Below are 57,671 nucleotides of genomic sequence, written 5' to 3' on the forward strand. Positions count from 1 at the left end.
CTCGATACCGCTCTACAGACTTAGAATGGCCATCTCGATTTGCCTCACTTTAATGTGGGCTCAAAATTCGGGATGACTCATGTTTGTCGTTGGAGAGAGAATACTAGAATGGGAGAATAAGAGGATGATGGAATTGGACGGAAATTGGGATTACGAGCGTGAGCGAGCTTCGCCTTGCGGTAGCTATTCTCTCATTCTGTGAATTTCTCATTCGCTTGGGCGGGGCCGCAGGTGCAAAGACCGTTTTTGGAGCGACGAACCGTCAAATTATACCTGTTTTCCCAGAGTGTAGAGCATGGTCCCCTTATTACCTTTGGATTTGAGGGGTAAGCAGTTCTCTGGAATGTATGGAAACTGGTTCCTACAACGTCCCTATTCTAAAAAGGCTTAAATTCAACCACACAACCAATTCACCACCTATGCGTCGTTCAACTTTCCTGTTTTCCTTGCTGGTCTTGCTAACCTCTGCTTGTACCACTCCCCGCGCTTCAACAGCCCTTGCACCTGCGGCCGCGCCCCAAAAAAGTACGCCGGTAGAATTCATCGTACTCCAGCTAAACGACGTGTACGAAATTGCCCCGCTGGAAGGGGGCAAAGCAGGAGGTCTGGCCCGCGTGGCTACCGTACGGCAGGAGTTGCTTAAGGAAAACCCCAATGTGATTACGATGATGGCCGGAGATTTCCTCAGCCCCTCGTTCCTTGGTACGATGCGCTATACCAATGCCGATGGCGAAAAAGAAAAGATCGCCGGGCTGCAAATGGTCGAAACCCTGAACGTAATGGGACTGGATTACGCCACGTTTGGTAACCACGAGTTTGACCTCAGTACCCTGGAACTCCTGGAAAAACGCATGGATCAGAGTACTTTCAAATACACGGTCTGTAATGCTAATGCGGTTATTGACGGGCGGATCCGCGCTTTCCAGCAAAACGGCGCTCCGGTACCCGAATATCTTGTTCACGAAATATCTAATCCAGGTGGAACTCCAATTAAAATTGGTCTCTTGGCCGTAGTACTGCCTTTCAATAAGGCCGGCTACGTCGAATACGCTGATGTAACCAGCTCCTTCAAAGAAACGCTGCGTAAAGTGGATGCGATCAGTGACCTGACCATTGCTATTACTCACCAGAACCTTGATGAAGATGAAGCATTAGCTGCGGCTGTACCCGGAGTTCCACTCTTCGTTGGTGGCCACGAGCATGCTAAACTCAACCGCTACGTGGACCAAACAGTGATTGCAAAGGCCGATGCTAATGCCAAAACGGTATACATCCACCGGGTTTCCTTTGACCCGGGGAGCGGCATGACCCGGATCAGTTCTACCATCAAAGCTATCGATGATACCATCGCCGATGAGCCAGCGACCAAAAAGGTGGTCGATAAATGGCTGGACCAGGTCTTTACACTGATGAGCGATATGGGGTATGACGCCAATAGAGAAGTGATGAAACTCACTGAGCCGCTTGTTTGTAAGGAAGGCCTGATCAGAACCTCCCAAACCAACTACGGACAATTAACGACGGACGCTATTGCTTCCGCCATTCCCGGCGCAGATCTCTACGCATTGAACTCGGGGTCTATGCGGTTGGACGACAACCTTTTTAATGTCGTTACAGAATACGACGTACTGCGCACCTTCCCCTACGGCGGAAACTTCGTTACCCTGGAAATGCCCGGTGCTGCCGTTAGCCGCCTGCTGGAAACCGGCCTGCGGACCAATTACGGGGAAGGAGGCTACCTACAGCAGAAGAATGCCAATATGGAAGATCTGAGTCTGAACGGAAAAGCTATTGATCCGGCAAAGACCTACAAAGTAGTCATGCCTGAATTCATGGCCGGTGGCAATGAGGCCAATCTGGAGTTTCTTAAAGATTACCTGAAGTCTCCGGCAGAGAAAACCATTAAAGTGGGAGAAGAGATTATCCGTAATGACCTACGGGATATTGTTATTCGGTACATGCAGAAGCTCGGGGAGCTTTAGAATTCAGCTATCAGGTTTCATTAGTATTCAGGACTCAGTTGTCAGCACTCAGAGCCCGCTTCAAGTTTGCCCTAACCCTCCGAATACTGAACCCCGAATGCTGACCCCTGAAAACTGACAACTGAATCCTGAACCCTGAAAACTGAACCCCGAATACTGACCCCTAAATCCTACCTTTGTGCGATGAAAATCGATAAAGACCTTCTTGCCCGCGCCAACAATGCCTGCGAACTCAGCGGTGTGACTGATGATCTTACCACCTTCGCAGTTGGCCCTAATGCTGATGGTAGCCCGGCTATGACCATTGTGGTGACGCAAAGTCTCAGTGATCAACTGGAAGGTAACCGTGATGTTGAGCCGAATGACTGGCGCTGCCTTAACGATAGCATGTGGAGCGAAACGGATGCGGTAAAGGTGGTGGCTTACCGGATGTTGCATCAGTTGCGCGCCGAAGGTTGGCCACAGGCGCTGCTGGACATGATCTACCTGGAGGAGGAGACCCTTAATTGGGCCAAGGCTGGCCTGCCTGATGAGAACGCATTGGTCCACAAAGACAGCAACGGTAACGTTCTGGAAGCAGGAGATACCGTTGTTTTGATCAAAGACCTAAAGGTGAAAGGGGCCAACTTTACGGCAAAGCGCGGGACTGCGGTGCGTAATATTCGGTTGGTGCATGACAATGCCGGACAGATCGAAGGGCGGGTGGAAACACAGCAGATCGTGATTCTTACGGAGTATGTAAAGAAAAATAAGTAAGGGTGAACAGCCGACTTAATGAATAAACAGGGCTGCGTATACAATCAGCGTACTGAAACCATTTGCCTGGCTCAGGCACAGGGTGTTTACCAGCATTTTGCCATAGTGTTTGGTTGTTTTAAAGCCAAGGTGCGCCTTATCCGCCTTTGCCGGCCGATGATCTGGTTTTCATAGATAAGATAGCATTCGATAAGTAGGTAAATTTACCTAGTCTTACCCGCAGAAATACCCGATTTAGAAAGAAAACCTTTTATATAGCTAGTGTCTGAAATACATTGGAACCAAGTTCCCTCCCGGAAAAGCGTTTATTACCCATAGAAATTATACATATTCTTTTTTCTGGGCCTATTTGGTCCCGTACCTTGCTTTGTCGTAACGGTTATAGTCAGCCCCGCTTTCTCCTGAGTCTGGGCAAATGTTCCTTTTGCTTACGGAAGCTCGGGATAAGCTCATAAGGGCAGAGGTATTGCTACAGTGATCATCCTTTAAAGTTGTTAAGCAATGAAAACATCACCTTTCGCTTTCACATCTGTAGTCAAATCGGGGCTAATCATTTTTGCTCTTTTAAGTTTAACTGCTTGTCAGACGGGTAAAACGGTGATCAGTCCAGATGGCCCGATAGGAATGATCCAGCCAGAATTTACGGATGATCTTGACTCCTTGAGTCGATGGTACGCACACGCAATGGCTGATGCTGAGAATCCCCGCCCCGCTACCGTTGTAAATACCTTGACGCAGATCGTTGGAAATACTACTCTAATAGATACTTTAATCAATGGAGAACGGCACGTTAAGATGGTATCCTGGAAGAACAAACCAACTTACTGGAAGAAAGACTCTTCTTACAGTGTTGGCTCGAAATACGCAGTTTGGGTAACCGTTGCTCCATTCATCCAGGATAAATGCATTGTTTATTTTCAGCAGGAGAAGGACCCGGAGATGAGGCTTCGGCAGTTGTTGGGGTTGCAACCATTTACCATAGAAACAGACTTTGTGGAAATTTGGGTCCGCCCGGCGGACTTGTTCCGGCCCTGCCCTGACCCCGAGACTACGGATACCGGATGTAGCCTTGATTTACCCGAGGACGTGACGGACGAACACCGACAGTGGTTTAACCATATCCGGGCAGTGCAATACAACGATTGTAATGATACCCAATTTAATAAGTACGGTTATCCCTGGACTCAACTTGGATATACTTATGATTGGAACCCGGAAAATCCGACCCATGTCGGACTTTCCGAGTTCATCATAAAAAGTAATGCAGAGGTCTTTATTCGGGGAATCTACCCAACAAAGACCTACTGTAGCGTTCAGGCTGCCAGGTAGCTAGTGGTCGAGGAATGAAGTTTGTAATAGCTTGACCCAGTCAACGTGCGGCTAACTTATTTCTTTAACCAATAGTTTAATCACTTCTTTCGCCATCCTCCCATAATGGCACCAATAACGGTAAACAGAACAATGTAGTAACTGCCGTCAATGAGGCTCAGTGAAGTGGGGTTCATCGCAAAGCGGTTGCTGACGTAGGTGGTAAGCATTGCTACGGTGCCGATGAGGGCACCTAACGTAGCACCTCCGGTAAAGCTGGTTCGGTTGGTTTTGGTGACCAGCCAGTTCATGATGAAGGCGTAGATGAACATGCTTACCGCGTTGATGATCATCGGGGTGGTGGGGTCGATGGTTACGGCTTCGCCGTACTTGAAGACATCGCCAACGCCTTCGGCCATCCCGGGCCCCGTAAGGCCAACACCTTCGGCCCACTGGTCCATGAAAAATAAGCCGTACCACAGGAAACCGATGAACATACCGGCAATGGCGCTGACCAAAACGGCCAACCAATTTATTTTCGAAATCATAACTAAGGGTGATTTGTTTGTGTAAACATATAATCTAGCGGATTCAAATGCAAATTGCAAAACAAATATTTTATTTTATGATGTTATGTATTTTTTTGTTGATTAATGGGATGGGCCTTAATTGTAAAAGGGGAGTTGAATATTGTGCGTTTAAGCATGGGTAAAGTCTTTTAAAAAGTTATTATTGCCAACCAAAACCAGCGTTCTTCTGCCTCCCAGCCCTCTCTTCCGGAGACTACCCTACAGGCGCGAACCAGCCACCATGGTGCCCGCGGCTCCACCAGATAGCGCTATTTATCAGCAGGGTGTCATTCCGAAATAAATCGGAAGTCTATTCGCAACCATACTTGTTACCTCTCGTTAGACAACTTAACAGAATTCGCTGATCTTATGAGTAAACGCCTTGCCATAGTTTGGTTCCGCCGGGACCTTCGTCTACATGATAATGAAGCGCTTGCCGATGCGTTAAAACATGCTGATGAAGTACTTCCCGTTTTTATTTTTGATCCCAGAGTATGGCGCGGAAGCCTACCCCTGACTGGTCTTGCCAAAACTGGTGGCCATCGGGCAAAGTTCTTGCTTGAATGTGTAGCAGATCTTAGAAATAATTTACGGGCGCGGGGAGCTGACCTGATTATCAGGGTTGGAAAACCTGAGGATGTGTTATTAGAGTTGACCCACCAGACCCGTGCCAGTTGGGTGTTTTGTAACCGGGAAAGGACGGATGAAGAATTACGGGTGCAAAATGCAGTGGAAGCATCGCTCTGGGCTGTAGGCCGGGAAGTTTATTATTCGCGTGGAAAACTTCTTTATTATACGGCAGACCTTCCTTTTCCGATCACCCAGACACCAGATGTGTTCACCCAGTTTCGTAAGGAAACGGAACGAATCACCAAGGTTAGGGAACCATTGTCTACACCCGGAAAAATACCGTACCCCACCAAGGACCTACCCAAGCCGGAAGAATTGCCAGAACTTGAAGACTTTGGCATCACGCCGCCAATTCCCGATGGCCGTGCTGCCTTCCAATGGCAAGGCGGGGAAACTGCAGCGCTGGACCGCCTGGCCTATTATCTTTTTGATTCCCAGGCGATTTCCACCTATAAAGAAACAAGAAATGGCCTGATTGGTGCAGATTACAGTACCAAATTCAGTCCATGGCTGGCCTACGGTTGTCTGTCTCCGAAGCGGATTTACTGGGAGGTAAAGGCTTATGAGGAAAAAAACGGGAGCAACGACTCTACCTATTGGGTGATTTTTGAATTATTGTGGCGGGATTTTTTCCGACTGATGGGCAAGAAACACGGAACCGCCATTTTTCAAAAAGACGGTACTAAGGGAGTACCCCAGCAGTGGCGTAAAGACCCTGCTGCCTTCCGGAGATGGATGGACGGACAAACGGGTACGCCTTTTATCGACGCCAACATGCGGGAGATTGCCAGGACGGGCTTCATGAGTAACCGGGGCCGGCAAAATGTAGCCAGTTATCTGGTAAAGGACCTCAAAATTGACTGGAGGATGGGGGCTGAATACTTCGAACATGCCTTACTGGACTACGATGTCACCAGCAATTGGTGCAACTGGAACTACATAGCCGGGGTTGGGTCTGATCCACGGGAGGATCGTTATTTTAATATTATGAGCCAGGCCAGGCGCTATGATGAAGACGGAGATTTTGTAAAACTATGGTGCCCTGAATTGAGTAACCTGCCTTGTGAACAGGTACATCAGCCGGACACTTTAAATGATCCGGAACAAGCAAAATACGAAATGAGACTAGGGGTTAATTATCCCGTGCCGCTGATCTCAAGCAGCCACTGGGATAAAGGTGGACGTTAGGGCCCGATACAGAGCTTAAGATCTAAGGGAAAAAAGGATAAACTAAAACATGCTGTAAATCCGTTACATTTTCGACATTTGGCGACATAAAGGACCAGAGACCAACTTTAACGGTGTCCGGCTACCATTGCGCGAATTGAATTATGTACATTTGTCGGTATCGTAGCCGGACGTCAGGGTCCCAATACAAGCATCCCAAAATAATTAGTGCCCCTCATTATGCGGTTAATCCAGACTTTCTGCTTTGTTTTCTTTTGCGTTCTCGGTCTTCAGGCGCAAGACATACACTTCTCCCAATTTTACATGTCCCCTCTCAACCTTAATCCGGCAATGACGGGGGTGATGAACTGTAACAGCCGTATTGCGATCAATTACCGCAGTCAGTGGGCGTCGATCCTGGGAAGCTCAGCCTTCCAAACGTACAGCGTCAGCTACGACCAGCGCGTGGCGGTAGGCCGAAACGATTTTTTCGGCATTGGCGGTACATTTTGGGGAGATAAGGCCGGCCAGGCTGATTTTGCCACTACAACTGGTAAGATCTCCCTGAGCTACAGTAAGAAAATGGGTGGAAGCCGTAAGTTCGGTAACTACCTTGTTGCCGGAGTAGAAGGAGGTGCCGCTCAGCGGAGCCTCAACTTCCTGGCCCTTCGCTGGGGCACCCAGCACGATGGTGATGGCGGGTTCGACCCATCTGCGGTCAGCGGAGAAACCGGCTTTGATCGCGACCAGTTCCTGTTCGCCGATATGGCAGCTGGCCTTTTGTGGTTCATGGTCTTCGATGAGCATAACAGCCTCTACCTTGGTGGTGCTTTCCACCACCTCAACCGGGCCAACCAGAGCTTTGACAGCGATGGCACCGAATTGCTTTACAGCCGCTACACCGCTCATGCCGGTGGTGAATTCCTGCTCGGTAGCCGGTTCGGCCTCGTACCCGGAGTCATTGTAATGAAGCAAGGGCCAAGCTTCCAGGTGAACGCTGGTACTAACGTTAAATTTCTGCTGGACGGTGGGCGTAACCGCAGTACCCAATCTTTCCAGGTGGGCCTTTGGACCCGCGTTTCTAACCGCTACGACTCCAGCGTGCTTACGGATGCCCTCATCCTGAGTACTCGCTTTGATTACGAGCAGTTTGCACTCGGCTTCTCCTATGATCTTAACACCAGTTCTTTGAACACCGCTACCGACGGTAACGGCGGATTCGAACTTTCTCTGCAGTACAAAATCTGTGGCGGACAGCGTAAAGGTGTTTACTGCCCACAGTTCTAAGGCAAAGATTTATTGAATTTGAGTTTTGGGATGGGATCATCCCGTCTATCTACATTGCCAAGCACTTCATTAAACAACACACCCGATTTAAACAAAAAGCATGTTCGGCAACAATAATAATAAAGACACAAAATCAACCAGCGGTACCGCAACTCCTACTTCAGGTGGCGTGGGTGGCGTAAATACGATTGATGCACATACGTCAATTACCGGCGACCTCAAAGCAGGTGGTGATATTCGTATTGACGGGAGCCTTAACGGTAACCTCGTTTGTGAAGCAAAATTGATCATTGGCCCTAAGGGCCGCATTGAAGGTGATGTTACCTGCCTTAATGCAACCATCGAAGGCTCTTTTAAGGGCAATCTGGTCGTGAAGGAAATGCTCACTTTGCAGGCTACGGCCAAGGTGAGTGGTGATATAAAGGCCAAGAAAATGGCAGTTCTTGGTGGCTGCCAGATATCCGGAACCTGCACCGTTCCCTATTCTGGCAATGGCGGAGGCGGCCAAAAGCAACAAGAAAACCCCTTAAAGCAAAAACAGGGTGCCTCCGCTTAATCAATCAGAAGAGGAAGAGGTTCGTAAAGCATCCCGTAACTGGATGAAATACAGCGGCATGGCCGTACAAATGATTGGGGTATTGCTGGCTTTCGTATTTGCTGGTAAATACCTCGACGAATGGCTGGGGACGGACCCCTGGCTTACACTTGTGATGAGTTTGCTCGGTATCGGATCAGCACTGTATGTATCTCTTAAAGACTTCATCTGAGTGCCGTTCAACGGCCTGAAGCAATGCCACAAATAAGCGCTAGCATGACGTACGCCCGGTTTTATACCCTTCTGGGGATTTTTACTGCCGTCGCAGTGGTTCTATCCTTGATTTGCCATTTTGTGCTGCCGATCAATTATGCTATCCCCCTCACCGTTGGTACCATTTTGCTTTTTTGCGCATTTTGTGTCGGGTTGTTTTGGATCGGCAACCGTACTGCCCGGTCCGAAAATAAGTTCCTTTTTACAAATGTCTTCATGGGGGTAACTATGCTCAAGCTGTTCCTTTGCGGAGGACTTATTGCTGCCTACTATTTTCTGGCAGCGCCGGAAAACAGACTCTTTGTCGTACCCTTCTTCCTGAGTTATCTCGTCTATACAATTCTGGAGATCACGTTTCTGATCAAGTTGGCAGGTATTACTACTGGTTTAGTAAAGGAAGAACAAGAAGCCAGGAGCTAGAAACTATAGATCTGGTTCTTGGCTTCTGGTTACTGACTCTTGTTAAGGCGCGGCCGCAGGTGCAAAGAGGAAGTTTGAGGCAGCGTTTGTCTTGCCTTGTACGTATCTTGTTAGTATGAATTCCTCGAAAAGTAAACAACGCACTGGCAGTATCCGACTGGCCGGGTTCCTTATCTTGTCCATACTGTGTGGTTGCCTGGAGCCTACCAAGCCAGAATTTCAAATAGAAGAGAGCTTCATTCTGGTCGAAGGAAATATCCTGGCGGGGGAAGGCCAGGGAGAAATTCGGATCAGGGAATCGAATTTCCGTGAGGTCGCACTGGAATTTGAATCTGTGGCAGGAGCAGAAGTTCTGGCGATAGAAGCAAATGGTACTACCGTTAGTTGGGGACCAGGGTATGAACCGGGGCGCTATATCCCTCCTCCAGAGGCGGTCGTATTACCCGGAGAGACCTGGCACGTTGAAATAACTTTGCCAGACGGTACCAGTGTTATCTCCGCCCCCGAAACCATTCCCGAACCAGTCGAGGTAAGTAATCTGACCATAAATTTTGTGCAAAACTCATCCTTTGATGAAGGGCTGAATCGATTTGTCCCCCGGTTCGAGTTATTCCTTGATTATGTTGATCCTGCAGATCAGGAAAATTATTATGCTTACGATTATCATTACTGGGAAGAGATTACGATCTGTGCTTCCTGCGTGAATGGCCGTTGGCGGGACGGTGTCTGTATCCCTTTTGATAATCCGAGGTTCAATAATCGTTATGATTATCTCTGCGATACGCAGGAGTGTTTTTCCACCAAAGCAGGGGAGGAGACACGGTATGGTTCGGATGCCTTTACCAATGGAAGCAGTCTGACTGGCTTCCCCCTCGGAGGGATTATTTTCACCGCCTATGGAGGTATGCTGGTGGAGGGCAGTGTTTACAGTATCACCAAAGAAGCTTTTGACTACGGAAAGGTGATTCAGGATCTGGTGGAAGGAAATTCCGGACTGAATCCCACGACCCCGGCCGCTCTGGATGGTAACGTGCGTAATGTGGATCCGGGCGGAAGAGATGTGCTGGGCTTCATTGGTGCTGCCAGTAAGGGGAGCGCCCGGGCTTTTGTTGATCGTACAACCGAAACGGGTTCGCCATTGCCCTTTGATAATAACCTCCGGCTGGAGCCACTTCCTCCTCCGGCAGTGCCCCCCCGGGCACCTTGTAACATTCCTGGTGTCAGAACCGCCGAGCGACCAGTAGGTTGGCCTTAACCACTTGAGGTGTAGCGGCATTCACAACGCCAAATTCGACAAAATTCTCCGATTATGCACCGTATTATTCCTATATTTTTAGCGTTTGTGTGCACCCTTGGGTGGCAGGGCTGTACCGAACCGGTAAAGCCCGATTTTGCCTTGGGAGATGCCTTTTATTTGGTGGAAGGCAGTATTATTGCCGAAGGTGGTGAAAGTGAAGTTCGCTTACGAAAATCAAATTTTCGGGAAGTGAACTTTCAGTTTCAACCCGTTACGGATGCACTTATCCAGAGCTTGGAAGTCGATGGGCAAAGCGTTATTTGGTCCGTTGTCGACGCTGAAGCGGGAAGTTACCGTCCTCCAGCTGGCTTCCGGGCAGAACCAGGGCAAACCTGGCATTTTGAAATAACCTTCGCTGATGGGACCCAGGGCGTATCCACTCCGGAAACCATCCCTGAACCCGTACCCCTGGATTCACTTACCGTAAATTTTGTCCAAAACTCTGCATTCGACACAGGTCTGGATCGGTTTATCCCCCGCTTTGAACTATTTGTGAATTATAAGGACCCTGCCGGGGTACCAAACTATTATGAGTGGCAAGTTGGGTTTTGGAAAAAAATAAATGTCTGTGCTTCCTGTTTACAAGGTATTTGGCGCAATGGGGAATGCATAGCAGTCAATGATCGGTTTGTTTTTCGATACGACTACCCTTGTAATCCTCCGAATTGTTACCAGTACGAAGTGCTGGACCAGGTGCTGGTAAGTTATGATGCCTTATCCGATGGTCAGTACATCAACGGGTTTCCAGTTGGCGCCATCCCTTTCGATGGTTACGGCAGCCAACTTGCCGTGGCCCGGGCGGTAAGCCTGACCCCGGATGCCTATGCCTACGTAGACGTTATTTCTAAACTGGTCAATGGCCAGGATGGCCTGAACGGTACCATCCCCGTTGCCCTGAACGGCAACGTGCGGAATCAAGACCCCGACGGCACCCTGATATTAGGCTACCTGCGCGGGGTTTCAACGACGGAAGTCACGGCTTATTACGAACGTACCATCAATACGGGGTTTCCCTTGCCCTTCGATTCGGTGTTACGGCTGGAAGACCCTCTGGGAAGACTCCGGGCTCCTTGTGATGGCCCTAACCGAATTACCTCTCCACCTCCCGGCTGGCCATAAACCACCACCTGACTGTCTCCGCTCTGCTTTTCAACTTTATTTGCACCCGCGTCCGCGCCTCCATAATCCGCTTTCTATGCGACTATTTTTAACTATTTTTTGCTTGGTTATTTCCTTGATTTGCAATGGGCAGGACTACGAACTCAACCTCACTATTCAGGACCAGGAAACGGAAACTGCGCTGCCTTTTGTTAGTGTCCAATTGTCGCCAGGAGGAGCCAGCGGTACCACTGACGAGAAAGGCTTCCTGCGATTTGATCTTCCGCCGGGCCGATACTCCATCCGTGCCTCTTTCACCGGGTATGCCGACTATGAGCGAACCATTACACTAAACGCCAAACGGGACCTGGTCATCACCATGGAGTCCACATCCGCAACGCTCGAGACGGTAGTGGTTACTGACCGCGATGACCGTCTGGACCTCTCCCGCCCGCAGATGGGGGTGGAGCGGCTTACGGCCGGTGAGCTGGAGTCCATCCCTAGTGTACTCGGAGAACGAGACGTGCTGCGCTCGCTGCAATTACTTCCGGGAGTCACGTCGGCCGGGGAAGCGAGCAATGGTATCTCGGTTCGAGGCGGCACGATTGATCAGAACCTGCTTCTACTCGACGGAGCACCAGTTTTTACACCTACCCACCTATTTGGTCTTTTTACCGTTTTTACCCCCGATGCGGTGGGGGGGATTGATCTTTACCGTGGTAACATCCCGGCCCGTTTCGGTGGTCGTGTTTCTTCTGTAGTTGATGTCAGGTCCAAGGTGCCGAATGCGGATTCTCCGATTATTAAGGGTGGTATCGGATTGGTTTCCAGTAATCTGAGTATTGAAACACCATTGGGGAAATCCGGAAAATGGGACGTACTGGCCGCAGCTCGAGGCGGCTTTAATGATTTTGCCTTTAACCTGATAAAGCGGCTGAAGGGCACCAAAAGTCGCTTCGGTGATGCTACGTTAAAGCTCCGGTTCCAGCCGGGAGAGAAGGACTTGTTTACCTTCTCCGGATTTTACTCCGGTGACTTTTATCAGGTAGACCTGTTGAGCACCTTCGGTGGCGTTGCTGCCACCTCCAACCAGTACGCCTACCTGACGCTGAACGGAGGACTGGAATGGGTACGGTTGTTGAACGATAGCTGGTCGCTCTCTACCCGGGTCACCAATGCCCATTTCGCGCCAGAGCTGCGATTTCCTCAGTTGGACAATAGCCTGATCACTTTTACCTCCGGCATCGATCAGCAGTCGGGGCGAATCGCATTAGGGAACAATGAATCAGCGACCCATGCACTGACCATCGGCCTGTCGGCCGATCGCTACACCCTTGAACCGGGAGCATTGGACCCCGGTGCCAGCACCAACGTTCAGCCGACAACGTTGGTGCGGGAGCGTGGCCTGGAGTTGGTGGCCTTTGTGGAGGACGAGTGGAAGGTGAGCCCCCGTTTTACCGTTGGCGCCGGCTTACGCTATGCGGCCTACCGGCAGTTGGGGCCGGCGGAGCAACGCCTTTATGGCGCAGGTCAGGAGCTGACGGAAAGTAACCTGGAAAGCGTGATCTCCATTGCTGAAGGTGAAACCGCAGCTACTTACGGTGGCTTTGAACCGCGCCTCGGGTTAAGTTATCAGCTGACCCCAAATACGAGCATCAAAGCCTCCTACGCCCGCTCACGCCAGTACCTCCAGAACATTTATAACGCCACTACGCCGCTGCCGACGAGTCGTTGGAAAGTCGCGGATATTAACGTTGGCCCGCAGACGGCTGATCTGGTATCTTTAGGCTATAGCCACGTAACACCTTCCGGTAACTACGCTTTTCGCCTGGAAACCTACTATCGGCAATTGACGGATCTACTGGAATACAAACCTGGTGCGGATTTTTTCCTGAACCCAACGGTGGAAACGGATTTATTGCGCGGTGAAGGCCGTGCCTATGGCGTAGAATTGACCGCCAGCCGCCGTACTGGTCGCATCACCGGAGAGGTGAATTACGCCTTTGCCAGGGTGGAAAACCGGGTGGCAGGAAACGATTTTAGTACGCGTATTAACCGTGGAGAATGGTACCCGGGCTACTTCGACCAACCGCATACTTTCTCGGCCAACCTCACACTGGATGAAGGGAAAACCCACGAACTGGGCTTTAATCTTGTCATACAATCCAACCGCCCCTATACCGTCCCGAACGGTTTTGTAGAGATCAACGGAACCGATGTGCCACTCTTCCTGGAGCGTAATAATGACCGGTTACCAGTATATCATCGGCTGGATTTCAGCTGGACCATTCACAACTTTCGCAGACAAAAGAGGGCCTGGACCGGAGACTGGGTGTTTACGGTTTACAACCTCTACGGCCGGGATAATGCCTACAACGTTTTTTTCCAACCGCGTGATGCGAATACGCCCGCACTGGGTATTTTCGGAGGTAGCCCTTTTGCGGCTTATCGGTTGAGTATTTTCGGCGCACCAGTGTTGTCCCTGGCCTATAAATTTACGTTTAAGCCTTAGTGAGCGAAATTATCCATGGATGTTAAGCAAAAGTTAGCCCTTCGTTTTAGATGGTCTTGAAGCCCGTCTTGTGCTTATTTTAGTGCTTCTAAGAAAATTCCAGTTCATGATGCGCTTACTTTTCCTTCTTGTTTTTCTACCCGTTTTACTTTCGGGGCAGCGTAATTTCCCTGCTGATTCAGTAGCTGGAGCTGCTGAGGAAATATTTGCGATTATCAAAGATCGCCACCCGTTTGCTGCTAGTATGGATGGATTGAAGGCATTAGAAGCGGCGCGGACGCAGGTGCAAAAAGAAGTAATGGAAGCAGTGGGGGAGCGGGACAGTATCACCTATCCGGAATTCATCAAAATGATGGCCCCGATGCAGGAAGTTACTGGCTGTGGGCACCTTATCCTTGAACCGCACTTTGACTCACTGGAAAGCAGAAGCATACGTGAGAATTTCCTTCCACTACAAATGATGCTGGCAGATGACGGCCGCCACGTTCTGATGACCGGCCTGAGGACTACCCGGGATACCTTTCTTCCCGGAACCGAGGTGTTGGCCATCGAAGGTGAACCCGTTGGGCCGCTTATGCAGTCACTGTCTTATTTCAGCGGGCTTAATGACCAGGGTAACAACCGTGCCGGGGTTATGAAAATTATCCGTTTCCCCTCCACCTACTATCAATGGCATTACGGTCTAAAAAAACAACTAAGCCTGACTTTGAAAAACGATGCCGGAGAAGTATCGGAGGAGGTGATATTAGCTAAGCACAAACCTTTCGTTGATCCCAAAAAGGTAAAGACGGACATCAGTAAAACATTGACTTTTCGCTTCTCCGAGGATGGGCAAACGGGAATTCTCGATATCAATAAATTCAGCACTTACAAGTTTACCAACGGGAACTACTTCAAATTTATTCGTACCGTTTTTGATACGTTGCGACAAACGAATACCCAACAACTGATCATTGATATTCGGGATAATGGCGGAGGTTCCAGTGGCAGAATCAGTGCCCTTTACCGGTACCTGTCGGATCGGGAATTTAAGTTCTCCAGCGCAACCATCAGCACGGGCCCTGCCCGGGCCTTGCCCGGAGAACGGGGGAAAGTGGCTCGCCGCCGCGCCGCAGGCGCCGTCACAAAAAAAGAACGCCGCGTACAAAAAGCCCTGACCAGAAAAATCAAACCGGTGAAGGAGGAATTACAGTTTTCGGGTAGGGTCGTGGTACTCGTCAATGAGCTCTCTTTTTCGGCAAGTGGTATTTTTGCTCGCTACGTTCAGGGATCCGGACGGGGAAAACTGGTGGGTATGCCGGCCGGAGCATCGGCAGGGATAACTTATGGTGCAAAAGATGACGGCAAGAAGATCTACGTAGGGCCCGATGACAACTTTGAAATTAAAGTGAATACCATCGGGTTAGTCCCCGAGTTCCCCGAGCCGGGTAACGTAACACCAGATATAGCTGTACCCCTTACGGTGTCGGCGCTTCGCGCCGGCCGGGACGAGCAGTTGGAACGAGCGCTGGAAATCGTATCTGGTAAAAAATAGCTGCGGCACCATGAAAAATGCCCTCGCTTCCGAAGAAACGAGGGCAAGGTTTAATTCAAATCCGAAGTCATACAGGACCGCTAATATAGACAATTAGCGCTTGATGACCCGGATTACGGATGCGCCTGCGTCATTGGTAAGGCGCAGTAAGTAGGCACCAGCCGTTAATTGACCCGTTGGCAGGTCAATCCGGCCGTCGGCCAATTGAAGCTGGCGGGAAATGATTAGCCGTCCGTTGATGTCGAAAATTTGCAGTTCCGTCCGCTCGCTGCGGACGCCACTTACTTCGAGCGTCAACTGTTCGGAAAATGGATTTGGGAATACGGCAATCTGATCGGCAGCAGGTTGTGATGTACTTGTCGACAGTTGGTTCGGAGCACACAGTGTTGGCGCGCCGAGGGCGTACGTCGGTACAACGAGGTTCGGAATCCGCTGGAGGGAAGCAGCACTGTTGGGGAATCCGGGGTTAGTACCCATCGTCCAGATACCAAGATCTTCTGCCATAGTTTCTCCCATCCGGTTACTTTCTCCCCAGGCAACGTAGGCCAGTAAATGACGGGCCGAAGTGTAATCCTGGTTGAAAAGAAGGGCCAGCTCGTCTCCACTGGCGTCAATGTAGTCGGAGAAGTCAAGGGTAACCCGATCATTCGGCTTGAGGAAGTAAGATCCACATTCAATGTCAAGGGTACTAATGAGAACAACTTCCTCATTACTGGCCAGGAACAGGCTACTTACGTTTACGGGAGCTTCGCTGATATTTTCCAGCTCGACCATCCCGCGACGGTCAACCTCATTGATGGCAATCAGCCCGCCAGTACATTCGTCACCGGTCAGGCGAGTAACGACTATCGGATTGGATAATTCAAAACAACCGCTTAGGCCGGTGAAGGCCAGGCCAGTGCTGTCTCCTCTCAAAGAGCCATTGTGGCTCACCGCGTAGAGGGTACAGGCACCGCCTCCGGCACCGTCGAAATCGAACGGCTGGTCAGCTGGGGTTCCCAGAATAATGCCTTGATCACTCACTACGATGTAAGTGAAGTCGGTACCAACAGTATCCGTAAGCGTAACGGTGAATGGGTCAGGAATGCTGTCTCCTGCGCAAATCGTCATTTCTGTACCGCCTTCTGTCAGGGTCAGTATGCCACCGTCTACACCGCAAGCAAGTTCTTCACAGTCATCACCAGTCAGGCGGGTAACCACCACTGGATTAGAAAGGTCGAAACAGCCCTCCAGGTTAGCGAAGAGAGCGTCTTGCACGGCTCCGCTGAGGGTGCCGTCGTGGCTGACTGCGTAAAGCGTACAAGCACCGCCACCCGCGCCATCAAAGTCGAAGGGCTGGTCGGCGGGCGTACCAAGAATGACGCCCTGGTCAGATACAACCAGGTAAGTGAATTCAGCGCCTACTGTATCGTTGAGGACAACGTTGAACGGATCTGGCGTTCCATCTCCGGCACATATTCTCATGGTCGTTCCTCCGTCTATGAGGCTAAGGATACCTCCCTCGACGTCACATCCTTCGCAATCATTACCAGTATTTCTGGTAACCACCACCGGATTAGAAAGATCGAAACAACCGGAGAGATCAGCGAACGCTGCACCCTGCTCAGCACCGGCTAGAGTGCCGTCATGACTTACGGCATACAGGGTACAGGCTCCACCACCGGCTCCATCAAAGTCGAAGGGTTGGTTGGCAGGTGCACCGAGAATAACACCGGCGTCGCTGACCACCAGGTAAGTAAATTCTGCGCCAAAGGTATCAGCGAGTATTACGTTGAAGGGATCAGCAACTCCATCATTGGCACAAATCGTCATGGCGGTTGTGCTGTCAGTAAGCGTCAGGGTACCGCCTTCCACATTGCAGGAAATATTGTCACAATCATCGCCCGTGAGTCGGGTGACGACTACGGGGTTGGATAGGTCAAAGCAGCCGGTTAGGTCGGCAAAAGCGTTGCCGGTAACTGCTCCGGTTAGTGTACTGTCGTGACTCACGGCGTAAAGTGTACATGCGCCGCCGCCTGCTCCATCAAAGTCGAAGGGTTGGTTGGCGGGAACGCCAAGGATCATTCCTTCCGCACTAACTACAATGTAGGTGAATTCAGCGCCGGAGGTATCCGTCAGGATTACGCCAAAGGGATCGGCCATGCCATCTCCCGCACAAATGGTGTCCGTAGTACTACCATCAATCAGGGTCAGCATTCCGCCTTCTACATCACAACCTTCACAATCGTTACCGACGTTGCGGGTTACGACAACTGGGTTGGACAGGGCAAAACAGCCGTCCAGATCGGCAAAGGCTTCTCCAGCCATGGCTCCGGTCAGCGAACCGTCATGGCTAACGGCATAAAGTGTACAGGCACCGCCACCTGCCCCATCAAAATCAAAGGGCTGGTCGGCTGGAACCCCGAGAATAATTCCGGCGTCACTAACTACGAGGTAGGTAAATGAATCTGAACTGACGGTGTCAGTCAACACGACATTAAAAGGATCCGCCACGCCATCACCGGCACAAATGGTGAATTCAGTTCCGCCGTCCGCGAGGGCCAGCGTACCGCCTTCCACAGTACAGGGAGGATCGGTGATCATCAGGACAATCGTTCGGGAGCCACCGGGGGTAGCAACGCTGCCATCTGAACCGACGACACGGTAACGCAACGGAACAGAGATGCCCACCATGGCGCCGTTGGCAATGAGGGTGTCGTATACTGCATCAATCGTCGCATTAGACAAGGTGTCTGTTCCGACTTTGCTGCAAGCGATAATGCTGGCAAATTCAGTGTCTTCTGGCGAAGTTATTTCGATGGTATACACAAGTAGGTCACCATCTGGATCCGAGGAGGCATTGAATATACCGTCCTCAAGATCATTACCTCCTTCAAAGACCTGTACAATAGCTCCGTCGGCCGGGGTGATGATTTCCGGAGCCGTAGGGAAAGCATTGTCGTCCCGTAGGATCTGACCACGAATTTCGCCGCTGGGGCTTCCCGTAGTATGGATGTTGACGTATAGACCACCGCTGAGTAGAGCATTCTGTCCATTTTCATCCACCATGAAAGTATTTGCCGCTGGCAGGTATTCACCTCCTCGCAGGTCATCGGCGATATCGACGGTCAATGGGAAGGCGATTCCTCCGGTACTGGCTGCGTCCCCAAAATGGATATGTGATCCTCCTGCAACGGAGGCATCGAAATCAGTACTTAGCTCATCGATGCTGCCCAGGCCGGTCAATTTACCTCCGCACCAGTCGAACAGGAAGAAACCCTGACCAGTTGATTTTACAGCGTTGGGATTGGCATTGATACCGGCCATATTGGTTCCAAAGTAACCTTTTGCCAGGTGCATTACCTGGCCCCTTACTTCACCGGAGTTGAAGTCCTCCGAATGCACGTTCACGTAGTATTCACGACCATATAGCTCAGTAAGCTGTTCTTCGGTGAGTTCGAACTGATTGTTTTCCGGTAACCAAACGCCTCCGAGTAAATTGTCGTCGAGGGTTATGTTGAGGCCAAAGACAATTCCTCCGGACTGGCCAGGCAGGCCGATATGAATATGGCTGCCTCCGGCAATCATGGTGTTGACTGGTGCCAGCAGGTCATTTACACTACCGCTAACGGTTAGAGTATTCCCCGCCAGATTAAGGACCAGCCGGCCATTGCCGGGGGTGTTTACTGAAACCGGGCGTTCCTGATGACCACTTGGGTTGGCGTAGAATTGGCTTACGCTCATGTCTGTAAGTTGACCACGTATTTCTCCGCTTAGTACTGCCGAAGAGTGAACATTTACGTAGAACATGTCACCCGCCAGGGCAGCAAGCTGATCGTCATCGAGGGTAAACACATTGTCGTCAGCACTGAAAGTAGCCCCATCCATGTCATCATTGATGTTCATACTGAGCGGGAAAGCTACGCCTCCGTTACGACCGGCAATGCCGATGTGGAGATGCGCCCCGCCAGCAATCTGGGTAGCGATGGTACCCATCAGGCCACTAAAGCTTCCGGAAACAGTGATTTCGTTGCCGTCGCGCTCCACAATGACTGCTCCTCCGGCAGTAGTTACTACCGCCGGTACTTCGTTTACGCCAAGTAGATAAGCAACTTTATAGGCATCAGCTCCGGAGGGCACCAGCTGGCCACGGAGTTCTCCGCCGCCGAAGTCGAGCGTATGAATGTTTACGTAAAGCCCTCGCTGGCGAAGAATGTCGATCTGCTCGTCAGTTAGTTCAAATTGGTTGTCTTCTGCTGGGAAAGTACCGCCCCGAAGATCATCATCAAGCGTACTGGTGAGTAAGAACGCAATACCTCCGTTGGAGCCAGCCATACCCAGGTGAATGTGAGCACCTCCAGCTACATTGGGGTCGAAATCAGACGTAAGTCCTGAAAATGAACCGCTAACCGTAAGTATGCGGCCGGTCAATGTTGCGGTCATCATACCCGAACCCGTTGAGGTAACTGGACAGGGGGCCTCGTTGAGACCACTAAGGTTGGCCTGGAAGGCGAAATCATCACAATCATCTCCCGTGTTGCGGGTTACGGTGATGGGGTTGGATAAGGCGAAGCAACCAGTAAGGTTCTCCAGCTGATCGCCAGCGGCGATCCCGCCAAAGTTATCAGCAGAAGTAAGTGCATAAATGTTGCAGGCACCACCGCCTGCACCTTCAAGGTCGAACGGTTGATTGTCAGCTAAGCCAAGAACAGTCCCCATGCCATCGGTGATGACGTAAGTGAAATTTGCACCTGAGGTGTCGGTCAGTGTAACGTTAAAGGCGTCAGAGACTCCGTCTCCGGCACAAGTAGTTAGTTCAGTACCGCCGCCATCTGCCAGGGCGAGTACTCCCCTGCCAACGGTATTTCGGACAACGGTGATCGGATTGGAAAGACTGAAACAGCCGTCGAAATCATCAGCATTGTTGCCTACAGCTAAACCTTCGAGGCCTTCGTCGTAGGACAAGTACCAGATCAGGCAGGTACCAGCGCCAGCGGCGCTGAGGTCGAACGGTCCATCCCCTTCCGGGATAGCAAGTATTTCACCCTCATCATTTGTAATGAGGTAGGTCATGAAGTCCCCTTCTGGATCACCCGTAAGTGAAACGGCTACCGGATCGGCTACGCCGTCAATAATACAGCGTTCGGTGGAGGTGCCACCGCCGTCGGTTAACGCCAACTCTCCGGCTTCAGCGAAGCAGAAGATGTCACAACCTTCGCCTTCCTGGCGGTTGATGATCAACGGATTTGAAAAGCTGATGCAATCATCTGAGGTAATGGTACAGATGTTTTCACCAAGCACAAAGTTGGAGAGGTTGCCAGTATAGGCTATACTGGTAATGGCAATTGGGCCGGCGGGATAATCTCGCAGGTCAAAAGGAGGATTACCGTCCAGTATTTCCAGGATAAAACCAGCGGGGGTGGTAACAAAGTAGCGGCTGGTGCCACCGGAGAAACCCGTGCGTATGATTTCAGTCAGGCCTTCGTCGCCGTCATCAAGGCAAACACGGACAATCGTGGAACCTTCAGGAGTTGTCAACATGCCGCCATCCGTTAGGAAACAGAGGTTGCCCTGGGCACCGAGCGGAAGAAAGAAGAGGGTTAGTAACGCGAATAAGAGCGTTTTTAAGGAGATGGGGTAGTGCTTTTCGTACATATTAATTAGAGTTGATAAAAGAGAGTAAGCCTCTTGCCAGGTGTTGGCGAGAGGAAATAGTGTATTGTTAGGTACGTAGAAAGGGAAGCTGGCGGTTTTGTATCCCGCCTGAAACTATAAGCTAAAATAAGGGTTTTGTGTTCGCTAGTCAATAGACTTTCCGAATATTATCGGGAGAAGCTTATTTTTTATGGAATAATGTGTGGACTTTTTGTGTAGTGGTTCATCGTCCTAAACGACCCTTAACTTCGCGTATATATTTATTCACTATGACCTCCGCCGAACTATCACTCTATCCACTTACACCCGATTATGAGCCCATTATCATCGATTTTATTCGACTATTACGACAGCAGCCACGCGTGAAGGTGGCAACCAACGGTCTGTCGACCCAGCTTACCGGGAGCTATGCAGACGTGATGGCTGCGCTCACCGCTGCCATGCAACCGACCATAGAAGGCCCGGTCACCTGCTCGTTTGTGATCAAGGTGCTTAATGTGGGCGTGGAGCCGGGCGAGGAGGTGGAGGTTTAGCACAACGCACAACGAAAACGAGGGGTTCCGCTTGATCCTTCGGATCGTCGGTCACCCCTCGCTACGAGAGACGGCCCTCCGGGCCTGAACGGGGAATACTTGGCTCCTTTATTACTTCCTCTGCACCTGCGTCCGCGCCTTATTAGTAAGTACAGGGGAGTAGGTAATGGGCAGTGCTGCCGTATGCGGATGCTCGCTGCACTCGTCGGGAGCAGTAACCTGCAACAACTGCAACCACTGCAACCGGAGCGAAGCGACCTTGCGCCAGCGCGCAGCGCCTCAATACTTGGAAAACACCCACCCCATCATATCCTTCAACGTACTCTTCTTACCGTAGCTCAGGATACCGACGCGGTAAATGCGCCCGGCAAGCCAAACCATAAAGGCGGCAAAGGCGATGGTAATCAGCAGGCTGCCAACGATTTGCCAGGCCGGCGGCCCAAACGGTAATCGGGCGGGCATTACGATCGGTGCAAATAAGGGCATGAAGCTGGACCCGACGGCCAAGCTGGAATTTGGCGCCTGCAGCGCCGCCATCATGATATAGAAACCAAGGATTACGGGCAGGATGACGACGAGCGTAAGGCTCTGTCCTTCTCCCATATCGTCGCCCATGGCTGAACCGATGGCGGCAAACATGGCGGCGTACATGAAGTAGCCAGCCAGGAAGTAGATCAGGAAACAGGGGATGATGACCCACCAGTTCATCTCGTCGAGCCCGGAAATAGCACGTTCGATCATACTCTGCATCTCGTCCGGATCGATCTGGGAAGCAGCACTGCCCGCCTGCATCTGCTGGGTGGCTTCGGGGTCAAAACCAAAAATAAGGGAAACGAGGAAAAGTACACCGGGAATCAAGATCATCCAGGCAACTACCTGCGTAAGGCCAACAGCTCCGACACCTACGATTTTTCCCAACAATAGGGTAGTGGGACGAACCGAGGAAATAACTACTTCCACAATCCGGTTCATCTTTTCTTCCATAACGGAGCGCATTACCATCATGCCGTAAATGAAGATGGATAGATACATCATGAAGCCCATAATGCTGCCGAGTCCGGCTCCAATAATACCAGCCATACTGGTGTCGTCGTCTTCTCCTTCTGCCACGGTAACTTTGCGGGCTTTGATGTCAACGTCTGTTTCGAGTGCCGCAATGGCCCTCTCGTCCAACTCCAGCGCCCTGGTTTTATACTTGCGCATGGCCTTCTCAACCCGCCGACTGATGGCTAATTCGGTGTCCAGGGCCAGTGGCTCGTCACTGAAGTACTCAACACGGAAGTCTTTAGCTCGCGGATTTCTCACGGAGGGAACCACGAGGATAGCGTTGTAGCTGGTGTCATCGGCCATATTAGCCTTCAACGTTTCCAGTGGATCCTGGCGGAATTTGAAATAGATGTTCTTACTGTCTGGTAAGACATTGTTGAATATGCCATCCTCGTCAACCACAGCAATACGCTGCTGCTCGTCGTTGCCATAGGTGAAAATGAACTGAACCACCACGATGAAAACGGCCATGCCCAACGGCATTAGCAACGTTGCCAGAATGAAGGACTTACGACGGACGCGGGTTAGATATTCGCGTTGTATAACAAGCCAGAGATTCGTCATAGTGAGTTGTTGATTTGGTGAGTCACCGAGGTGCTACCACATATGGCAGGCGTGACAAGTGTTATTAATTAATAGGATAATAAATAGTGGGCGCGGACGCAGGATGCAACGGGAGTTCGATGGAGCATAAAATGTAGGTTGTTACGCAAACGATGGATGATTGGCCGTGGTAATCGGTAGAAGGTGAGCAAGCGGAGCGCCGTGAATGTTTAGTGCAGCAGCAACTCAGTGACTCACCAACTCTCCAGGTTACTCACTGGTATCGAAAGGATTGGTATTAGTAGGGTCAAGTTGGGTGACCTGCTTAATGAACACCTCGTTGAGGCTGGGTAATAGTTCCTGGAAGCCGACAATGTGTACGTCGTTATCCAGCAACAGGCGGAGCAGGTCATTGGCTTTTTGTCCGTCTTTGAGCTGAATGTCGACGCCTGCAGGCGTCGGATTCAGTAACTCGTAGCGTTCGCCCAGTTTAGCCGGGAGTTCACCCTCAAACTCCAGGTGGTACTTGTCGTCCTGGAAGCGCCGGCGAATATCCGCCACTTTACCTTCCAGGATCTTAGCACCGTTGTTGATCAGCACGATGTATTCGCAGAGCTCCTCTACCTGTTCCATCCGGTGGGTACTGAAGATGATGCCGGTTCCTGCGGCATGAAGCCGAAGAATTTCTTTCCGCATCCGGGTAGCATTCACGGGGTCAAGACCACTGAAAGGCTCGTCCAGGATCAATAATTTGGGGTCGTGGATAACGGTGGCGATGAACTGCACCTGCTGCTGCATCCCCTTACTGAGTTCCTCCACTTTTCTGTCCCACTGGTTGTCAAGACCAAACTTTTCCAGCCAGTCTTTAGCACGCGTTGTTGCATCAGCTTTGCTGAGGCCCTTCAGCCGGGCGAGGTAGAGTAGGTGTTCGCCGACGTACATTTTCTTATACAGGCCCCGTTCTTCGGGTAGGTAACCGATCTGGGTCGGGTGGTAGCCGCTGAGCGGCTCTCCATTAAAATAGATCTTACCGCTGTCAGGTGCAGTAATGGTGGTGATCATCCGGATCAGGCTGGTTTTACCTGCCCCGTTCGGTCCCAGGAGACCCAGGATCGCGTCAGGCGGCATGGCGAAGCTGACGTCATCGACAGCCACTTTTTCACCGTAAACTTTACGGACAGTATCAACGGAGATGATGGGGGCGGACATAGGAAGGCAGATTATCGGGGTGTCAAGTTATCGGGGTGTCAAGTTGTCGAGCTTATCGAACAATTCCTGATTTCAGACCGCAACTTACAACCGGAAAGCTGCATCCTGCAACTTGCAGCCTTCGGAAACGACTAAATGCTGCTTAAACACGACCTTTGGCGGGTGACTACGGATAAAACAAGCTGGCATTTCATCATCAACCCTGGCGCCAGACGTGGAAAGGCGGCGGAACGTTGGAAAAAAATAATGCCAAAATTGCGTGCAGCGCTACCCGAAATGACGGTAGCTCAAAGCAATGCAGGCAATAGCCTGGCGCTCTTAGCTGAAACGGCGGTGCGAGAAGGGCACACCAGGCTGGTTGGCGTAGGCGGAGACGGGACTCACCACCACATCATCAACGGCATCGTAGCCGCCGGGAAATTGGATAGGGTAATCTACGTGCCGCTGCCGCTGGGCACGGGTAATGATTGGGTTCGAACACTGAAAACACCCCGAAACATCGACCGCTGGCTGGAGATGCTCCACCAGGAAAAAACGATGCTTCATGCCGTAGGCAAACTCCGCTTTACCCCTCAAGACGGCCAACCCGCAGACGGGCTTTCCCTAACCGCTTTCTTCCTCAACGTCGCCGGGATGGCCTACGACGCTGAAGTAGTCCGCCGCAGCGAAAAGGCCCGGTTCAGGCACCGGCTGATCTACCCTTTCCTGACGTTACTCTATCTCCGGGATTTTACCGCCCCATACGTCCGAATCGATTACGACGGGGTTTCCTTTACCGGCCCCGTCCATACCATTAATTTTGGTATCGGCCGCTACAGCGGTGGGGGTATGCGACTGGTTCCGCACGCCGATCCTGAACGGGAGACGCTTGCACTGACCTTTGCCCGCCGCCTGTCGACCCTGAAAATCCTCCTCGAATCCTGGCGGTTCTACGCCGGAAGTATCGACCAGGTTAAGGACGTGACAACGGCTCACGTCAAGACCGTCACCGTTATGCCGGTAACCGGCACTGCAGAACTGGAGGCCGACGGGGAATGGTTGGGGGTGGCACCGGTGGAGGTTAGTTTGTTGGGGGATCGGTTGCGGGTTGTTGTGGTCTAGGCGTAGGGTGTTCCGATTACTGGGATTGAAGCACGCCGCTTTTAAAGCTCACCCGACCCCCTATCCGACAGGTCTCGCCTCAGGCTCGATGGAGAGGGGCTTGTTTAAAACGCGATGCGTTTTGCGAATAAAATCCGTTGCGTAGGTGTATCTTCAGACGCCCCGCCCAGGTAATGAATAGAGAATTGGCTAGGCATGGGAGTGCTTGCTACCCTCGTTAAATTCTCGATTCAGGAGGCTCGATTCTTGATTGGCGACCGCAAGTTCATGCTTGCTACGCTCGTTTTAGCGTGCCGGCCGCAGCGCCCTGGCCCGTTCCCGCACCCATTGCTCCTGGTCTTTACGGCAGTTTTCAATGTGTGGGTCCACCCAGCCGGGTGGGATATTTTCTGCATCCCAGGTGCGGTAGGCAGCCTCAAGTTGGGCCACCAGCTCCGGGTTGCTGTTGGCAATGTCTTGCCGTTCCCCGGGATCTGTGGCCAGGTTGAAAAGCATGGTTTTTTCCTTACTGGCGTTTTTGTAGAGCTTGTAGTCGCCCTTGCGGACGGCAAATTCGTAGCCCCCGACGGAGCGCCAGAAAAGCTGTTCATGGGGTGGTGCTTCGTTTTGCCCTGAGAGGAAGGGTAGGAGGTCTTTGCCGTCCAACTGTTTCATGGCACCTGCGTCCGCGCCTGCTGCTGCTACGGCGGTTGGGTATATGTCGAGAGACGTGATCATATGGTCATACCGCTGATCCCGGGCAATGGCCGCTGGCCAGTTGATGAAGAAGGGAACCTTGATACCGCCTTCGAAAAGCATGCCCTTGAAACCCCGGTTTGGCCGGTTGTCGGCCCACTGCCCACGGCCACCGTTGTCACTAAGAAAAACGATCATGGTGTTCTCCCTGATCCCTTTGGCAACCAAGGTGGAATCGATGCGCCCTACGCCAGCATCAATGGCGTTGACCATTGCTGCGTAGATGCTGCGGCCGCTGTATTCTATGTGTTTAGTTTGCTTCAGGTACTTGCCCGTAGCCTGGTCTGGAGAATGTGGTGCATTGTAGGCAAGGTAAATAAAGAAGGGCTTCTCGTCTTTAGTCATGATGACATCTATGGCCTCTTGCGTAAAGTCGTCGGTGAGGTAGGTGAGTTCTTCCGGAGGGACGGGGACGCTGTTACGAACGACCGTCCGAAGTGGTCCCTTGGGTGTCCCCCAATAGTTCATTGCGCCGCCGGGAAAGCCGAACCAGTGATCGAATCCCTGAGCCGGCGGGTGTAAGGCCGGATGGTCGCCCACGTGCCATTTTCCAATGGCGCTGGTCCTGTAGCCCTGTTCTTTCAAGGCTTCTGACAACATGATTTCAGAGAGCGGAGTACCAACCGATTCATCATTGACCGTATCGTAAGGCATATTGCAGTCGTGGCCGAAGCGTGCCTGGTAGCGCCCGGTAAGTAAGCCAGCCCGCGACGGGCTGCAGTAAGGATGAGAAACGTAACCGTTGGTAAAAATCACCCCTTCGCGGGCCAGTCGGTCAAGGTTCGGCGTGGGGATGTCGGTAGCTCCATTGAAACCCGTATCGGCCCAGCCCTGGTCGTCGGTCAATACAACGATGATGTTGGGCGGTGGTGGCTTTGTGGCAGCTTCCGAGCCTTGTGGCCCGGAGCACGCACTGAACCAACAGAGGAGTAGGAGGAGAAATAGAGGTTTCATCATCGGAACATTCTTGAAGTACGGAAGGTAAGGGAACGGACCTCGATTTGTCCGGTGATTAACCAATAGGACAAGCATTCGGACATCAGGTGTAATGATTAGCAGGCGCGGCCGCAGGAGCAAGGAAGAGTTGATGGAGCCGGTGCCGAAATCGCTGGTTCCGTTGAGTAAGCAGCAGCCCTGGAATTAAGTTAAATGTAAAAAAAATACACCTTAGCTTTTATTTTAAACTAAGTAGGTGTATCTTTGACTTGTTATTACTTAGTTTAATTATTAAGCTAATATTTTTTCACCTATAAATTAACCTCCCTATGGGCTACGGAAAATGGTCTTCCACCGATTACGCCGCTTACCGCCGCAGCTATGCCGGCAAGAGCCGCGACGACATCTTCACCTCTAACAAGCACCGCCGTATTGATCCTAAGATGGATCCGTTCCGTCTTGGCATTCGGGAAAGCAGAGACTCGCCGGAACACCCCAACAGCCTGGCGATTGGTCTTTTCCTGGACGTTACCGGTTCGATGGGCCATATCCCGCACGACCTCGTGGCAAACCAACTAGGTTCGATGATGGATACCTTAACCAGCCACGGCGTCCAGAGCCCGCAACTCATGTTTTCAGCCGTTGGCGATCACCGCTGCGATAAAGCTCCCCTGCAAGTCGGCCAATTCGAATCCAGTACACAGCTGGTCAATGATGGTCTAAGCCGCCTCTTCCTGGAGGGTGGGGGAGGCGACGCGCCCGAAAGTTACCTGATGGCCTGGCACGCTGCTGCCCGCCACACCAGCATCGACTGCTGGGAGAAGCGGCAACAAAAAGGTTTCCTCTTTACTGTAGGAGACGATACCAGTCATGCTCAATTCGAAGCCAACTTTCAAAGTACCATTTTTGGCTACGATCAGGCAAAAACGGTGACGGACCGTGAACTACTGATCGAAGCAAGTGAGCGGTACCACGTCTTCCACATCCACGTGGGCAAAAACCAGCAACAGACGGCCAATGCGCGCGTCGCCAACTACTGGGAACCCTTGCTGGGCAAGCATTTCATCACTTTGCCAGACTATAAGCAGCTCGGTCTGCTGGTCGCCATGGTCGTTGCCATCATGACGGGCAGTCTGGCTGCGGACGTGATGCGCGGGCAGCAGCCTGGGTTACAGCGGGCGGTTACTGATGCACTGATATAACTTACACAAATCAATAATATTCAAGAGTTCTCTTAGTGAAACTCTCACCTAATAGTACCGAGATGATTATGGAGCCTACACCAGGAGTTGCGGAAAATTTCCTACTTGTTAAGATTGGAAAGTTGAGTCACCTTCAAGCATTAGTTGATAAAGGCGAACTTTACATGAACCCTATGGGCTACTTTAGACAAGTCGAAGAAGATCGTCAGAGACGTGATTCGTCAGAAGGTATAGATCAAATTGCTCAACTAACTTCCTTACGGATTAAGATAGGAGATAAAGAAATAAATTTCGGAGAATTAGGTAATTTTAATGGCCAAGTTCGAAGAGATGGAGAAAAAAAGGGGAATGTCTACTGCATGTTTGCTCTGGCATCAGAAATGATACATCCTGAGAACAAAGTAGACTCAAGACTTACTGAATTTGGAGACCATTTTGTTTTAATACGTAATACACCAGAATTTTTCTCTAGAGTTGATGCTGCATTTGGTAAGCTCGGGAGAGCTTATGAAGGCAATATTGTCAAGTATTACGATGAGAAAGGATATAGCGGAGAGCTTGATGTTTTTTGTAAACCAGATAGCTTTAAACATCAAAACGAATTTCGCTTTTTTACTGGTTCAACAGATGATCAAGCCTTCACTTTGAATATTGGTAGTATTAGAGATATTGCTACTATAATGGAAGTTGAAAATCTGACAATTATGACTGCGGAACCTGTTGAATAGTAATTTTGAAAACCATGCACTATTTGTCTGTCTGGTTAATTCTGGCACTTAAGTGAAAAACGTGGCAGCACGTCACACATGCCTGCCGGCGGCCTACTTTTGAAGGGCAAAAGTAGCAAAACCCATTGGCTGTGTCACCGGCTGATCACGACGCAGTACCCTGATAGCCTAAAATGCAAAAACTCGCCCCACCGTCTTTTGCTTCGCTTTCAAACTTTTCGGCTACGGGAGCTTTTCGGCAAGGTAGCAGCAAAGGGGTGGCTCATACAGGTTGCATTTTTTTACGGCCATCAGTGTACTGCTTCGTGGCCGGTGCCAAGGCCGAAGCTGGTGGTTGCAGGGTGCATTTGGTGTTTCAAGCAAAACTACCAGACTAGTGGGCCAAGTAAAATTTAGTGCAATAGTCAATGTCTTGTTTTCCAGGCCTGAAACACAAATTTCTAATTTCCCCAAAGCTGATACTTTGCCGATCAGCCAGGTGGCGTTGGATGGAACCCCAGGCTTCGACCTCCGAAGGACGGCCTTGCTGGTGGCGGTTACCGAAGGCGCAAAAGCCGTTAAAAAAGAAAAACTGTTTGAGCGTCGAACTACTCAATTTTTTATTCTCAACACAAGTAATAGGAAAGCATTGATACAGCGCTGCGGGTACCAGCGCGAGTTTTTTTCTTTTAGGCTTTTGTGCCTTCGGTAACCGATCAGGCACCAGCACAGCCAAAGATTTTTGCTTCTTTTCATCTGAAAAGAAGGCCGCCGGCAGGCATGTGTGACGTGCTGCCGTGTCTTGATTCAATATGCCAAAATCAAACTTGAAGCTACACTAGCATGACAACCAAAATAATCCTAGGCCTGGCCTTCGGAGACGAAGGCAAAGGCGTCACCACCGACTACCTCTGCCGGCAGGCAGAGCGGCCGCTGGTTGTCCGTTTTAGCGGCGGTCACCAGGCCGGTCATACGGTGGTGACGCCGGAGGGGCAACGCCATGTCTTCAGTAACTTCGGGGCGGGTACGCTGGCCGGTGCGCCAACTTTCTGGAGCCGCTACTGCACCTTCCATCCGGTGGGCTACGCCAACGAACGGGAGGCTTTATTGGAGTTGGGCGTGAGGCCAACGCTTTTTGTCGACGGGCTCGCCGCCGTCACCACGCCCTACGACCTCCTTTACAATCGTCACCTGGAAGCAAGCCAGAAGCACGGTAGCTGTGGGTTGGGCTTTGGCGCCACCGTTGCCCGCCAGGAGGGGCCGCATAAATTACACGTAATGGATTTGCTGGACGACTTCGTCTTATCCCAAAAGCTGGCCTCCGTAGCCAGCTATTACGTAGAAAAACTGGGAGTAGCCTATGACGAAGCAGCGCTGGACCTTCAGTTGGAAAGCTTTCATGAAGCGGTAGCCTATTGCCGGTCCAACTTACTCTGCACCAGCGGCCGCGCCTTCTTCTCCTCCGTTGCGGAATCTTATGACACCATCGTCTTTGAAGGAAGCCAGGGGCTGCTGCTCGATCAGGACTTCGGTTATTTCCCCCACGTTACCCGCGCGCACGTCAGCAGCCGCAATGCGCTGGCGTTGGTCCGGGAATATGCACTACCCAAACCCGATATTTTTTACGTTACCCGCGCCTACCAAACCCGTCACGGCAATGGCCCGCTGACGAATGAAGACCTACCTGGTCCGGAATTACACCCAACACCCTATGAAACCAATATTTTTAATCCCTGGCAGGGAGCGCAGCGGCGCAGCCTGCTTGACCTGAACCAGCTCCGCTATGCCCTGAGGGCCGATGCCCAATATTCGGCCGGCCTGCCCCGCCACCTGGTGGTCACTTGTCTTGATCAACTGGCCGGAGCCTGGCAAGCGACAGACGAAGACCGCCCGGTCATCCTCGATTCACCCAAAGCACTGGCACACCGACTCGGCGGTCTTTGGGCGGGAAGCTGGGGGAATTATGGACAGGCGGGTAATCTTGTTGATGTACTACCCTAAAACCCGTCAGACGGACTTCCTCATTATAGCTCCTTTGTCGCTAATGAGAAAGGATCCGTCGGACGGGCGATCCGGCCGTCCGACAAAAGTTTATCTGATTGCTATTGTCACAACGTCACTCAATCTCTAAATAACTCCCCTTAAAGTCCTGATTCCTGGCCTCAATCACCGTTTTCCCCTCACCCGGAACCATCTCAATCGCTGCCCGGCCATTGGCCATCTGAATAATCTGACTCCGCGTGGGTGTGCCGTAGTTGATGAGTAACTCACCGGCGCCGTTGAGGTCGAAATAGACGTAGTCTTCGTAGTCGAGTACACGCAGACCGTCCTTGTCGCGCATGGTGGCGACGATGAGGATGTTGCCGTTATCGAGCGGACGGTGGGTAAGCACAATGTCTTTAGCCACACCGTGGTTGGTGTAGGTGTAGGCGACGGTCAGCTTGTCTTCCGTGACCATCTTGCCGTCTTTGTAGCCCCTGCTGACGAAGTCGTTCCTGCCCTCTTCAAATAAGAGCTCCCAGCTAAGCCCCTGGGCGGGGTATTTGCCAAGTTCCCGGGTTTTACGCCCGAGTGAATTTTCATTGTGCACCAGTTCTACCTCATCGCAATTACTGAAAACGTTCAGTTCCCGCTTTTTGCCATCGGGGCCACTACGCTCCTTCCAGGTATGTGATTCGATGTAGGTGAACGGCTCTTTGCCCCAGTAGCTTTTGTAGACGTAGTAAGCATCTTTTGGCTTACCGGCGCGGTCCACCAGTCCCTTTTGGTTCAGATATGGAATGGCGTTCTCTGGCCGAAGTGGGGTGCCGAAGTCTTTGAAAGCCCACTGCGCATTGCCGGCGAACCAGTCGGCGGTTTCTGAAACCGAGAGGTGCCAGTCGAAGAGGTCCACGATGTAGTTCTCGGACCAGTCGCCACTTTTAGCAACGTTGGCTACATCTACCTGGCTGACGGCCTCGGCCCATTCGTCGGGGTTGACGACGCCGTCTCCGGTAATTGGCGTTTCGGTGTGCCGGCCCACGTGGCTCGAGCCCCCGTATTCCATGTGCAGGAACCGGGGGTACTTAGGCCGGTTTGCCTCCAGGGTTTGCTGGTAGTTTTTGTACACGCCGGCGTACCAGCCTGACCAGATGGAAGGAGAGAAAACGTCCACCAGGTCAGCGCCATCGTAGTATTTACGGATGGCGGTTAGTCGACCCGGGTCAAGTTCGTGCGCTACGTTATTGAGCACCGTCAGAAACCGGTTCATTTCTTTGGGGTCGTCGCCACCCTCGAAGTCGGGCAGCCAGTAGATCTCATTACCAAGCGACCAGAAGAAGATGCTGGGATGGTTATAATTCTGGGTGATCTGCTCGCGCAGGAGGCGTTCGGTATTGGCTTCCCACGCGTCGCCGCCCTTGCCGCCACGGCACCAGGGGAGTTCGTCCCAAAGGATGATGCCCAGCTCATCGCAAGCTTCGTAAATGGCGGGGTCCTGGGGGTAATGCCCCAGGCGGAGGAAGTTGACGCCCAGGTCTTTCATCTGCTCGATGTCTCGGCGGTGCAGGCTATCGGGCATGGCTGCTCCGTAGCCGGCGTGCTCCTCGTGGCGGTGGGTGCCACGCAGTAGCAGGCGCGCTCCGTTAAGGTGGAAGGGGCCGTTGGGGGTGAAGGTGTAAAAGCGGTAGCCGAATTTTTGGGTGAGTTCGTCGATCACTATGTTATCGGACATGAGTCGAAGGTGTAGCTTGTAGCGGTTGGGGGCGTCGGGCGACCAGAGTTGAGGATTGGTAATGGCGGGGAACTCCAGGGTCGTAGTTCCTCCGGAGGTAACCTGGATCGTGGCCTGGCTCACGAATTCGCCAGAGGGGGATTGGATCTCGGCTTCGAGGCCGGCGGAGCCAGTGAATTGATCGAAGCCGGTGAGGCTGATCTCCAGCTTGGTGGTAGCGGAGGCTGCACTGACTTCGGGGGTGGAGATCCTGAGGTCCGTAAGGTAGGTGGCGGGGACGGTTTTTAGCCAAACGTCGCGCGTAAGTCCGCCGTAAATGAAGAAGTCGGACTTTTGAGAGGGGATCAGGTCGCGGTCGTATTCGTTGGTGACCCGCACGGCGAGCTGGTTGTTCCCGGAGGTCAGGTTATCCGTGATGTCGACGTCGAAGCCCACATAGCCGCCTATATGGCCACCTACTTTTTTACCGTTCAGGAAGACCTCGGCCTTGGTGTTGGCCCCTTCGAAGTAAAGAATTTTTCGTTCCCCGGAAGCTGCGGTAGTCGAAAGGTCACGAACGTACCAGCCAGCGCTGCGACGGTAGCCGGGCAGCATGTCTACGGCGTCCCATTGGTTCCAGGTGTGGGGCAGGGTAGTGGGTGTTCCTGCGGTTTCCATTGCGGCAGCCGGCGTGGTGGCGATGGTTTCGTAGTAGGTCCAACCGGCATTGAGGTTACGCTTTGTCCTAGTAGTTGAAGAGACTGTTTGACGATCGGACTCATTGACACGCTGATTTTCTGACTCCCCGACTCCCTGACTCTTTTGGGCGGGGTCGCAGGTGCAGAGGGAAAGACCAATAAGCAGGGAGAAGACGACGTAGAAGAACTTTTGCATGCAGACGATAAATTTATTCTGTGTCAAAAGTACACATAAATAAAAATATACTGGTTTACAAAGTACGGTGTTGATGAGAATTGATAAGCCTGATCGTTGTAAAATCAGGTCGAAAGCTGTTGCAATTAATGCCTCAACACAACCCGAGTCCATATCTTTCAGCATGAAATCCACTATGCTGACCTTCTTAAATTGCTCCTTTATCCTGCTGCTTTGCACCTGCGACCGCGCCCAAAATAGTCAAACAGTCAGGGAATTATAAGCCGGCAAGCTCATGAGGACAAGCTGCAGGGGTTTTAGCCCGGTCAGTGTATTGCTAACTGGACCGGCCTGGTCACCGAAATGGATAAAATTGGTAACACCGGGGATACCAAGACCGGCGATTTCTACACCCGCGAAAACTGGGGCGGCTCAGACCAACCCAACATCTGGTCGGGCGATACCATCAGCCACATCTTCCCCATCATCGATTTTGTCCTGCTGCCGCCCGATACCACATGGGGCGCCGATGACGATACCGACATCGAGTACGTGTACCAGCACCTGCTCTAGGCAAGGAAGGCGTGGAGGACGCCTTCGGGCAAAAGCTCTCCGCTAAGTTCTGGATTAACCGGACCCGGCAAGGTTTCTCCAATGGCAGAACGGATGATTTTCCTTCGATGGCCCGGCGGGGGGCGGAGGTGATGGAACGGGTTATGACGGAGTAATTGGTATTTTGGTGTATAAGTGCTTTTGGTTCTAATGGTCTGCTATTGCTATCCGTTTTGAGTTTGGAGGTGGTGCACCAACAGACCAATAGTACCAATGGTCCATTTACTGAGTCTTCAACCCAAACACCTTCAACTCCTGCAAAACCCGCCCTTCTACCTCAATACCTGCCGTACTGACACTATCCGTCACCGGCCAGCTGACCAGCCGGAGATCAGCATCCAGTGTGTCGGAGACCACCGGGATTCCCTGGCGACGGAAGTAGGGCAGGGCATTGCTGAATTCAGCAGTAGGTGGAATGTAAACGGGGAGTTTTACCTCCACTTGCTTCGCCAGTCGGTCGGGCCAGCCACGTTTAACCTCAAAATAAGGATACACCTGCACCCAAAAGAACAATACGGCCAGCAATCCGGCCAGTACGCTGCCGCCCAGGGCAAAGTCACGCCGTTCTCCGTACAGGCCCAGTACCCCGAACAAAGAAAACATCCAGTAAGCCGCGCACATGCCCAGCGCCGCCCGGAAGCCAGGGCCGGGGAAGGTGATGCCAATGGTTGCCATGGCGTAGACGACTACGAGGAAAGCGACAACGAGGTGCAGGGTGGCACCACTTCGTACCCAGTCGCGCCAGGGGTAATTAGCTTCGCGGAAATAGAGTTGCATCTGTTTACCGGCCAGCAGCGCAAGGATGAGCGGGAATACCAGCGATTGGGTTACAAAACCAATTGCCAGTCCGGCACTCAGCAATTTACTCATCTGTTCTCCCCGCTGCACTTTATAGATCAGGTCCCGGATACCGCCAAATAACCAGCCAGATAAGGGCGCCATACCAAGCAGGCAATACCCCAGCCACTTACCGTAGGCGAGGGGTTGGCCACCCCAGAACCAGTAACTACGGATACCCTGGTTTCCCTGGAGAATAAGCACTACAAGCGGGATGGAGAGTAAGGTCAGTAGGGTCATCCATTGTTTACCACCACCCATGAGCCAACGGCCGGTAATAATGGTGGCGAGGCCGAAGACCAGCGTGGAAAGCGGAGCGGCAATACCGCCAAGCAACAGGAAAATACCGGCGGGCAAGAGGTAGTTCTTCTCCCGGTCGGCACCCGCCAGGAGGATGGTCCAGAAAAAGCCGGCCTGGCCGAGGAGGCCCAGTGCGTCGGGCGTAGCGACTTTGCCGAAGAAGGGGAGAAAGAGAGATGCCCCCGCAGCCAGGAGCCCCAGGCCAATGGCTTCCTTACCGAACAATTTGCCGGCGAAGCGATAGGTGAAAAAGGCGGTTAGCAATATAGCAATGGCCGAAATAAGGCGCGGGAACAGCCAGATGGCCTCGGTCTGCGCATCGATGCCCTCTCCGATTGGGAACAATAGTCCGTAGGCAAAAGAAAGCATGGAGCCGCCCCGTTGGTTGCTCAGGGCATAGTCGAGCGAATAACCCTCAGCGCCGGGCCAGACGGTAATTACGTCGATACGCAGCAACAGTGCTGCAAAGAAAAAGAAGGCGCTGATCCAGAGGAAAAACCGGAAACGGGAGCTTATTCCGGTGGGTTGTTCCGGTGCTGGTATCGAAGATGATTTTTTGAGGCGATCTTTTTTTGGCATGGGGCAGAAGTTGCAGAACTCACTTCGCTCGTGTTGCAGGGCTCGCTTCGCTCGCGTTGCAAGGGTTGCAGAAGAACTCGCTTGCGCTCGTGTTGCAGTGGTTGCAGGAGCTTACTGGAATAAGATGATTAATAACTTAAAATTGGAACGGGCAAGGTAGCTCATAGTTCAGGGAAAAAATGGCTTAGTCTCCTGCAACCCCTGCAACTAGCGCGCAGCGCTTCTGCAACAGGAGCGTAGCGACCCTGCAACCCCTGCAACAGGAGCGCAGCGACCCGGCGCGTAGCGCCGTTAAGCGTTTTTCTTAAGAAACTCCTCCGCCAAATTCAAAAAATTAGTAGCCCCCCGGCTACCAGCATTGATCATTACTACCGGCAGGTGCATGTTGGGCGCCTCGCTGATGCGGGCGTTGCGATGGATGATGGTGTCAAAGACCTTCTCACCAAAGATTTCCCGAACTTTCTCCACCACCATATTCGCCAGACGAAGGCGCTGATCGTACATACTGAGCAGGATGCCCTCGATCTCAAGTTGCGGGTTGAGTTGTTGTTGCACCAGGTTAATGGTGTTCTGCAGTTTTGTCAGCCCTTCAAGGGCGAAATATTCGCACTGAACGGGCACCAGTACGGTGTCGGCTGCCGTGAGGGCATTGATGGTGAGTAACCCGAGACTGGGCAGACAATCAATGATGATGAAGTCGTAATCATCACGGACTTTATCGATAATGGTGGTTTTCATCACGTCTTCGCGGCGGAAGCGGTTGATGAGTTCTACCTCGGCACCGGCGAGATTGATGCCGGCGGGGATGAGGTGGAGATTGGGCGTTTCCGTTTCGAAGATGACCTCGTTCACGTCAAGGTCATTAACCAGTACGTCGTAGATGGTCTCTTCCAGGTCATCGGAAGGAATGCCCACACCGGAACTGGCGTTACCCTGCGGGTCGGCGTCGACCAGCAGCACCTTCCGTTCCAGAATGGCAAGGCTGGCGGCAAGGTTAATGGCGGTGGTGGTTTTCCCTACCCCTCCTTTTTGGTTAGCAATGGCGATAACTTTTCCCATGGGCTCGTTTGAGCGGCGAAGTTAGGCATTTAGTCAGAGAGTCATGCAGTCAAATAGTCAGGCAGTCAGATAGTCGGGCGCTACTCCCTGACTGCTTGGCTTTCTGATGGTTTGATTGAGTTGGGCGCGGCCGCAGGCAGTTAAGCACTACCCGCTTGAATAACTAACATATGACTTGTTCGACTCTCTGACTACTTCCCTATCTTTGCCGCCGTTTAGAACCACCACCGCCTTAGGGCGTTAGTACACAGAACTAAGCAAAGTATGGGCAGAAAGGACCGCAAGATGATATTCAAAACACCAGAGGAGGTGGAACGCAGCCGCGTTGCCTGTTTATTGGTGACAGAAACGTTGACAGAAGTAGGTAAAATGCTCCGCCCCGGCCTGACCGGTAAGGAGATCGATGCCTTCGCCGAAGCGTTTATCCGGGACAACGGCGCGGTGCCGGGCTTTAAGGGCCTCTATGGCTGCCCGTCCACGTTGTTGGTGAGCAGAAACGAAGAGGTGGTCCACGGGTTACCCGACGAAAAACAGGTCTTTCAGGATGGTGACATCCTTAGTATCGACTGCGGTACCATTGTGGATGAGTTCTACGGAGACGCCGCTTACACTTTCTGTGTCGGTGACGTAGCGGAGGACGTAATGGAACTCTGTCGGCACACCAAGCACTCCCTGTATCTAGGGATTGACGCTGCCCGGGAAGGCAAAAGGGTAGGGGACATCAGCTACGCCATTCAGCACTATACCGAAAAAACGGGTGGTTACGGCGTGGTCCGTGAGCTGGTCGGGCATGGCCTTGGCCGCAGCCTGCACGAGGCGCCGGATGTGCCTAATTTTGGAAAGCGCGGTCGCGGTCCGATTCTTAAGGCGGGCCTGATCATTGCCATTGAACCGATGACAACCCAGGGGCGCAAAGACGTCCACAGCCGCGAAGACGGCTGGACGATCATCACGCGGGACGGCAAACCAGCAGCCCATTACGAGCATTCCATCGCCATTACCAAGGGCGGCGGCCCGGCCGACCTGATGAGCGATCACCGCCCAATCGAAGAAGCTATCCGGAACAACCCCAACCTTAAAGAGGTAGATAACCTCGATGAGGAATTGGTGATGCGGTACCAGCCAGTGGGAGCGGCGCTGTAGTCGGGTTGTCGAGTTGTCAGGTTGTCCGGTTGTCGAGTTGTCCAGATGATGGGCAAGAAATGGAACCTGTCCTCCTGCGGACTTGAATATTTACGTCACCTTCGCATCAACTGAGGGGCTATCATGTTGCACCGGTCTTATCGGTGTACTTCCAATCCGATAATTGGAACATCCTGACTACCTGAGAACGTGACACCCCGACAACTTGAGAACTGGATACCCCGATACCCCGACATCGACTGCACCAGCGTTCGCGCCTGAAGCCGGTTCAGAAACGTTACTATTCCCTTAATAGTCAACTCTTTCTACTCCCTACACCTTTACTATATGAAACAATTTTTCATAAACATTTGGGTGGAGTTGTTGAATTGACTACCTTTGCCCTCCGAAATTAAAAACATGTCCAAAAAAAACTTGATTAAGCAGGATGGCGTGATCGAAGAAGCCTTGTCAAATGCGATGTTTCGCGTGAGACTGGAAAACGACCACGAAATCAAGGCTACAATCTCCGGAAAGATGCGGATGCATTACATCAAAATCCTTCCTGGTGATAAAGTAGCGGTAGAAATGAGTCCTTATGATCTCAGCCGAGGTCGAATCACCTACCGTTATAAGTAGTTTTCTTATTCAGCTGCCGATAAGCAAGTGAAATTTTTCAGTTATGAAGGTTAGACCCTCCGTCAAAAAGCGTTCCGTCGATTGTAAAATCGTCCGCCGTAAAGGCAAAGTGTACGTTATTAATAAGAAGAACCCCAAGTTCAAGCAACGTCAGGGCTAAACTAAGCAGTAAGTAATTATGGCAAGAATTGCAGGTGTAGACCTTCCGCGTAACAAACGCGGCATCATCAGTCTGACTTACGTCTTTGGCGTAGGCGCAACCCGGTCCGGGGAAATCCTCGACAAAGCTGGCGTTGACCACAACACTAAGGTTGTGGACTGGACCGACGAAAACATTCGTACGATTTCCAACCTCATTACCAATGAGTACAAGGTAGAGGGTGATCTTCGGACGGAAGTACAAACCAACATTAAGCGTCTTATGGACATTGGCTGTTTCCGCGGCCTTCGCCATCGTAAGGGCCTGCCGCTTCGCGGTCAGCGTACCCAGACCAACGCCCGTACACGTAAGGGTAAGCGTAAGACTGTAGCTAACAAGAAAAAAGCGACTAAGTAATGGCTAAAAGACAAGCTGGTGGCCGCGCGGCCAAGAAACGCAACGTCAAGGTGGAGAATGAAGGACTGGCATATATCCAGGCTTCTTTCAACAACATCATCATCACCATCACCAATAAGAAAGGTGATGTTATCAGTTGGGGAACCGCTGGTAAGGAGAAATTCCGTGGCTCCAAGAAAAGTACGCCATACGCTGCTCAGGTTGCTTCTGGCAACGCTGCTCGTGAAGCTTACGAACTCGGTCTCCGCGTGGTAGAGGTTTACGTAAAAGGTCCTGGCGCCGGCCGTGAGGCTGCGATCCGTGCACTTGATGGTGCCGGTATCCGCGTTAGCAAGATCAAAGACGTAACACCAATGCCCCACAACGGCTGCCGCCCTCCAAAGCGTCGTCGCGTATAATTCTCCAACCTTAACTAATATTCCCCGCTCGTCCGCCCATATATAAGGATGAAGGGAACTAAAGAAATAAGTCACTATGGCTAGATATACTGGTCCTAAGGCGAAAAAAGCCCGTGCGCTCGGAGAACCGATCTTCGGTTACAGCCGCGCTTTCGAAAAGAAAAAGTACAAGCCAGGTCAGCATGGCAACACACGCGGTAAGCGTCGTCAACCATCTGACTATAAGCTTCAGCTTACTCAGAAGCAAATTGCTAAGTTCACTTACGGTGTACTTGAACGGCAGTTCCGCAACCTGTTTGAGCGGGCGCAGGCAAGCCGTGGTGTTACCGGTGAGGTATTACTGCAGTTGCTGGAAGCTCGGCTCGACAACGTCGTGTTCCGCTTGGGCCTCGCCCCAACGCGCCGCGCCGCCCGTCAGCTGGTTTCTCACCGTCATATCATGGTGAACGGCCGACTCAATAACGTACCATCCACTCAGCTGCGTGCTGGAGATGTTGTTTCCGTACGGAACAAATCTCAGGGTCTTGAAGTTATCCGTGATACGGTTAGCGGCAAGAGCGACGTGCGCAACTTCGGTTGGCTCTCCTTTAACTCCGAAAAAATGGAAGGAACATTCCTCTCTTACCCAGAGGGTGATGCCATTCCGGAGAAGATCAACGCTCAGTTGATCGTAGAACTTTACTCTAAGTAAAATTCTCGTTACTCTTTCTCCCGCTGGCGCTCGCCGGCGGGCGAAAGAGCCCCCTTGGGTGGCGCGTCATCCCCCCACCCCCTTCGACCGCCATCCCGACCCAGCCGGCCTTCGGGCCCCGCTGGGTCAAACTAATTTAAACATCCAGGTGTTTATGTCTGGTGCTCTCGCACCAGATACCCAACCCTCAAAGTGTCAAATTACTATATGAGCAGTATTCTGAACTTCCAGACGCCAGACAAGATCACGATGCAAAAGTCGGATGATTTCCAAGGCACTTTCGAATTCAAGCCCCTGGAACCCGGCTTCGGCCAAACCATCGGTAACTCCCTGCGTCGCGTGCTTCTCAGCAGCCTCGAAGGTTTTGCTATTTCGGCCATCCGCATCGCTGGTGTAGATCATGAATTCTCTACTATCCGCGGTGTAACCGAAGACGTAGTAGAAATCATCCTTAACCTTAAGCAGGTACGCCTCAAGCAGGTGATCCAGAGCGAAGACAGTGAAACGGAAGAGAAAATCTTCCTCACCATCAGTGGTAAGGAGCAATTCACTGCCGGCGACATTGACGAGCACACCAACGTGTTCAAGATCATGAACCCCGAGCTGTTGCTTTGTACCATGGAGCCCTTCGTAAACCTCGAAGTAGAACTTACCGTGACCAAAGGTCATGGCTACGTTCCCGCTGATGAGAACCTCCCGAAGAACGCCCCAATCGGTGTTATTCCTGTAGATGCTATCTACACGCCGATCAAAAACGTCGCTTACCGTGTGGAAAGCACCCGTGTTGGTCAGCGTACGGACTACGAAAACCTTGTACTGGACATTAAGACCGACGGCACCATCCACCCGGAAGACGCCGTTCGTGAAGCTGGTAAGATCATGATTCAGCACCTGATTCTGATCACTAACGAGGCCATCGAAATCCCCGCAAGCGGTTCCCGTGAGGAAACCATCGTTGATGAGCATATCCTGCACATGCGCAAGTTGCTCAAGACCAGCCTCGAAGATCTCGATCTTTCTGTACGTGCTTACAACTGCCTGAAAGCAGCCAAGATCAACAGCCTCGGCGAACTCGTTCGCTACGACACCCACGAACTGCTTAAGTTCCGTAACTTCGGTAAGAAGTCACTCGTGGAAATCGAAGAGTTACTGGTAGAAAAGGGCCTTACTTTCGGTATGGACCTCAGTAAGTATAAGCTGGACGAAGAGTAAATTAGTCAAACAGTCAGGGAGTCAAACAGTCAGAGAGTCGGGTCCGACTTCAGACTGTTTGACTCCCTGACTACTTGACTCTTTGACGAAAGAAAAAGGGCTGTCCGTAACCCGGACAATATTTTATCAACATAATTACGGTAATAACGGTCGCTTACAGCAGATGCCCGCTCTGCGTTTATAAGCGAAAATGTGTTGCCGGCATAACCACCAAGACATGCGTCACGGTAAGAAATTTAACCACCTGGGTCGTAAGAGCGCCCACCGTAAGGCAACGCTCCGTAACATGGTCATCGCTTTGATCACGCACAAGCGTATCAACACGACCGTAGCAAAAGCCAAAGCGCTTCGCGTTTTCGCTGAGCCCCTGATTACTAAGGCTAAGACTAACGACATGCACAACCGTCGTGTCGTATTCAGCTACCTGCAGAACAACGATGCTACCGGAGAGCTCTTCGGCGCTATTGCTGCAAAGGTTGGTGATCGCCCCGGCGGTTACCTCCGGATCATCAAGACCGGTTTCCGGTTAGGTGATGGTGCAGAAACGGCCATGATCGAGTTTGTTGACTTCAACGAAGTCTACAACAAAGACAGTGACAAGAAGAGCGGCAGGACCCGTCGTAGCCGCCGTGGTGGTGGGTCTTCTTCTGCTGCTGCTCCAGCCGCTGCTGCCGCAGCACCAGCTGCGCCTGCTGCTGCCGAGGAAGAGTAATCTTTCGCGCAATAACGAATACCGTAAACCCGGAAGTGCCAGTTGGTGCTTCCGGGTTTGCTGTTTTGGAGAGAATAACAGAATTCGAGAATAGCTGCCACAGGTGCCGTTCACAGTCCCTCGGGTGACTCACCACAGTAAATTGTTGAACGAATGAGAGGAGAGAGTAGCTGACTTAAGCACTGTTCGCTGCTTTATGCGTGAAGTATAGGGCGGACAGATGGTCGTAGCTATTCATGGATGCTCCCATTCACTCATTCCACAATTCTCCCATTCACTTTCCGGGCGCGGCCGCAGGTGCAGGGAGTGCAGTAAGACAAGGAGTAGAGGAGGCTACGTCTTTATCCCTTTCCCCTTTGCTCCTTCATCCCTTTTCCCTTGGGGACCGGGCCGCTGGCCCGAAAAGGGGACCTTGCACCTGCGGCCCCGCCAAAAAAGCCGGCTCCTCCAGGGATGGAGAAGCCGGCACTACATTAATAGGGAAACGTTCATGGGATTAAAGAAGATTCGCCAGTTGTCAAACGAAGCGTGCTTTGGTAGTATATCGGGAGCGGGTGGATTGTCTTACCTTCGGGCTGGATATTTTTTTGATTTACTTTTCGTTCCTACTGACCTGCTTAATCACCCATGGCTAAACATCCGGACCACACTTACCTGGTGGCCTTACGGGAAAATGACTCCCGTAAGCTGGAAGAGTTGTACACCAACTGTAGTCCCGGGATCATTCGGTGGGTCATGGCCAATAACGGTACCGAAGCTGATGCCCGGGATCTGTTCCAGGAAGCTTTGATCAGTTTGCACGGAAGTGCCCACAAAACTGGTTTTGAGTTGACGTGTCCGATCAATGCGCTGGTCTTTACCATCTGCCGGAACCAGTGGGTTAATCAACTGCGTAGAAAAAAGAAAGAAGCGGAGGTAAGAATTATCGAAGCAGAACGATATACTCCTGAAACCGCAACCGAATCAGCCTACGAACGATGGGAAGAGGAGCAGCTGGAGCAAACGCGATTGGATGAATCGCTGGCCCAGTTATCCGATACCTGTCGCAAGTTATTACGACTGCTCGGGCGGGGTGTTTCGAGTTCTGATGCTGCGGAGCAGCTAGGAATGTCGAATGCGAATACGGTTTACCGCCGAAAGAATGCTTGCCTGCAGCGATGGAGGGAAATATTTGACGGCTTGAACGGATAGTCATGAACGAACGGGATTACATCACTATTGAAGCTTTTTTGGAAGGTACTCTTTCGGTAGAGGAAGCCAGCGCCGTTGAAGTCCGTGCTGGTCAAGACCCCGAGTTCGCCAGCACTCTGGCAGATCGACGCCGGCTCTATGAACACTTGCGGGCAAACGCAGGGGAGGCATCACTCCGCGCTACGCTGGGCCGACTTGGTGACCGACATTTCTTGCCGCAGGATAAGCAAGCGGTAATAAAGCCTATTGGGCGAAAAAATCGTCGTTGGTTGGTCGGTTTGGTGGCTGCCGCAGCAATCGCCCTGGCGATGATATTTGGTGGCCGCTTATTTGCTCCATCAGGAAATACTTACGAACAATTTGCACAACACCAAGAACTTTCCTTGACCGAACGGGGAACAGATATGGGAGCTTCTGCGGCTGAAGTGGCCTTCAACGAAGGCCGATACGCCGAAGCTATTGATCGGCTTCAGGCCTATCTGGCCGTTCAGGCCGATGACGAAAGAGCACAGCTGGCATTGGGCATTTCTTTACTGGAACGTAACCAGGACTCCTTAGCAATCGCTGTATTCGAAAAGATTGCTGGCGGTGAGTCTTCCCTGGCACCGTATGGAAATTGGTATCTTGCCCTGGCCGCCGTGAAGCGCGGAAATACGGAAGCTGCCTTTTCGTTCTTATCTCTTATCCCTGAATCAGACACCTATTTGGCCAATCGCGTCAGGAAACTGAAGGCTACACTCTAAGTTACTACCGAGGAAAGCTGAACGCTGGCCCTGATATTTATTTTATGTTTTCCATTTATCCCTTATCCCAAGCTCTGAAACGTTCAACTATGAAAAATCATTTTTACCTATACTTGGTACTATCCCTGTGCCTGAGCACTAGCCTAAGTGGGCAATTCTACAGCGAGCCTTTTGATGCTGGCCTCAATGGATGGGGAACGCTAGGCTTCGAGTTTGACGATAACGGCGCAGCCGAAACCTTTTCTGGCTGGAACAATCGTTCCAGGATTCGTTCGGCATCCTTGGGTGGATCCCTGACGTTTACCGGAACAGGAACGAATGCAAGAGCCACGTCACCCGCAATTACTGTACCTGGGAGCTTTAGTAATGAACTCTACCTGAGTTTTTATATGTACTTCGGGTCGAATGGTGGATCTCCCAGAGTTGTAGTGAGTGGAGATAATGGTTTCACGCTTGACACCACCCTGCAAATTGGTGTATTAGCTGATGAAGAAACTTCGGCGGGTAGTTATCACCTGCTGTCTTTGGGAGCTACGCTGCAGGGACCAGGGGAAGTAACGGTCCAGTTTGCCCTGGAGGGATCAGCGGACTTTTGGATTTTAGACGATGTACAACTTTACAGCTCCCGTCCCGCACCGGTAACTTTTCCCCGATACGTGGGGGAGACACTAACCCAATTGGGTAAGCCCTTTGTCGTGGACTCCGCCGGAGCGCCTGCCGTTCCTTTCCAATTGGTGGTCGATTGGTTGCCAAACCGAACCGAAGCTCAAAAGCAAACTTTCCGGGATTATTACGACCCCATCGTCCTGCATTCCTGCGCCTGTGACCGGCTGGAAGTATGGGAGATGCCCGGCGGTACTTTCTTTGACCCGGTAACGGGAGAACCCCTGGGAGACCCTTTGGATATTCTGGGTGTAACCTTGCCGGCCTCCGGAATGAATGAGGTCGATGGGCTGGATTTGAATTACTACCTATACAACGATCTTGAACTTATCCCCGACGGACCCAACCCTCCCCTCGCTAATGACGAGGTGAACAGTTTCGCTCCTGCCCCCGCCAATGCTGTCAGGATTGCCATTCTGGATACCGGACTGGATCTGGATCATCCCGATATGAACGGATTCATTTTCCGGGATGGGGACAGCCTGAACGGAACGGACGATGATAACGATTGTCTGGTGGATAATCCATTGGGCTGGAACTACGTAGACCATAATAATAATCCCGACGACGATAATGGGCATGGCACCCACGTGACGGGCATCATTGCCCGCAATGCGGAGCGTTGTAACGGTTGCGTTATTCAGCTATTGCCTTATAAGACACACGATAGTTATGGAGTCGGTACCCTCTTTGCCGCTGCATGTGGTATTCTTCAGGCAGGCGTCTATGATGATGCTGACATCATCAACTGTAGTTGGGGCTTTTACGCTGGAGGGGATGATGGCATCCTCCGTACGGCCATCGACACGGTAGCCAACTACGGAGCCCTCGTTGTTGCCGCAGCGGGTAATGACTCACTGAACCTGGTGGCTGACCCGCAATTCCCAGCACTATACAGCCTTGACAATATTTTGGCTGTTGGAGCGCACGATACGCTGGCAAGTGGTGAACGGCCATATGCCGAGTTCTCGAATTACCATGATACGGGAGTAGAGATCGCGGCATTCGGTGTAGAGGTGACCAGTAGTTTACTGGAGGGTACTACCGGTAGCAAATCCGGTACCTCAATGGCTACTCCTTCGGTGGCTGCCGCCGCCGGCATGTATCATTGTGAATACCCATGGCAGATTGCTGCCGCCCGGGCGTTTATCCTTGAAAATGCCTTTGAAGAACCAGGGCTCTCCGGATTGTTCCTTGATGGCAATGCGCTTAACCTTACGGTATTTTGCAAGGGAGACCAGCCCGTGGTTGGAAGACCTGCTACAGATGTAGGCATCAGCATCGCTGCTGGAGGCGAGGTAATTGAAGTATTCTCCCTTCAGGGCTTGACAGTAACTGAAATTTCGATCACTGATGCTACCGGCAATTTAATTGAGCAGAGAAATCTTAACCAGTTCCCCGCAGGCACTAAAGAGACCTTTGATCTTCGGTCGGCAGCAGACGGCCAGTACCTGGTTGTAGTCCGGGCTGCTGGAAAGGTTTACACCCAGCGTTTGGTTAAACGGTAAGAGTGGGCCCATTTTTACATTATGAGTATTAATGTTAGATGGCTGGCAGTAGCATTTCTGTTTTTTTGGTGCGGCTTGCAGCCCCTTACCGGCCAGAACTGCCCGTCCATCACTGAAGCATTGAAAACCTTATACGCTGCTGAGGACGGTGGTGAGACACTGATTCGGCAAATTAAAGAAAGCTGTCCTGCTGCTGCTGATAGCCTGAGCATTATTTTCCATAAACGAAGTGTTTACGCTTATTCTTCGGAAGTCGACCTGGAACGGGCAATATTCTATGCGCTGAAGGCCTTGGAAGCCCAGGAAGAGGTATATGCAAATACAGCCGCTGAGCCTCTGGGTAAAACGCTTGCCAATCTGGGGCTGTTCTACCGCCTTAGCGGCCAGTATACTACGAGTTTACCTTATCTGAGGCGAGCCAATATGGTTTTCTCTGAACTCGGTCTTTTCAAACGTACACACTGGAATCAACAACAGATGGTCATGTTGTGGCACGCCACGGGAGACATCGGGCGTTCTGAAGAGTTGCTCCGGGTTATGCTGCTTTATGCGCGGAAAGAAAAGGCAAAGGGTGGAAATGACAGGATAGCCACCATGGCGGAGGCCGAAACCCTGCGTTTACTCGGTGAACAGGCTAACCAGGCAGAGCAGTACGCTGAGGGTTTACCTGACTTTGCTGCTGCGGCTATCCTGTATGAAGAGTTGGGTGATATAAGGTGGCTTCTGATGAGTTATATGGGGCAGGGGAGAGCCCTTTATCATTTGAAACGATATGATGAGGCCCGGGTGGTAACCAAGAAAGCACTGAGCTTAGCGGAACGCTATGAATTGAACTTTGATAAAGGAGTGATGTGTAATTTGCTGGCATTGGTTGAAAATGAGCAGTTTATGTTCGAGAAGGCCAGCGCGTTTCAACAACAAGGAGAAAGCTATGCCCTGGAGGAAAAGAATCCACGACTCTTATCGGTCCTGGTTAACACAGATGCGGAAATTGCTTTGGGTCAAAAGGACTTTGCTACGGCAAAAAAGCGAAATGCTGAAGCAATTGCGTTACTGACGGACGGTTGGCAATACAACGAAGAAGCGACGCTTCCGATGCTGGATGAAATTAGCCTCAGCGAATTTAAGCTTGAAATATTTCAGTTCCTTGCCCTTAGGGCAGAGATATTTCATCAGGCCGGAGATGTGGCCGGGGCCATGGAAGTAATCCGGCTTACGGATCAAATGGCCGACCTGCTCCGGTTGGATTTTAATGGTCAGGTCAGCAACTTGTTCTGGCGGCAAGAGGCTTTGCCGCTGTATGAATTAGGCATCGAACTTAGCCGGGAGGCTGACGATTCCGAAAGTGTCTTTTATTTACTGGAGAAAAGTCGATCCATTCTCTTATTGGAAGCAATGGTGACTGCTGATGTTCGGGAGAACATTTCGCAGGAACTGGCCACTCAACTTGCAACAACGGAGCATAAACTCCGCTCATTACGACGCAGATCAGTTGGTGAGGAAGGTGATGCCCAGGATCAGACCGCTCGACGAATTGTTGGTTTGAGTGATACGCTACAACAACTGCGAACAGTCGTAGCTGAGCAGTATCCTGTTGCCCGGGATTTGCTTACTAACCCGAGCCTGGTCGATATAAGTGGTGCCAGAGCGCTCCTCAGTCAAGGGCTTTGGGATCGCCAGGTCCACTTTTTCATGGGGGATAAAAGAGCAACGGCGTTTAGCCTTACCGCCACCGAAGTAAAGACAATTGACCTCGGACCAACGGAGGTGCTGGATACGCTTGTGCGCCGCGTATTAGCCTTTTACACCAGCGCAGGGGCTATCGATCAGGCACCGGCAGATTATATCGCCGCCAGCCATGCTGCCTATCAAAGCTTACTTGCCCCATTGAAGGTCAGCCCAGGTGAACGGTTGCTGATTATACCAGACGGAATCTTAGCCTATTTACCTTTTGCGGCCCTGGTTTCAGACCTTGAAGATGCGTCACTCGCAACCGCCGCTTATTTGATCCGCCGAAATCAGGTTAGTTTTGCTCAGTCAACTACTGTACTGGGCCGACAACAAAAAGGAAGGAAAATGGTAAACGGTGACGCCTTTGCCTTTAGCCCCTTTATTGCTGTACTACCTAACAATACTGCTCCGGCCTTACCCTTTAGTGAATCTGAGGTTACGGGGTTTAAAGATCACTATTCTGGCCTCTGGCTGACTGACACCGCCGCTTCGCGGAAGGGGTTGTTGTCCGGTCTCCCTGGCCGATCGATCATCCACCTCTCAACCCATGCGTACGCCTCCACCGATCAACACGAACAGCCGCGAATACTGACGGCGACGGAGCCGGTTTATTTGTCTGATATTTACGGCTTGAGGCTACGGGCCGATCTGGTAACCCTAAGTGCCTGCCAGAGCAATATCGGACCGTTGGCGCAGGGAGAAGGCGTACTGGGTCTTGGCCGTGCCTTTACTGCTGCGGGGGCTGGCGGTGTAATTGCTAGTCTATGGTCGCTCAATGATCGGGCTACGTCGGAAATTATAACAGGTTTTTATGACCAGTTAGCCGGAGGAGTACAAAAACCCGAAGCCCTGCATCAGGCACAACTGGCTTACCTGAACCGGGAGGATCTGCCCGCCTACCTGAAGTCTCCCTACTACTGGGCCGGACTGACTTATTACGGTAACGCCGGCAAGTTACCTGCTGGCGGAATTCCTCGATGGGTGTGGGGACTTTTGTTCCTCGCGGCGGGTGGCTTAGCCGTTTGGCGCTGGTTTGGGCGTAAGTAGGAACAGACAGCGCTTAACGTTGTACGGCCTTATGAGTCAGCTAGTCAGGCAGTCAAATAGTCAAGCAGCTGCGTACTTTTTGACTGATTGACTAATACGGCGCGCGCGCAGGTGCAAAGTAAGAGAACAAGGAAGGCCAGCAAAGTTACTCCGGAGAGCAAAAGAATCAGCGTACTGCACACTCCCTGACTATCGGACTGTTTTACTATTTGACTCCCTGACCCTTCTCTTCCATAATCATTTTAAAAAACCACCACACCAGCAAGGCGCTCTCTCCCTGGTAATCCTGCTCCCGCAAAGCGGCCTGGTAGGCAGTCATTACGTCTTCGTCCTGCGTAAGGAAATTTCGAAGGGTCTTGAGGAGCTTAGTATAGCGGGGGAAATCTGCTGCTGGCGGCACATCTTTCGCGCCAAGTCGGGAGCAGACCGTTTGTAACAACTCCGTGGTGTAGGGCGCATACACCTCGGGGTACTGCCCCATGAGATAAATGGAGACCATGTTATAGTCATCCTCGTGGTTATGGCTGGGGGTTTTGTCCTTCGGGTGTTGATCGCGGAACCGGTTAAACAGCTCGTTGACGTAAAAGACAAAACGCTGAATCCTGCCTTCTAATTGGCGGTCCTCGCTGTACAGGTCACGAAAGGCCTCCCGAACAAAGTCAGGTTCCCAGCGCATCAACGCAAGCATTGCCCGCTTCGGGTCGTAGCCTCCCCGCCGGTAATGACGGCGGTTAGTTTTGGAGTCAAGTGCCAGATCGTAGCTGTCGGCCAGGTCTTTCGCTTCCGGGTTGAAATGAGTCTGCCAGTTTTGCTGCGTCTCCCAAAGAGGAAGGTGGGCCTGGGCCTCTTCCGTTGGGATCCACGCAGCAAAGCGTTTGATGGCAGCCTGAATTTTTGGTACCTGCATTTATCTTTTGTCGAGGCGAAGTTGACCCGGGACTGCCATCATCTGCTTGTAGTGGACCGCAGTCCCGGGGGGATATAGAAGAATTGTTTTATTGATGGTAGGATTAAGCATAAGCTTTAACTACACCGGCAATGATGTCACAGGCTTCGTGCAATTCCTTTTCAGAGATGACCAGTGGTGGCGCAAAGCGGATGATATTTCCGTGGGTGGGCTTGGCCAACAGTCCGGCTTCGGCCAGCGCAACGCAAAGGTTCCAGGCAGTTTTGCTTTCGGGGCTGTCGTTGATGATGACGGCGTTGAGGAGGCCTTTACCACGGACCAGCTTCAGCAGGTTAGGGTAGCCGTCGACGAGCTCCTGCATCCGGGCCCGGAAGATGTGGCCGAGGGCGCGGGCGTTTTGCGTCAGCTTTTCGTCGATGATGACTTCCAGAGCTTCTTTAGCAACGGCACAGGCAACGGGGTTACCTCCGAAGGTGCTGCCATGCTGGCCGGGTTTGATGACTTCCATGATCGCGTCGTCGGCAAGGACAGCAGACACGGGGTAAGTGCCACCGGAAAGGGCTTTGCCCAGAATCAGGATGTCGGGGCGAAGGTAAGTAGCGGGTTGACGTTCACAGTGTCCCTGGCAGGTACAGTCTCCGCAGATGCGGAGCAGCGCACCGGTTCGGCCGATGCCCGTTTGGATCTCGTCGGCAATGAAAAGTACGTTGTGCGCCTTACAGGCCTCCCGGACGGCAGCGAGGTAACCGTCTTGTGGAACAAAGACACCGGCTTCGCCCTGAATGGGCTCGACAAGTACTCCCGCAATGGTGGCGGGGTCATTTGCCAGCGCGGCCTGCATGGCCGCTACGTCTCCGTAAGGAACGGTTACGAAACCAGGGGTGTAGGGGCCGAAACTACCCTTGGCGTCGGGGTCTGAACTGAAGGAGATGATGGTCGTCGTCCGGCCGTGGAAATTCTGTCCGCATACAATGATCCGTGCCTGATCGGCAGGGATGCCCTTTTTATCGTATCCCCATTTCCGACACAGCTTGATGGCGGTTTCCACAGCTTCTGCACCGGTGTTCATGGGCAGTACCTTATCAAAAGTAAAGTAGTCGGTAAGGTATTTTTCATATTCGCCCAGCTGATCGTTGTGGAAGGCCCGGCTGGTGAGGGTGAGCTTCCTGCTTTGCGCTACCATTGCATCGATAATGCGGGGGTGGCAATGGCCCTGGTTAACGGCAGAATAAGCACTCAGGAAGTCGAAATATTTTTTGCCTTCAACGTCCCAAACATAGCAGCCGCGACCTTCGCTTAGTACTACTGGCAATGGGTGGTAATTGTGCGCGCCGTGCTTGTCTTCCAATCCGATGTGGTAAGCGGGTGAGGTGGTGGAGTTGTTCTTGGTCATGGTTTGGTTGGCTTTGTTGGCAAAGATATGGTTATGGGGGTAGAAAAAGAGACTCACTGCGTTCGTTGTTGCAGGTTACAAAGGCCGCTTTGCTCCCGTTGCAGGTTGCAGCTACCGCACTTGCTTCGCTCCTGTTGCAGAGCGCCTTCGGCGCGTTGCAGGTTGCAGCTACCGCACCTGGCAGCTCACTTCTTTCGTGGTGGAGGCGGTTTTTTTCAAAAAGGGAAGAGGGTTTTTTACCGAATTGCCTGCGGTAATCGTTTTGCGTACCCCGCAAAAAAGCCACCTCCACAAATGTGAAGATGGCTTTCCAGAAAGTACAGATCCGAAGATCGGTCCATTACGCGTCCGCGCTCCGTCCTTCAGGGAACGGAATAACGAGGTCCTGGCCTGGGAAGATTTTGTTCGGGTCTTCGAGGGTGTCTGAGTTCGCGGCAAAGATGGCTTTGTAGGCCATCACGTCACCGAGGTAGTCTTTAGCAATGAGGGAAAGGCTTTGGCCTTTCTCTACCGTATGACGGGCGTAGATTGCTTTGTTGGACACTTTGATGTCGGCCTCGATGTCGGAGGGGTTTTCACCGCCGACACGCTTGATCTCGTCCCACATCTGGTCTTTCTGGTGCTGATATTCGACCACGCCACCTACGCGAAGGCGACCGTCGGCTTCTTCTACGTAGCCATCTTTGGCGTTAAATTTTTCACCGAGGGTAAGTACGCTGCGGTATTTATCTTGTAAACTCATATTGAGGGTAGTTTTGGTTTGGTAATGTATTTATAACAGGTTTTTTCTCCGGTTGTTAGCGGCAGTAAGGTAGTTTTTGTGCCTGGAATGGCACAATGTTTTGGCATTTGGGGGGCAAGGGGACAAAAATCAATCGTTTACATAACAAAGTAGGGGAAGAAAAGTATAGCGATCTGGGCGGGGCCGCAGGTGCAATGGGATAAGTTGAAGGCAGGGTGGGGCCATGGCCAGGGCCCGGAGTTGGGGCTTCCTTGTGTAGGGATGTCCTTACCTATTCCAACCGAATCTCCTCTTCTACTTCCCAGTTGGCGCGCAGCGCCTCCAGCTCGAACCTCCGGACCTCCTCGGGCTGTCGCCCGAGCCGGAAGTCTCCTCCATCATAGCGACGGTTGCGCTTGGTGTCGTAGATCATCTCCGCCCGGTAGGTGGCGGGTTTCAGGCCCCGGTAGACCACCTGGTAGTTGGCCTGTTCATTGATGTAGCGTTCGGTACCAGGTACTACTTTGTCTTTATCTAATAATCGGACGACGTAATTCAGAGTGGTATCGAGGTTACCTATTTTGAGGGTGAGGTTGCCGTATTTCTCGGGAGAGTCCGCGATGAGGGTTTTACGGAGCGTGTCTTCGTTTATTCCACCAACCCAGTCGGTCAGCGCACCAGGGAATATGGAGAGGTCATAACTCGTATTTGCCCGCCAACCAGTGCTGAGACGCAGGGTGCCGGGGTAGAGGGTATCAAGTGCATATTGGTAGGCCCGTGGCGTGGCTAAGGTATCCGCAGTTTCGGTAAGTACGATCAGTGCTGTGTCTACGGCTTCCAGCGGGTGGTTGAACAGGTAGACAAGCCCTTCGACCGGATTCAGGCGACCTGGTGGACCCTGTAGCAGGGTAAGCGGCGTAGCCGGTGGTTCAACGCTACCGGCAAAGACCAGGGTGTCATAGAAGGTGGTGTCCCGACCAAGATAGAGGGTGTCGCGGGCTGGCGAGCGGTAGAACAGTTTGAGGGTGTCCTTGTCGTTGTAGCGGAGGTAGTCCTCCCGGCCAGTGATAATGTCGATGCTGGCAGCGGGTTGGCTCATGTGTATTTTCAACTGGCCGAAGTCCGTAGAATCAACCCCTAAAACTTTCGTTCGCACCGGGACCGGGGAAAGCCGGATGGAACCCACTTCGTTATTGCCATCGGCAACCGTTATGATCGTGTCGATGAAGCCCACCGACAGGGGCTTGAAGGTTCCCGACAGATCAACGAAGTAGTTGGTGGCTCCGGGATTACGGACAAGACCTACGGCGCGGTAGCGGCCGGGGCGAATGTTGTAAACCGTGAACTGCCCCTGCTCATCGGTCTGGGCAAAATAGGTAGGGTTTTCTGTAGTCGTAGCAGTATCGGCAAGGTTGCCGTAGAGGGTGAATGTAGCCTTGTCTAAGGGCTCGCCACTGAATCCCTCTACTAGTGTTCCGGTAACGGAAGCCGAATCGAGGACCGGACCGGTGGCAAAAACGAAGCGAAGGTTTTTAGTTGGGTTGCCCTCGTGCAGGTCCTTGATCGCTGAACCGATATTAACTACGTAAGTTACGCTGTCGCGAAGTTCAAGACCCTTCAGCGGAATGACCAGGCTCCGCCGCCGCAGGTAAGGCTGGTTGTCTTCCCCAAGCTCTAACGGCGGACTAATAATGATCTGATGTTTCTGGTCCTGCTCTACCCACTCGTCGAACGTAAGTACAATCTCCTCCGGCTTGAAGTTCGTCTGAAAATTCGGCGTGGTTTCTTCCACAATGAGCACCGGACCCAGGGTGTCCCGCTCCCCTCCGGTAGGGGAGGAGGGCGTTGCGCAATTTTGGAGCGTAAACAGCTGGGCAAGAAGAACCAGCAGGAAGCCGGCAAGGGCAAGGTAGGATCGCGTCATTTCGAGAGTTGATACGTGGGCGGAGCGAAGCCGTTGTATGGAGGGGGCAAAGGTAACATTGTCTTAACGGTATTACCGCACCACCACCACCGACCCCCTCCGGCTGTCCCGGACCCCATTTCGGAAAGTAGCCTCCAGGTACCAGGCATAATTACCGGGGTTAACGGGTTGCCCGTTCAAGCGCCCGTCCCAACCAAGGTTGGCGGTGTTGGTCGGCAGGTCAACGGCGGAGAATACCTGTTCGCCCCAGCGGTCGAAGATCATCAGCAGGTGAACGATCTCTACATCACCTCCGTCTTGCGGGAAGAAATGATCGTTGATGCCGTCGCCATTGGGCGTAAAGGCGTTGGGAAGAAACACCTTCTGGCAATTGACGAAGTCGACATCGATCTGGTCAAAAATCAAGCCACAGGGGTCATCGACGTAGGCGCGGTAGCGACCGGGACGGGAGATGTAGATGGTATCGAAAGGAATACCATCGCCGACGTCGAGGATCGGCTGGCCGACGTCATTGCCCCTTCGAAGCAGCAGCAGGTCGCCGAGGCAGAGTGAGGTGTCTGGCGGGCCGAGGTCAATGTCTGGAGTAGGTAGGTGGTCAATCGTTACCCGGTCGGATGCTTCGCAGATGATGTCTTGCCGGGTCACCGTGACTTCGTATACCCCAATGTCGGATACGGAAACTACCGGCCCGTTCAGGGCCGGGTCAGACCATTCGTAGATTGCGGTAGGGGTGGTAACATCGAAGGAGAGGAAGTCCTGCGGGCAGATGGTCGTGTCGGCCCCAAGGTCGACGAAAGCACTGTCTCCTGCCACCGTAATTCGGACGGTATCGTAAATTGGAATATCGCAGTCGTCAAAGATTTTGACGGTATAGACGGTTGTCGTGTCGGGCGATGCCTTCACGTTTGGCGCCGTAGGGTCACTGATGCCTTCCGTCGGCGTCCATTCATACCGTGCGCCGCCGAATACATCGAGTAATACCTGACTACCGGGGCACATGGTCACATCTTCCAATTGCCGGAGGAAGGAGTTGAACCGGAAACAGACTTCCTGCCGGTTAAACAGGCCACCGGTGGCGGAGGCAAAACCGTAGAACACGAAAGGGTCACCTCCGAAAATATCATTAACTATATCTCCGGTATACTCCAACCGTAGGCTGCAATTGAAGTAGACCTTTAAGGTCTGGTTGGGCGCATCCCAGGTGACCCGCAGGGGGAGGAACCGACAGGTTTCGATGTTTGGGTTGTTCGGGTCCGCCTGGACCGGGCCGGCGAGGTTATTGGTACCGCCGTGTGTAACCGATCCATTGGACATAATGGCCACGTGGTCAAAAGAAGGATCTGCACGGTTACCGTTCTGGTAGGTATCGAACTCGACGGCCACCGCCGGACTTACGCCCCCGATACCCAGCCCTTCTCCGGCCTGACCAATACTGGCACTTACCGGTTGCAGGCCGAATACGATGCCATCAGCCCCCATTCCATCAGCACATCCGAAAAACATGTCCATGACCAGGTCGAAACTGTTGCGCAGGTCGACTTTTTCGGGGTACCAAATAGAGCCAACGTCGAACATCACCTCGGAAGTCAGCTGGAAGCAACTGTCATTCGTCTGGGTGGCACTTCCGTTTAGGAAGTACTGGCCAGAGAGCGGAGTGCTAAGGAAGAGGAAAACAAAAATGGATAAGAAACGTGGCATTCTGCAAAGGTAGGAGGTGGAACTAATTTTGTGGGATGAGCTTAAAGAATTGGGCGTCGTAACTATTACCCTTTTGGATTTACCCACCGTTTACATCCTTTTACAAGGATTCTTTGGGATGGTATGGAGCAGTGTCCACCTTTGTCAGAGCGTGCGGGCAAGGGGCCTGTCCGATAAAAATCAATTCTATGAGGTGCTACAGATATGCCGGTTTCCTTTTCCTTTTTGGCATACTGCTGTCTGGGGAAGTTATGGCCCAGATCCCTTCCTTTAGTCCACTTGGTAAAATCCAGCAGGAGGTCGGAAATACCACCGTCGAAGTAGAATATGAGCGCCCGCTGGCCAGAGGCAGGGAAATCTATGGAGGCTTAGTGCCCTGGGATAAGGTCTGGCGCACCGGAGCGGGATACTGCACTAAGTTGCGTTTCAGCAAAGCAGTAATGGTAGGCGACCAACCCGTTCCCGCCGGCAGATATTCCCTCCTTTCCATTCCGGGTAAGAAAGAATGGATGATCATACTGAATAAGGATACCTCCTTGTACAGTGGCCATAATCATGACCCGGAAAAGGACGTAGCGCGTTTCCGCGTTAGGCCCACCACCACCTCACGGCACTACGAAGCCCTTACCATTGACCTGGACCTCGAAGGGGAGAACGCCAGGCTATACATCTCCTGGACGGACACCCAGCTCAGTTTTCCGATCAACACTTCCACCGAAGCAGAGACCATGGCGTTTATCGACGGCCTTTTTACCCGGCCTTTAAGCGACACCCTAAATTACACTTTCGCTGCGGAGTATTTGTTCTTCGGCCGTAAAGACTTGCAAAAGGCACTCAAGCTGACGGAGCTCGATTTACAAGCCGGAAACGGGGGCTATGTCCATAGACTGCGCATGGAGTTGTTTGAATACCTGGGGCATAAAGACAAGGCAGTGGAAGAAGTTCGCCGGGCGGTCAGATTCCGGAAGGCACATCCGCTGGATGCGGAGAACCAGGCCTGGGATTTACGGGAATGGGCAATGCATGAGAAGCGGCTGTTGGGTGCTTTGGAGTAGGCTCTTTGCGGTCAACAAGCTACATGCTGGGAGATGGGTAAGGGTGGGGCTCGTCCCCGCCCGATCAGCAATATTTTCGCCTAACGGGCGGGGGCAGGCCCCGTACCTGCTGCCTAATACCCGGACGATCCCCGTTTCTCAAACGGTGGCCGTTTGGGCGTTTCCACTGGATTAGCTTTCAGCGATTTCATGATTTCCATAATAGCCCGTTCCAGTTGTGGGTCTTTACCGGCCATTACTTCGGCGGGGTATTGCTCCACCTCAATGTCGGGGGCAACGCCCTCGTTTTCGACGCGGTACCCGTCTTTGTCCCAGAAACCGACGTTGGGGGCGGTAACCGATCCACCATCAATGAATTCGGGGTAACCGAGTACCCCGACCAGGCCGCCCCAGGTCCGCTTACCGATGATGGTGCCGAGGTTGTTCTTCCGCCAGAGGTAGGGGAAGAGGTCTCCGCCGGAGCCGGCAGTCTCGTCCGTCAGCAGCACCTTGGGGCCCTGGATGGAGGCAACGGGCGCATGCTGGTCTGCGCCGTAGCGGTAAGTCCAGCTGTTCTGGTAGGGACGCATCAGGTGTTCGATGTAGTAATCGGCGATCTGGCCACCGCCGTTGAAGCGTTCGTCGACGATGATCGCCTTCTTATTCACCTGCGGAAAGAAGTATCGCTTGAAGTATTGGAAGCCGCCGCCTCCAGTGTTGGGGACGTACACGTAAGCCACCTGGCCATTAGTTGCTTCATCCACTTTTTTGATGTTTCCTTCCACCCAGTCCCGGTTTCGGAGACCGTATTCGTT

At 52.2% G+C, this 57,671-nt stretch carries 47 protein-coding genes (1 of these 47 running past the window's edge); 32 read left to right on the top strand and 15 right to left on the bottom strand.

What is annotated here, in order from left to right:
• Nucleotides 1-419 precede the first annotated feature (419 nt).
• The 3 genes from B036_RS0112515 (at nt 420) to B036_RS32060 (ending at nt 4,067) form a co-directional block, all read left to right on the top strand.
• On the top strand, nt 420-1,982 hold the full coding sequence (locus B036_RS0112515) for a bifunctional metallophosphatase/5'-nucleotidase (RefSeq protein ID WP_157472140.1): 1,563 nt from the start codon (nt 420-422) through the stop codon (nt 1,980-1,982).
• 183 nt (nt 1,983-2,165) lie between these two features.
• Entirely contained in the window at nt 2,166-2,738 is a 573-nt protein-coding gene (locus tag B036_RS0112520) for a PhnA domain-containing protein (protein WP_020569061.1), read from the top strand.
• A 501-nt stretch (nt 2,739-3,239) separates the two neighbouring features.
• Nucleotides 3,240-4,067, top strand: a complete 828-nt coding sequence (locus B036_RS32060) for a hypothetical protein (protein WP_157472141.1) — start codon at nt 3,240-3,242, stop codon at nt 4,065-4,067.
• 80 nt (nt 4,068-4,147) lie between these two features.
• On the opposite strand, the gene B036_RS0112535 is transcribed toward B036_RS32060, so the two are convergent.
• Complete coding sequence (locus B036_RS0112535; RefSeq protein WP_020569063.1) at nt 4,148-4,594, bottom strand: DUF1761 domain-containing protein; 447 nt, start codon at nt 4,592-4,594, stop codon at nt 4,148-4,150.
• 390 nt (nt 4,595-4,984) lie between these two features.
• On the opposite strand from B036_RS0112535, the gene B036_RS0112540 reads away from it, so the two are divergent.
• The 9 genes from B036_RS0112540 (at nt 4,985) to B036_RS0112580 (ending at nt 15,368) form a co-directional block, all read left to right on the top strand.
• A complete protein-coding gene (locus B036_RS0112540; RefSeq protein WP_020569064.1) occupies nt 4,985-6,433 on the top strand; it encodes a DASH family cryptochrome in 1,449 nt (482 codons plus the stop codon).
• 219 nt (nt 6,434-6,652) lie between these two features.
• Nucleotides 6,653-7,699, top strand: a complete 1,047-nt coding sequence (locus B036_RS0112545; protein WP_044102618.1) for a PorP/SprF family type IX secretion system membrane protein — start codon at nt 6,653-6,655, stop codon at nt 7,697-7,699.
• A gap of 100 nt (nt 7,700-7,799) precedes the next feature.
• Nucleotides 7,800-8,255, top strand: a complete 456-nt coding sequence (locus B036_RS29170) for a bactofilin family protein (protein WP_020569066.1) — start codon at nt 7,800-7,802, stop codon at nt 8,253-8,255.
• 43 nt (nt 8,256-8,298) lie between these two features.
• Nucleotides 8,299-8,466 carry an AtpZ/AtpI family protein gene (locus tag B036_RS32915; protein ID WP_071596775.1) on the top strand — a complete coding sequence of 56 codons (168 nt, stop codon included), beginning with the start codon at nt 8,299-8,301 and terminating at the stop codon, nt 8,464-8,466.
• 44 nt (nt 8,467-8,510) lie between these two features.
• Complete coding sequence (locus B036_RS0112560) at nt 8,511-8,927, top strand: hypothetical protein (protein ID WP_020569068.1); 417 nt, start codon at nt 8,511-8,513, stop codon at nt 8,925-8,927.
• A gap of 115 nt (nt 8,928-9,042) precedes the next feature.
• The gene (locus B036_RS0112565; RefSeq protein ID WP_020569069.1) at nt 9,043-10,182 is read left to right on the top strand and encodes a DUF4249 domain-containing protein; all 1,140 of its coding nucleotides are present in this window, start codon (nt 9,043-9,045) and stop codon (nt 10,180-10,182) included.
• 54 nt (nt 10,183-10,236) lie between these two features.
• Nucleotides 10,237-11,343: a DUF4249 domain-containing protein gene (locus tag B036_RS0112570; RefSeq protein ID WP_026231936.1), complete on the top strand. Its 1,107-nt coding sequence runs from the start codon at nt 10,237-10,239 to the stop codon at nt 11,341-11,343.
• A 76-nt stretch (nt 11,344-11,419) separates the two neighbouring features.
• Nucleotides 11,420-13,834 (top strand): TonB-dependent receptor, encoded by a 2,415-nt coding sequence (locus tag B036_RS0112575; RefSeq protein WP_026231937.1) that lies wholly within the window; start codon nt 11,420-11,422, stop codon nt 13,832-13,834.
• Nucleotides 13,835-13,940: 106 nt separating this feature from the next.
• A complete protein-coding gene (locus B036_RS0112580; protein WP_020569072.1) occupies nt 13,941-15,368 on the top strand; it encodes a S41 family peptidase in 1,428 nt (475 codons plus the stop codon).
• Nucleotides 15,369-15,461: 93 nt separating this feature from the next.
• Here B036_RS0112580 and B036_RS0112585 read toward each other — a convergent pair whose 3' ends face one another.
• Nucleotides 15,462-21,002: a CHRD domain-containing protein gene (locus B036_RS0112585; RefSeq protein ID WP_020569073.1), complete on the bottom strand. Its 5,541-nt coding sequence runs from the start codon at nt 21,000-21,002 to the stop codon at nt 15,462-15,464.
• Between the two features lie 269 nt (nt 21,003-21,271).
• Between B036_RS0112585 and B036_RS29175 the strand changes: the two genes are divergently transcribed.
• Nucleotides 21,272-21,535 (top strand): YkoF family thiamine/hydroxymethylpyrimidine-binding protein, encoded by a 264-nt coding sequence (locus B036_RS29175; RefSeq protein ID WP_020569074.1) that lies wholly within the window; start codon nt 21,272-21,274, stop codon nt 21,533-21,535.
• 279 nt (nt 21,536-21,814) lie between these two features.
• Here B036_RS29175 and B036_RS0112595 read toward each other — a convergent pair whose 3' ends face one another.
• A complete protein-coding gene (locus B036_RS0112595) occupies nt 21,815-23,146 on the bottom strand; it encodes an ABC transporter permease (protein WP_044102621.1) in 1,332 nt (443 codons plus the stop codon).
• Between the two features lie 249 nt (nt 23,147-23,395).
• Nucleotides 23,396-24,334, bottom strand: a complete 939-nt coding sequence (locus tag B036_RS0112600; RefSeq protein WP_020569076.1) for an ABC transporter ATP-binding protein — start codon at nt 24,332-24,334, stop codon at nt 23,396-23,398.
• Between the two features lie 135 nt (nt 24,335-24,469).
• Between B036_RS0112600 and B036_RS0112605 the strand changes: the two genes are divergently transcribed.
• Nucleotides 24,470-25,435: a diacylglycerol/lipid kinase family protein gene (locus B036_RS0112605; RefSeq protein WP_020569077.1), complete on the top strand. Its 966-nt coding sequence runs from the start codon at nt 24,470-24,472 to the stop codon at nt 25,433-25,435.
• A gap of 285 nt (nt 25,436-25,720) precedes the next feature.
• On the opposite strand, the gene B036_RS0112610 is transcribed toward B036_RS0112605, so the two are convergent.
• Nucleotides 25,721-27,127, bottom strand: a complete 1,407-nt coding sequence (locus B036_RS0112610; RefSeq protein WP_020569078.1) for a sulfatase-like hydrolase/transferase — start codon at nt 27,125-27,127, stop codon at nt 25,721-25,723.
• Nucleotides 27,128-27,435: 308 nt separating this feature from the next.
• Here B036_RS0112610 and B036_RS29180 point away from each other — a divergent pair, with 308 nt between their 5' ends.
• On the top strand, nt 27,436-28,308 hold the full coding sequence (locus B036_RS29180) for a hypothetical protein (protein ID WP_020569079.1): 873 nt from the start codon (nt 27,436-27,438) through the stop codon (nt 28,306-28,308).
• A gap of 68 nt (nt 28,309-28,376) precedes the next feature.
• Nucleotides 28,377-29,036, top strand: a complete 660-nt coding sequence (locus B036_RS0112620; protein WP_157472142.1) for a hypothetical protein — start codon at nt 28,377-28,379, stop codon at nt 29,034-29,036.
• A gap of 373 nt (nt 29,037-29,409) precedes the next feature.
• Here B036_RS0112620 and B036_RS0112625 read toward each other — a convergent pair whose 3' ends face one another.
• Entirely contained in the window at nt 29,410-29,826 is a 417-nt protein-coding gene (locus B036_RS0112625; protein ID WP_020569081.1) for a hypothetical protein, read from the bottom strand.
• A 32-nt stretch (nt 29,827-29,858) separates the two neighbouring features.
• Between B036_RS0112625 and B036_RS29185 the strand changes: the two genes are divergently transcribed.
• The gene (locus tag B036_RS29185) at nt 29,859-31,016 is read left to right on the top strand and encodes an adenylosuccinate synthetase (protein WP_020569082.1); all 1,158 of its coding nucleotides are present in this window, start codon (nt 29,859-29,861) and stop codon (nt 31,014-31,016) included.
• A 115-nt stretch (nt 31,017-31,131) separates the two neighbouring features.
• On the opposite strand, the gene B036_RS0112635 is transcribed toward B036_RS29185, so the two are convergent.
• Nucleotides 31,132-33,600, bottom strand: a complete 2,469-nt coding sequence (locus B036_RS0112635; RefSeq protein ID WP_020569083.1) for a glycoside hydrolase family 2 protein — start codon at nt 33,598-33,600, stop codon at nt 31,132-31,134.
• A gap of 342 nt (nt 33,601-33,942) precedes the next feature.
• On the opposite strand from B036_RS0112635, the gene B036_RS0112640 reads away from it, so the two are divergent.
• Both B036_RS0112640 and B036_RS33565 read left to right on the top strand, forming a co-directional pair.
• Entirely contained in the window at nt 33,943-34,152 is a 210-nt protein-coding gene (locus B036_RS0112640) for a hypothetical protein (protein WP_020569084.1), read from the top strand.
• A gap of 11 nt (nt 34,153-34,163) precedes the next feature.
• On the top strand, nt 34,164-34,307 hold the full coding sequence (locus B036_RS33565) for a hypothetical protein (protein ID WP_020569085.1): 144 nt from the start codon (nt 34,164-34,166) through the stop codon (nt 34,305-34,307).
• A gap of 106 nt (nt 34,308-34,413) precedes the next feature.
• Here the strand turns inward: B036_RS33565 and B036_RS0112650 are convergent, their stop codons facing one another.
• Both B036_RS0112650 and B036_RS0112655 read right to left on the bottom strand, forming a co-directional pair.
• Nucleotides 34,414-35,907 carry an ArnT family glycosyltransferase gene (locus B036_RS0112650; RefSeq protein ID WP_020569086.1) on the bottom strand — a complete coding sequence of 498 codons (1,494 nt, stop codon included), beginning with the start codon at nt 35,905-35,907 and terminating at the stop codon, nt 34,414-34,416.
• A 291-nt stretch (nt 35,908-36,198) separates the two neighbouring features.
• Complete coding sequence (locus B036_RS0112655; protein WP_020569087.1) at nt 36,199-36,966, bottom strand: ParA family protein; 768 nt, start codon at nt 36,964-36,966, stop codon at nt 36,199-36,201.
• A 264-nt stretch (nt 36,967-37,230) separates the two neighbouring features.
• Between B036_RS0112655 and map the strand changes: the two genes are divergently transcribed.
• The 12 genes from map (at nt 37,231) to B036_RS0112710 (ending at nt 49,179) form a co-directional block, all read left to right on the top strand.
• Nucleotides 37,231-38,109, top strand: a complete 879-nt coding sequence (gene map / locus B036_RS0112660; protein ID WP_020569088.1) for a type I methionyl aminopeptidase — start codon at nt 37,231-37,233, stop codon at nt 38,107-38,109.
• A gap of 399 nt (nt 38,110-38,508) precedes the next feature.
• Complete coding sequence (gene infA, locus B036_RS0112665; protein WP_020569089.1) at nt 38,509-38,727, top strand: translation initiation factor IF-1; 219 nt, start codon at nt 38,509-38,511, stop codon at nt 38,725-38,727.
• Between the two features lie 43 nt (nt 38,728-38,770).
• Complete coding sequence (gene rpmJ / locus B036_RS32920) at nt 38,771-38,887, top strand: 50S ribosomal protein L36 (RefSeq protein WP_071596776.1); 117 nt, start codon at nt 38,771-38,773, stop codon at nt 38,885-38,887.
• 18 nt (nt 38,888-38,905) lie between these two features.
• Nucleotides 38,906-39,283 carry a 30S ribosomal protein S13 gene (gene rpsM, locus B036_RS0112670; protein WP_020569091.1) on the top strand — a complete coding sequence of 126 codons (378 nt, stop codon included), beginning with the start codon at nt 38,906-38,908 and terminating at the stop codon, nt 39,281-39,283.
• Entirely contained in the window at nt 39,283-39,681 is a 399-nt protein-coding gene (gene rpsK, locus B036_RS0112675) for a 30S ribosomal protein S11 (RefSeq protein ID WP_020569092.1), read from the top strand. The genes rpsM and rpsK overlap by 1 nt, the downstream gene beginning before the upstream one ends.
• Before the next feature lie 76 nt (nt 39,682-39,757).
• The gene (gene rpsD / locus B036_RS0112680; RefSeq protein WP_020569093.1) at nt 39,758-40,372 is read left to right on the top strand and encodes a 30S ribosomal protein S4; all 615 of its coding nucleotides are present in this window, start codon (nt 39,758-39,760) and stop codon (nt 40,370-40,372) included.
• 207 nt (nt 40,373-40,579) lie between these two features.
• Nucleotides 40,580-41,584, top strand: coding sequence for a DNA-directed RNA polymerase subunit alpha (locus B036_RS0112685; RefSeq protein ID WP_020569094.1), 1,005 nt, complete (start codon nt 40,580-40,582; stop codon nt 41,582-41,584).
• Between the two features lie 217 nt (nt 41,585-41,801).
• Nucleotides 41,802-42,296: a 50S ribosomal protein L17 gene (gene rplQ / locus B036_RS0112690; RefSeq protein WP_020569095.1), complete on the top strand. Its 495-nt coding sequence runs from the start codon at nt 41,802-41,804 to the stop codon at nt 42,294-42,296.
• Between the two features lie 627 nt (nt 42,297-42,923).
• Nucleotides 42,924-43,487: an RNA polymerase sigma factor gene (locus B036_RS0112695; RefSeq protein ID WP_020569096.1), complete on the top strand. Its 564-nt coding sequence runs from the start codon at nt 42,924-42,926 to the stop codon at nt 43,485-43,487.
• A gap of 2 nt (nt 43,488-43,489) precedes the next feature.
• Nucleotides 43,490-44,230: a tetratricopeptide repeat protein gene (locus B036_RS0112700; protein WP_020569097.1), complete on the top strand. Its 741-nt coding sequence runs from the start codon at nt 43,490-43,492 to the stop codon at nt 44,228-44,230.
• A gap of 89 nt (nt 44,231-44,319) precedes the next feature.
• Nucleotides 44,320-46,401 (top strand): S8 family peptidase, encoded by a 2,082-nt coding sequence (locus B036_RS32065; protein WP_020569098.1) that lies wholly within the window; start codon nt 44,320-44,322, stop codon nt 46,399-46,401.
• A gap of 21 nt (nt 46,402-46,422) precedes the next feature.
• Nucleotides 46,423-49,179 carry a CHAT domain-containing protein gene (locus B036_RS0112710; protein ID WP_020569099.1) on the top strand — a complete coding sequence of 919 codons (2,757 nt, stop codon included), beginning with the start codon at nt 46,423-46,425 and terminating at the stop codon, nt 49,177-49,179.
• 205 nt (nt 49,180-49,384) lie between these two features.
• On the opposite strand, the gene B036_RS0112715 is transcribed toward B036_RS0112710, so the two are convergent.
• The 5 genes from B036_RS0112715 to B036_RS32070 form a co-directional block, all read right to left on the bottom strand.
• Nucleotides 49,385-50,086 carry a hypothetical protein gene (locus B036_RS0112715; protein ID WP_020569100.1) on the bottom strand — a complete coding sequence of 234 codons (702 nt, stop codon included), beginning with the start codon at nt 50,084-50,086 and terminating at the stop codon, nt 49,385-49,387.
• A gap of 103 nt (nt 50,087-50,189) precedes the next feature.
• Entirely contained in the window at nt 50,190-51,479 is a 1,290-nt protein-coding gene (gene rocD, locus B036_RS0112720) for an ornithine--oxo-acid transaminase (RefSeq protein ID WP_020569102.1), read from the bottom strand.
• A gap of 340 nt (nt 51,480-51,819) precedes the next feature.
• On the bottom strand, nt 51,820-52,221 hold the full coding sequence (locus B036_RS0112725) for a LysM peptidoglycan-binding domain-containing protein (RefSeq protein WP_020569104.1): 402 nt from the start codon (nt 52,219-52,221) through the stop codon (nt 51,820-51,822).
• A gap of 271 nt (nt 52,222-52,492) precedes the next feature.
• Nucleotides 52,493-54,124, bottom strand: coding sequence for an Ig-like domain-containing protein (locus B036_RS0112730; protein ID WP_020569105.1), 1,632 nt, complete (start codon nt 54,122-54,124; stop codon nt 52,493-52,495).
• 72 nt (nt 54,125-54,196) lie between these two features.
• Nucleotides 54,197-55,822 (bottom strand): lectin-like domain-containing protein, encoded by a 1,626-nt coding sequence (locus B036_RS32070; protein ID WP_020569106.1) that lies wholly within the window; start codon nt 55,820-55,822, stop codon nt 54,197-54,199.
• Nucleotides 55,823-56,010: 188 nt separating this feature from the next.
• On the opposite strand from B036_RS32070, the gene B036_RS29200 reads away from it, so the two are divergent.
• Nucleotides 56,011-56,877 (top strand): DUF2911 domain-containing protein, encoded by an 867-nt coding sequence (locus tag B036_RS29200; RefSeq protein ID WP_044102626.1) that lies wholly within the window; start codon nt 56,011-56,013, stop codon nt 56,875-56,877.
• A 113-nt stretch (nt 56,878-56,990) separates the two neighbouring features.
• On the opposite strand, the gene B036_RS0112745 is transcribed toward B036_RS29200, so the two are convergent.
• A protein-coding gene (locus tag B036_RS0112745) for a S41 family peptidase (RefSeq protein ID WP_044102627.1) crosses the window boundary here: on the bottom strand, nt 56,991-57,671 show its 3' end. It continues 2,577 nt past the right edge of the window; the window shows 681 of its 3,258 coding nt (coding positions 2,578-3,258); its start codon lies beyond the right edge, outside the window; it ends in the stop codon at nt 56,991-56,993.

Source organism: Neolewinella persica DSM 23188 (genome assembly GCF_000373105.1).
Taxonomy (GTDB): Bacteria; Bacteroidota; Bacteroidia; order Chitinophagales; family Saprospiraceae; genus Neolewinella; species Neolewinella persica.

Coding starts and splice junctions, on each gene's coding strand:
- B036_RS0112515 (WP_157472140.1), top strand. CDS start 420: ATGCGTCGTTCAACTTTCCTGTTTTCCTTGCTGGTCTTGCTAACCTCT.
- B036_RS0112520 (WP_020569061.1), top strand. CDS start 2,166: ATGAAAATCGATAAAGACCTTCTTGCCCGCGCCAACAATGCCTGCGAA.
- B036_RS32060 (WP_157472141.1), top strand. CDS start 3,240: ATGAAAACATCACCTTTCGCTTTCACATCTGTAGTCAAATCGGGGCTA.
- B036_RS0112535 (WP_020569063.1), bottom strand. CDS start 4,594: ATGATTTCGAAAATAAATTGGTTGGCCGTTTTGGTCAGCGCCATTGCC.
- B036_RS0112540 (WP_020569064.1), top strand. CDS start 4,985: ATGAGTAAACGCCTTGCCATAGTTTGGTTCCGCCGGGACCTTCGTCTA.
- B036_RS0112545 (WP_044102618.1), top strand. CDS start 6,653: ATGCGGTTAATCCAGACTTTCTGCTTTGTTTTCTTTTGCGTTCTCGGT.
- B036_RS29170 (WP_020569066.1), top strand. CDS start 7,800: ATGTTCGGCAACAATAATAATAAAGACACAAAATCAACCAGCGGTACC.
- B036_RS32915 (WP_071596775.1), top strand. CDS start 8,299: ATGAAATACAGCGGCATGGCCGTACAAATGATTGGGGTATTGCTGGCT.
- B036_RS0112560 (WP_020569068.1), top strand. CDS start 8,511: ATGACGTACGCCCGGTTTTATACCCTTCTGGGGATTTTTACTGCCGTC.
- B036_RS0112565 (WP_020569069.1), top strand. CDS start 9,043: ATGAATTCCTCGAAAAGTAAACAACGCACTGGCAGTATCCGACTGGCC.
- B036_RS0112570 (WP_026231936.1), top strand. CDS start 10,237: ATGCACCGTATTATTCCTATATTTTTAGCGTTTGTGTGCACCCTTGGG.
- B036_RS0112575 (WP_026231937.1), top strand. CDS start 11,420: ATGCGACTATTTTTAACTATTTTTTGCTTGGTTATTTCCTTGATTTGC.
- B036_RS0112580 (WP_020569072.1), top strand. CDS start 13,941: ATGATGCGCTTACTTTTCCTTCTTGTTTTTCTACCCGTTTTACTTTCG.
- B036_RS0112585 (WP_020569073.1), bottom strand. CDS start 21,002: ATGTACGAAAAGCACTACCCCATCTCCTTAAAAACGCTCTTATTCGCG.
- B036_RS29175 (WP_020569074.1), top strand. CDS start 21,272: ATGACCTCCGCCGAACTATCACTCTATCCACTTACACCCGATTATGAG.
- B036_RS0112595 (WP_044102621.1), bottom strand. CDS start 23,146: ATGACGAATCTCTGGCTTGTTATACAACGCGAATATCTAACCCGCGTC.
- B036_RS0112600 (WP_020569076.1), bottom strand. CDS start 24,334: ATGTCCGCCCCCATCATCTCCGTTGATACTGTCCGTAAAGTTTACGGT.
- B036_RS0112605 (WP_020569077.1), top strand. CDS start 24,470: ATGCTGCTTAAACACGACCTTTGGCGGGTGACTACGGATAAAACAAGC.
- B036_RS0112610 (WP_020569078.1), bottom strand. CDS start 27,127: ATGATGAAACCTCTATTTCTCCTCCTACTCCTCTGTTGGTTCAGTGCG.
- B036_RS29180 (WP_020569079.1), top strand. CDS start 27,436: ATGGGCTACGGAAAATGGTCTTCCACCGATTACGCCGCTTACCGCCGC.
- B036_RS0112620 (WP_157472142.1), top strand. CDS start 28,377: ATGGAGCCTACACCAGGAGTTGCGGAAAATTTCCTACTTGTTAAGATT.
- B036_RS29185 (WP_020569082.1), top strand. CDS start 29,859: ATGACAACCAAAATAATCCTAGGCCTGGCCTTCGGAGACGAAGGCAAA.
- B036_RS0112635 (WP_020569083.1), bottom strand. CDS start 33,600: ATGCAAAAGTTCTTCTACGTCGTCTTCTCCCTGCTTATTGGTCTTTCC.
- B036_RS0112640 (WP_020569084.1), top strand. CDS start 33,943: ATGGATAAAATTGGTAACACCGGGGATACCAAGACCGGCGATTTCTAC.
- B036_RS0112650 (WP_020569086.1), bottom strand. CDS start 35,907: ATGCCAAAAAAAGATCGCCTCAAAAAATCATCTTCGATACCAGCACCG.
- B036_RS0112655 (WP_020569087.1), bottom strand. CDS start 36,966: ATGGGAAAAGTTATCGCCATTGCTAACCAAAAAGGAGGGGTAGGGAAA.
- map (WP_020569088.1), top strand. CDS start 37,231: ATGGGCAGAAAGGACCGCAAGATGATATTCAAAACACCAGAGGAGGTG.
- infA (WP_020569089.1), top strand. CDS start 38,509: ATGTCCAAAAAAAACTTGATTAAGCAGGATGGCGTGATCGAAGAAGCC.
- rpmJ (WP_071596776.1), top strand. CDS start 38,771: ATGAAGGTTAGACCCTCCGTCAAAAAGCGTTCCGTCGATTGTAAAATC.
- rpsM (WP_020569091.1), top strand. CDS start 38,906: ATGGCAAGAATTGCAGGTGTAGACCTTCCGCGTAACAAACGCGGCATC.
- rpsK (WP_020569092.1), top strand. CDS start 39,283: ATGGCTAAAAGACAAGCTGGTGGCCGCGCGGCCAAGAAACGCAACGTC.
- rpsD (WP_020569093.1), top strand. CDS start 39,758: ATGGCTAGATATACTGGTCCTAAGGCGAAAAAAGCCCGTGCGCTCGGA.
- B036_RS0112685 (WP_020569094.1), top strand. CDS start 40,580: ATGAGCAGTATTCTGAACTTCCAGACGCCAGACAAGATCACGATGCAA.
- rplQ (WP_020569095.1), top strand. CDS start 41,802: ATGCGTCACGGTAAGAAATTTAACCACCTGGGTCGTAAGAGCGCCCAC.
- B036_RS0112695 (WP_020569096.1), top strand. CDS start 42,924: ATGGCTAAACATCCGGACCACACTTACCTGGTGGCCTTACGGGAAAAT.
- B036_RS0112700 (WP_020569097.1), top strand. CDS start 43,490: ATGAACGAACGGGATTACATCACTATTGAAGCTTTTTTGGAAGGTACT.
- B036_RS32065 (WP_020569098.1), top strand. CDS start 44,320: ATGAAAAATCATTTTTACCTATACTTGGTACTATCCCTGTGCCTGAGC.
- B036_RS0112710 (WP_020569099.1), top strand. CDS start 46,423: ATGAGTATTAATGTTAGATGGCTGGCAGTAGCATTTCTGTTTTTTTGG.
- B036_RS0112715 (WP_020569100.1), bottom strand. CDS start 50,086: ATGCAGGTACCAAAAATTCAGGCTGCCATCAAACGCTTTGCTGCGTGG.
- rocD (WP_020569102.1), bottom strand. CDS start 51,479: ATGACCAAGAACAACTCCACCACCTCACCCGCTTACCACATCGGATTG.
- B036_RS0112725 (WP_020569104.1), bottom strand. CDS start 52,221: ATGAGTTTACAAGATAAATACCGCAGCGTACTTACCCTCGGTGAAAAA.
- B036_RS0112730 (WP_020569105.1), bottom strand. CDS start 54,124: ATGACGCGATCCTACCTTGCCCTTGCCGGCTTCCTGCTGGTTCTTCTT.
- B036_RS32070 (WP_020569106.1), bottom strand. CDS start 55,822: ATGCCACGTTTCTTATCCATTTTTGTTTTCCTCTTCCTTAGCACTCCG.
- B036_RS29200 (WP_044102626.1), top strand. CDS start 56,011: ATGAGGTGCTACAGATATGCCGGTTTCCTTTTCCTTTTTGGCATACTG.